At 51.2% G+C, this 57,671-nt stretch carries 49 protein-coding genes, 3 pseudogenes and 1 riboswitch (2 of these 53 only partly in view); of the genes and pseudogenes, 25 read left to right on the plus strand and 27 right to left on the minus strand.

Annotation, left to right across the window (positions count from 1 at the left end):
• On the minus strand, positions 1–1,421 hold the 5' portion of the coding sequence (locus AACH44_RS03910; RefSeq protein WP_261847240.1) for a beta-glucoside-specific PTS transporter subunit IIABC. The gene continues 511 nt to the left of window position 1, outside the view; only the first 1,421 of its 1,932 coding nucleotides appear in the window; its start codon is at positions 1,419–1,421; its stop codon lies off the left edge, out of view.
• Positions 1,422–1,856: 435 nt separating this feature from the next.
• Here AACH44_RS03910 and maeB point away from each other — a divergent pair, with 435 nt between their 5' ends.
• On the plus strand, positions 1,857–4,136 hold the full coding sequence (gene maeB, locus AACH44_RS03915) for an NADP-dependent oxaloacetate-decarboxylating malate dehydrogenase (RefSeq protein ID WP_261847241.1): 2,280 nt from the start codon (positions 1,857–1,859) through the stop codon (positions 4,134–4,136).
• A gap of 48 nt (positions 4,137–4,184) precedes the next feature.
• Here the strand turns inward: maeB and AACH44_RS03920 are convergent, their stop codons facing one another.
• Positions 4,185–4,373 carry a hypothetical protein gene (locus AACH44_RS03920; protein ID WP_261847242.1) on the minus strand — a complete coding sequence of 63 codons (189 nt, stop codon included), beginning with the start codon at positions 4,371–4,373 and terminating at the stop codon, positions 4,185–4,187.
• Positions 4,374–4,569: 196 nt separating this feature from the next.
• On the opposite strand from AACH44_RS03920, the gene mtr reads away from it, so the two are divergent.
• Entirely contained in the window at positions 4,570–5,844 is a 1,275-nt protein-coding gene (gene mtr / locus AACH44_RS03925) for a tryptophan permease (protein WP_261847243.1), read from the plus strand.
• A 71-nt stretch (positions 5,845–5,915) separates the two neighbouring features.
• Here mtr and AACH44_RS03930 read toward each other — a convergent pair whose 3' ends face one another.
• On the minus strand, positions 5,916–6,368 hold the full coding sequence (locus AACH44_RS03930; protein WP_261847244.1) for a YaiI/YqxD family protein: 453 nt from the start codon (positions 6,366–6,368) through the stop codon (positions 5,916–5,918).
• A gap of 3 nt (positions 6,369–6,371) precedes the next feature.
• Positions 6,372–7,304: an oxygen-dependent coproporphyrinogen oxidase gene (gene hemF, locus AACH44_RS03935; protein WP_261847245.1), complete on the minus strand. Its 933-nt coding sequence runs from the start codon at positions 7,302–7,304 to the stop codon at positions 6,372–6,374.
• Between the two features lie 181 nt (positions 7,305–7,485).
• Between hemF and AACH44_RS03940 the strand changes: the two genes are divergently transcribed.
• Entirely contained in the window at positions 7,486–7,911 is a 426-nt protein-coding gene (locus AACH44_RS03940) for a GNAT family acetyltransferase (RefSeq protein WP_107170338.1), read from the plus strand.
• Positions 7,912–7,963: 52 nt separating this feature from the next.
• Here AACH44_RS03940 and AACH44_RS03945 read toward each other — a convergent pair.
• Positions 7,964–8,122 (minus strand): annotated as a pseudogene (locus AACH44_RS03945) (hypothetical protein); the annotation flags it as partial.
• Positions 8,123–8,407: 285 nt separating this feature from the next.
• Here AACH44_RS03945 and AACH44_RS03950 point away from each other — a divergent pair.
• The 6 genes from AACH44_RS03950 to cysM all read left to right on the plus strand — a co-directional run bounded on the left by AACH44_RS03950 (position 8,408) and on the right by cysM (position 14,200).
• Complete coding sequence (locus AACH44_RS03950; protein ID WP_261847246.1) at positions 8,408–9,025, plus strand: RpoE-regulated lipoprotein; 618 nt, start codon at positions 8,408–8,410, stop codon at positions 9,023–9,025.
• Between the two features lie 171 nt (positions 9,026–9,196).
• The gene (locus AACH44_RS03955; protein ID WP_261847247.1) at positions 9,197–10,096 is read left to right on the plus strand and encodes a Dyp-type peroxidase; all 900 of its coding nucleotides are present in this window, start codon (positions 9,197–9,199) and stop codon (positions 10,094–10,096) included.
• Between the two features lie 292 nt (positions 10,097–10,388).
• Positions 10,389–11,417 (plus strand): sulfate ABC transporter substrate-binding protein, encoded by a 1,029-nt coding sequence (locus AACH44_RS03960; protein ID WP_261847248.1) that lies wholly within the window; start codon positions 10,389–10,391, stop codon positions 11,415–11,417.
• Complete coding sequence (cysT, locus tag AACH44_RS03965) at positions 11,417–12,250, plus strand: sulfate/thiosulfate ABC transporter permease CysT (protein WP_261847249.1); 834 nt, start codon at positions 11,417–11,419, stop codon at positions 12,248–12,250. Before AACH44_RS03960 ends, cysT begins: the two co-directional genes overlap by 1 nt.
• On the plus strand, positions 12,250–13,149 hold the full coding sequence (gene cysW / locus AACH44_RS03970; protein WP_261847250.1) for a sulfate/thiosulfate ABC transporter permease CysW: 900 nt from the start codon (positions 12,250–12,252) through the stop codon (positions 13,147–13,149). The genes cysT and cysW overlap by 1 nt, the downstream gene beginning before the upstream one ends.
• Before the next feature lie 169 nt (positions 13,150–13,318).
• Complete coding sequence (cysM, locus tag AACH44_RS03975) at positions 13,319–14,200, plus strand: cysteine synthase CysM (protein ID WP_261847251.1); 882 nt, start codon at positions 13,319–13,321, stop codon at positions 14,198–14,200.
• 3 nt (positions 14,201–14,203) lie between these two features.
• Here the strand turns inward: cysM and AACH44_RS03980 are convergent, their stop codons facing one another.
• Positions 14,204–16,153, minus strand: a complete 1,950-nt coding sequence (locus AACH44_RS03980; protein WP_261847252.1) for a MacB family efflux pump subunit — start codon at positions 16,151–16,153, stop codon at positions 14,204–14,206.
• Positions 16,154–16,156: 3 nt separating this feature from the next.
• Positions 16,157–17,353 carry an efflux RND transporter periplasmic adaptor subunit gene (locus AACH44_RS03985; RefSeq protein ID WP_261847253.1) on the minus strand — a complete coding sequence of 399 codons (1,197 nt, stop codon included), beginning with the start codon at positions 17,351–17,353 and terminating at the stop codon, positions 16,157–16,159.
• 206 nt (positions 17,354–17,559) lie between these two features.
• Here AACH44_RS03985 and AACH44_RS03990 point away from each other — a divergent pair.
• Positions 17,560–17,740 (plus strand): annotated as a pseudogene (locus AACH44_RS03990) (sensor histidine kinase); the annotation flags it as partial.
• 66 nt (positions 17,741–17,806) lie between these two features.
• Here AACH44_RS03990 and crr read toward each other — a convergent pair.
• From crr to cysZ, 5 genes are all read right to left on the minus strand, one after another.
• Positions 17,807–18,316 (minus strand): PTS glucose transporter subunit IIA, encoded by a 510-nt coding sequence (gene crr / locus AACH44_RS03995; protein WP_010284368.1) that lies wholly within the window; start codon positions 18,314–18,316, stop codon positions 17,807–17,809.
• A 150-nt stretch (positions 18,317–18,466) separates the two neighbouring features.
• Positions 18,467–20,194 (minus strand): phosphoenolpyruvate-protein phosphotransferase PtsI, encoded by a 1,728-nt coding sequence (gene ptsI, locus AACH44_RS04000; RefSeq protein ID WP_261847254.1) that lies wholly within the window; start codon positions 20,192–20,194, stop codon positions 18,467–18,469.
• A 45-nt stretch (positions 20,195–20,239) separates the two neighbouring features.
• Positions 20,240–20,497: a phosphocarrier protein Hpr gene (ptsH, locus tag AACH44_RS04005; protein WP_107171065.1), complete on the minus strand. Its 258-nt coding sequence runs from the start codon at positions 20,495–20,497 to the stop codon at positions 20,240–20,242.
• A 433-nt stretch (positions 20,498–20,930) separates the two neighbouring features.
• Entirely contained in the window at positions 20,931–21,899 is a 969-nt protein-coding gene (gene cysK, locus AACH44_RS04010) for a cysteine synthase A (protein ID WP_261847255.1), read from the minus strand.
• 162 nt (positions 21,900–22,061) lie between these two features.
• On the minus strand, positions 22,062–22,853 hold the full coding sequence (gene cysZ / locus AACH44_RS04015) for a sulfate transporter CysZ (protein ID WP_261847324.1): 792 nt from the start codon (positions 22,851–22,853) through the stop codon (positions 22,062–22,064).
• A 224-nt stretch (positions 22,854–23,077) separates the two neighbouring features.
• Here cysZ and zipA point away from each other — a divergent pair, with 224 nt between their 5' ends.
• Both zipA and yjeH read left to right on the plus strand, forming a co-directional pair.
• Complete coding sequence (gene zipA / locus AACH44_RS04020; RefSeq protein WP_261847256.1) at positions 23,078–24,091, plus strand: cell division protein ZipA; 1,014 nt, start codon at positions 23,078–23,080, stop codon at positions 24,089–24,091.
• A gap of 109 nt (positions 24,092–24,200) precedes the next feature.
• Positions 24,201–25,454 carry an L-methionine/branched-chain amino acid transporter gene (gene yjeH, locus AACH44_RS04025; protein WP_261847257.1) on the plus strand — a complete coding sequence of 418 codons (1,254 nt, stop codon included), beginning with the start codon at positions 24,201–24,203 and terminating at the stop codon, positions 25,452–25,454.
• 104 nt (positions 25,455–25,558) lie between these two features.
• Here yjeH and ubiK read toward each other — a convergent pair whose 3' ends face one another.
• Positions 25,559–25,840 (minus strand): ubiquinone biosynthesis accessory factor UbiK, encoded by a 282-nt coding sequence (ubiK, locus tag AACH44_RS04030; protein ID WP_261847258.1) that lies wholly within the window; start codon positions 25,838–25,840, stop codon positions 25,559–25,561.
• A gap of 180 nt (positions 25,841–26,020) precedes the next feature.
• A riboswitch (FMN riboswitch) is annotated at positions 26,021–26,197 on the plus strand.
• Positions 26,198–26,326: 129 nt separating this feature from the next.
• Here ubiK and ribB point away from each other — a divergent pair.
• Complete coding sequence (gene ribB, locus AACH44_RS04035) at positions 26,327–26,980, plus strand: 3,4-dihydroxy-2-butanone-4-phosphate synthase (protein WP_261847259.1); 654 nt, start codon at positions 26,327–26,329, stop codon at positions 26,978–26,980.
• 84 nt (positions 26,981–27,064) lie between these two features.
• Here the strand turns inward: ribB and tehB are convergent, their stop codons facing one another.
• The 3 genes from tehB to norV form a co-directional block, all read right to left on the minus strand.
• Positions 27,065–27,925, minus strand: coding sequence for an SAM-dependent methyltransferase TehB (gene tehB / locus AACH44_RS04040; protein WP_261847260.1), 861 nt, complete (start codon positions 27,923–27,925; stop codon positions 27,065–27,067).
• A gap of 93 nt (positions 27,926–28,018) precedes the next feature.
• Entirely contained in the window at positions 28,019–29,182 is a 1,164-nt protein-coding gene (norW, locus tag AACH44_RS04045) for an NADH:flavorubredoxin reductase NorW (protein ID WP_338659510.1), read from the minus strand.
• A 7-nt stretch (positions 29,183–29,189) separates the two neighbouring features.
• On the minus strand, positions 29,190–30,701 hold the full coding sequence (gene norV / locus AACH44_RS04050) for an anaerobic nitric oxide reductase flavorubredoxin (RefSeq protein WP_261847262.1): 1,512 nt from the start codon (positions 30,699–30,701) through the stop codon (positions 29,190–29,192).
• A gap of 166 nt (positions 30,702–30,867) precedes the next feature.
• On the opposite strand from norV, the gene norR reads away from it, so the two are divergent.
• Entirely contained in the window at positions 30,868–32,406 is a 1,539-nt protein-coding gene (gene norR / locus AACH44_RS04055; protein ID WP_261847263.1) for a nitric oxide reductase transcriptional regulator NorR, read from the plus strand.
• A 106-nt stretch (positions 32,407–32,512) separates the two neighbouring features.
• On the opposite strand, the gene fumA is transcribed toward norR, so the two are convergent.
• The 3 genes and pseudogenes from fumA to AACH44_RS04070 form a co-directional block, all read right to left on the minus strand.
• The gene (gene fumA / locus AACH44_RS04060; RefSeq protein ID WP_261847264.1) at positions 32,513–34,156 is read right to left on the minus strand and encodes a class I fumarate hydratase FumA; all 1,644 of its coding nucleotides are present in this window, start codon (positions 34,154–34,156) and stop codon (positions 32,513–32,515) included.
• Between the two features lie 480 nt (positions 34,157–34,636).
• A pseudogene (locus AACH44_RS04065) lies at positions 34,637–34,957 on the minus strand (LysR substrate-binding domain-containing protein); the annotation flags it as partial.
• Positions 34,958–34,987: 30 nt separating this feature from the next.
• Positions 34,988–35,650 (minus strand): DNA-3-methyladenine glycosylase family protein, encoded by a 663-nt coding sequence (locus AACH44_RS04070; protein ID WP_261847265.1) that lies wholly within the window; start codon positions 35,648–35,650, stop codon positions 34,988–34,990.
• 348 nt (positions 35,651–35,998) lie between these two features.
• On the opposite strand from AACH44_RS04070, the gene alkB reads away from it, so the two are divergent.
• The gene (gene alkB, locus AACH44_RS04075) at positions 35,999–36,655 is read left to right on the plus strand and encodes a DNA oxidative demethylase AlkB (protein WP_261847266.1); all 657 of its coding nucleotides are present in this window, start codon (positions 35,999–36,001) and stop codon (positions 36,653–36,655) included.
• Positions 36,656–36,868: 213 nt separating this feature from the next.
• Here alkB and AACH44_RS04080 read toward each other — a convergent pair whose 3' ends face one another.
• From AACH44_RS04080 to AACH44_RS04105, 6 genes are all read right to left on the minus strand, one after another.
• Positions 36,869–38,398, minus strand: a complete 1,530-nt coding sequence (locus tag AACH44_RS04080) for an FAD-dependent oxidoreductase (protein ID WP_261847267.1) — start codon at positions 38,396–38,398, stop codon at positions 36,869–36,871.
• Between the two features lie 41 nt (positions 38,399–38,439).
• Positions 38,440–38,787, minus strand: a complete 348-nt coding sequence (locus AACH44_RS04085) for an FMN-binding protein (protein ID WP_261847268.1) — start codon at positions 38,785–38,787, stop codon at positions 38,440–38,442.
• Positions 38,788–38,852: 65 nt separating this feature from the next.
• A complete protein-coding gene (locus AACH44_RS04090) occupies positions 38,853–40,229 on the minus strand; it encodes an MFS transporter (RefSeq protein WP_261847269.1) in 1,377 nt (458 codons plus the stop codon).
• Positions 40,230–41,192 carry a cytochrome c nitrite reductase subunit NrfD gene (nrfD, locus tag AACH44_RS04095; RefSeq protein WP_261847270.1) on the minus strand — a complete coding sequence of 321 codons (963 nt, stop codon included), beginning with the start codon at positions 41,190–41,192 and terminating at the stop codon, positions 40,230–40,232.
• The gene (locus tag AACH44_RS04100) at positions 41,185–41,883 is read right to left on the minus strand and encodes a 4Fe-4S dicluster domain-containing protein (protein ID WP_261847271.1); all 699 of its coding nucleotides are present in this window, start codon (positions 41,881–41,883) and stop codon (positions 41,185–41,187) included. The genes nrfD and AACH44_RS04100 overlap by 8 nt, the downstream gene beginning before the upstream one ends.
• 369 nt (positions 41,884–42,252) lie before the next feature.
• The gene (locus AACH44_RS04105; protein WP_261847272.1) at positions 42,253–43,218 is read right to left on the minus strand and encodes an alpha/beta hydrolase; all 966 of its coding nucleotides are present in this window, start codon (positions 43,216–43,218) and stop codon (positions 42,253–42,255) included.
• Positions 43,219–43,493: 275 nt separating this feature from the next.
• Here AACH44_RS04105 and AACH44_RS04110 point away from each other — a divergent pair, with 275 nt between their 5' ends.
• The 10 genes from AACH44_RS04110 (at position 43,494) to AACH44_RS04155 (ending at position 55,602) form a co-directional block, all read left to right on the plus strand.
• Positions 43,494–44,393 carry a LysR family transcriptional regulator gene (locus AACH44_RS04110; protein WP_261847273.1) on the plus strand — a complete coding sequence of 300 codons (900 nt, stop codon included), beginning with the start codon at positions 43,494–43,496 and terminating at the stop codon, positions 44,391–44,393.
• A 158-nt stretch (positions 44,394–44,551) separates the two neighbouring features.
• Positions 44,552–45,766: a D-mannonate dehydratase ManD gene (gene manD / locus AACH44_RS04115; RefSeq protein ID WP_261847274.1), complete on the plus strand. Its 1,215-nt coding sequence runs from the start codon at positions 44,552–44,554 to the stop codon at positions 45,764–45,766.
• Between the two features lie 14 nt (positions 45,767–45,780).
• Positions 45,781–46,803 (plus strand): Zn-dependent oxidoreductase, encoded by a 1,023-nt coding sequence (locus tag AACH44_RS04120; RefSeq protein WP_261847275.1) that lies wholly within the window; start codon positions 45,781–45,783, stop codon positions 46,801–46,803.
• 201 nt (positions 46,804–47,004) lie between these two features.
• A complete protein-coding gene (locus AACH44_RS04125; protein WP_261847276.1) occupies positions 47,005–48,378 on the plus strand; it encodes an MFS transporter in 1,374 nt (457 codons plus the stop codon).
• Positions 48,379–48,481: 103 nt separating this feature from the next.
• The gene (locus AACH44_RS04130; protein WP_261847277.1) at positions 48,482–49,948 is read left to right on the plus strand and encodes a mannitol dehydrogenase family protein; all 1,467 of its coding nucleotides are present in this window, start codon (positions 48,482–48,484) and stop codon (positions 49,946–49,948) included.
• Between the two features lie 392 nt (positions 49,949–50,340).
• Entirely contained in the window at positions 50,341–51,372 is a 1,032-nt protein-coding gene (yiaK, locus tag AACH44_RS04135; RefSeq protein WP_261847325.1) for a 3-dehydro-L-gulonate 2-dehydrogenase, read from the plus strand.
• A 409-nt stretch (positions 51,373–51,781) separates the two neighbouring features.
• Positions 51,782–52,810, plus strand: coding sequence for a C4-dicarboxylate TRAP transporter substrate-binding protein (locus AACH44_RS04140; RefSeq protein ID WP_261847278.1), 1,029 nt, complete (start codon positions 51,782–51,784; stop codon positions 52,808–52,810).
• Positions 52,811–52,874: 64 nt separating this feature from the next.
• Positions 52,875–53,354 carry a TRAP transporter small permease gene (locus tag AACH44_RS04145; RefSeq protein WP_261847279.1) on the plus strand — a complete coding sequence of 160 codons (480 nt, stop codon included), beginning with the start codon at positions 52,875–52,877 and terminating at the stop codon, positions 53,352–53,354.
• Positions 53,351–54,634, plus strand: coding sequence for a TRAP transporter large permease (locus tag AACH44_RS04150; RefSeq protein ID WP_261847280.1), 1,284 nt, complete (start codon positions 53,351–53,353; stop codon positions 54,632–54,634). The genes AACH44_RS04145 and AACH44_RS04150 overlap by 4 nt, the downstream gene beginning before the upstream one ends.
• 281 nt (positions 54,635–54,915) lie before the next feature.
• Entirely contained in the window at positions 54,916–55,602 is a 687-nt protein-coding gene (locus AACH44_RS04155; RefSeq protein WP_261847281.1) for a GntR family transcriptional regulator, read from the plus strand.
• 61 nt (positions 55,603–55,663) lie between these two features.
• On the opposite strand, the gene AACH44_RS04160 is transcribed toward AACH44_RS04155, so the two are convergent.
• Both AACH44_RS04160 and AACH44_RS04165 read right to left on the minus strand, forming a co-directional pair.
• A complete protein-coding gene (locus tag AACH44_RS04160; protein ID WP_261847282.1) occupies positions 55,664–57,025 on the minus strand; it encodes an esterase-like activity of phytase family protein in 1,362 nt (453 codons plus the stop codon).
• 33 nt (positions 57,026–57,058) lie between these two features.
• On the minus strand, positions 57,059–57,671 hold the final stretch of the coding sequence (locus AACH44_RS04165; protein ID WP_261847283.1) for a phospholipase D-like domain-containing protein. Its footprint extends 704 nt past the window's final position; the window shows 613 of its 1,317 coding nt (coding positions 705–1,317); its start codon lies off the right edge, out of view — the gene reads right to left on this strand; its stop codon occupies positions 57,059–57,061.

Raw genomic sequence — 57,671 nt, forward strand, 5'->3', positions numbered from 1 at the left:
TGGCGTTGATCTGCCTGAGCCGAATCGGTTTGGGCACTGTCAGTGTCATCCACCGGATCGTCGAATCCCATGATCCAGGTGAGGGAAAACGTGACGACAATCGCAATGGTGCAGGTGATCAGCGCATGGACGATATTCATCGGGTTTTCACCAATAAAGGCAGGCAACGCGGCCAGCCCCGGTGAGACGAAGGCGTAGCGAACCAGCCCGGTCAGTCCGGCATAGATGCCCGCACAACCTCCGCCAATCATGGCGGCAATCAGCGGTTTCTTCAGTTTCAGCGTCACCCCATACAGGGAAGGTTCGGTGATACCTAACAGCGCGGTGAAGCCCGCCGAAGAAGCCAGCTGTTTCAGATTCTTGTTCTTGGTTTTAAACGCGACGCACAGTGTGGCGGCGCCCTGAGCAATGTTGGAAGCCAGCATGCCGGGTCCGTTGATCATCTCGAAGCCGTTACGGGTAAGTTGCGAGGTGGCAATCGGCGTCATCGCCCAGGCCGTACCGGTGATCACCAGGAACGGTTGCAGGCCACCCATCAGCATCGGGATTAACCAGCTTGCCTTGCCGTCAATGATCGCCGCGCCGCTGGCGACCAGATCGTTGAGGAAAATACCGAAAGGCCCAATCACCACTAATGCCAATGGCGCGGTAAACAGCAGCACGATCATCGGTTTGGTGAAGAAGGTGATCATCGATGGCGAGACTTTTTCAGCGAATCTCTCGATGTAGGACATGATCCACACGGTGAGAATGATCGGTAACACCGATCCGGCATAGTCCGCCAGCCGTACCGGAATGCCAATAAAGCTGATGGGGCCGCCTGATGCTAACAGCTGAGCCAGATTTGGGTGCAGCAATGCGCCAGCGATCGTCATCGCCAGAATCGGGTTACAGGCGAACTTGATGGAGGCTCCGTAAGCCAGCAGCACAGGTAGGAAGAAAAAGGCTGCATCGGAGATGGTATCCAGCAAGCGATAGGTCGTGCTGTCGGCAGAAATTAAGCCAGTCAGCTTGAGGATTGCCAGCAGTGCTTTAATCATCCCTGCGCCAGTAATTGCCGGAATGACGGGGGTGAAGGTGGTGGAAATCACGCTGATGATTTGCGTAAAAATACCGCCTTTTTTCTGCTGCTTGTTGCCAGCACTGCGCTGGCTGTTCATCTCGCCAATCTCATTCAAAATTGCCCGGTAGGTGACTTGAACGTCGTTGCCGATCACCACCTGAAACTGGCCGCCGCGATCGACCACGCTGATGACGCCGGGAAGTTTAGCAATTGCCTCTGCCTGTACGGCACGGCTGTCGTTGAACTCGAAACGTAAGCGAGTGGCGCAGTGGGTCAGTTTGCTGACGTTCTGCTTGCCGCCGCTCAACCCGAGGATGTCGACTCCAAGTTTTTGATAATTCGTTTTTTGATAATCCATAGTTTTACCCTGTGTTGACGCCAATTAAACCAAAAAAAAAGACCAAAATAAAAATGCACCTCTTAAAAAGAGGAAATGCATTTTTATTTTGGTCTTGCCTGCCGAAGCAGTAGCACGCCGCGATAAAAATAGGCTGATGCAACGTGTGGTGTTGCGCCGTAATATCAGCATGCGGCGCTGGAGTGATGCAATGGACTCAGGTGAATTAATTGATCTGGATCACAAACAATAGCGCTGTTTGCGATCCTTTTGCGCACGATATCTCCCTATTGTTCACCTGAGTGCTGAACAAAAAACCGTCAAATAAAATAACTATATTAACCAGCATTCCCCCACAGTTTTTGCCATCCTCGGTAGTTTAGCCATTGGCAAACACTATACTGGGTACTCTCGCCCCTACAGACACAACACAACAAAACCGAAAAGGTACATAAAATGGATGAACAGCTAAAGCAAAGCGCCCTTGATTTCCATCAGTATCCGATCCCCGGCAAAATTCAGGTTTCCCCAACGAAGCCGCTAGCGACGCAGCGCGATCTGGCACTGGCGTATTCTCCCGGTGTCGCTGCACCCTGCCTGGAAATAGCCGCAGATCCGCTGGCTGCCTACAAATACACCGCACGTGGTAATCTGGTTGCGGTGATCTCTAACGGGACAGCCGTTCTGGGACTCGGCAATATCGGCGCGCTAGCCGGTAAACCGGTGATGGAAGGCAAAGGCGTTCTGTTCAAAAAATTCTCCGGTATTGATGTTTTCGATATCGAAGTCGACGAATTAGACCCAGACAAGCTGATCGATGTGATCGCTGCGCTGGAGCCGACATTCGGCGGCATCAATCTGGAAGACATCAAAGCGCCAGAGTGCTTCTACATTGAGAAGAAACTGCGTGAGCGCATGAAGATTCCGGTCTTCCACGATGATCAGCACGGCACGGCGATCATCTGTACTGCCGCCGTTCTGAACGGTCTGCGCGTCGTAGAAAAGAAAATTTCCGATGTGCGTCTGGTGGTGTCCGGTGCGGGCGCGGCCTCTATCGCCTGTCTGAACCTGCTGGTGGCGCTGGGCCTTCAGAAGCACAACATTGTGGTATGCGATTCGCGCGGCGTGATTTTCCAGGGCCGTGACGAAAATATGGAAGAAACTAAAGCGGCTTACGCGATTGAAGATAACGGTGCTCGCAAGCTGGCTGATGTGATCCCTGATGCCGATATCTTCCTTGGCTGTTCCGGCCCTGGCGTGCTGACGCCAGACATGGTGAAAACCATGGCGCCACACCCGCTGATCCTGGCGCTGGCAAACCCGGAACCGGAGATTCTGCCGCCGCTGGCGAAAGAAGTGCGCCCGGATGCGATAATCTGTACTGGCCGTTCAGATTATCCGAATCAGGTGAACAACGTACTGTGCTTCCCGTTCATCTTCCGCGGTGCATTGGATGTCGGCGCGACCACGATTAACGAAGAAATGAAGCTGGCCTGCGTGCATGCGATTGCCGATCTGGCGCTGGCGGAGCAGAGTGAAGTGGTCGCGTCTGCCTATGGCGATCAGGAGCTATCATTTGGCCCGGATTATCTGATTCCGAAACCGTTCGATCCGCGGCTGATCATCAAGATTGCACCGGCAGTGGCGAAAGCGGCAATGGATTCCGGCGTGGCAACGCGCCCGATCGCAGACTTCGATGCCTATATCGAAAAACTGACCCAGTTCGTCTACAAAACCAACCTGTTCATGAAGCCGATCTTTGCACAGGCGCGTCAGCAGCCGAAGCGCGTGGTATTTGCCGAAGGTGAAGATGCGCGCGTGCTGCACGCCACGCAGGAATTAGTCACGCTAGGGTTGGCGTTCCCGATTCTGATTGGTCGCCCAAGCGTCATTGAAATGCGCCTGCAAAAGCTGGGGCTGCAACTGACCATCGGTAAAGATTTCGAAGTGGTCAATAACGAATCCGATCCGCGCTTCAAAGAATATTGGAACGAGTATTTTGAACTGATGAAGCGTCGCGGCGTGTCGCAGGAAAAAGCGCAGCGTGCGGTGATCGGTAACCCGACGCTGATTGGTTCGATTATGGTTCACCGTGGCGAAGCGGATGCGCTGATTTGTGGCACGATTGGCACCTATGAAGAGCACTTCGATGTGGTTGAGAAAGTGTTCGGCTACCGCGAGGGTGTGCACGCCGCGGGCGCGATGAACGCGCTGATGCTGCCGAGCGGCAACACCTTCATCGCTGATACCTACGTCAATGCCGACCCGACGCCGGAACAACTGGCGGAAATTACTCTGATGGCGGCTGAAAGCGTGCGTCGTTTCGGTATCGAACCGAAAGTCGCGCTGCTGTCGCACTCTAGCTTCGGCACCTCGGATTCCCCGACGGCACAGAAGATGCGGGCAACGCTGGCGTTGGTGAACAAGCTGGCACCGGAATTGGAGATCGACGGCGAGATGCACGGCGATGCCGCGTTGGTGGAAACGATCCGCCGCGAACAGATGCCAGACAGTCCGCTGAAAGGCTCGGCTAACATTCTGATTATGCCGAACATGGAATCGGCACGTATCAGCTATAACCTGCTGCGTGTGTCGTCTTCTGAAGGTGTGACGGTTGGGCCAGTATTGATGGGGATCGCGAAACCGGTACACATCCTGACGCCGATTGCTTCGGTACGCCGGATTGTGAATATGGTGGCGCTGGCGGTGGTGGAAGCACAAACCAAGCCGCTGTAAAGAGTTCCATTAATACAGACAAACCCAGTCGATTGTTGGCTGGGTTTTTTATTTACGCAGTTTATCGACCAGATGATGGCCTAGCCAATATGAACCGATGAGGCCAAAAACCCCGGCGGGGAACAACAGACTATCGGGGAATATAGCGACGACAATAACAGTAGAAAAAATACAGAGAATAAATGTCAGTATCATGGAAAGAATATCGAGTAAAACTGATTTCGCTGCCTTCAGCATAACGTCATCATCCTAAAATTGCTTTTCCCTTAATCGCGTACAACATAACACACCATTTTCAGCCAAACAGGGATTTTCTATACCGTGGCATAAGTTAAATCAATGGAATAATTTTGGTTTTATGCCATGATTCCGCCTCGTCTATAGGGGGGCTTTTTCCTCAGATTCGATAAAAACTAACGAGCGAATATCGGTTATGGCAACACGCGCAGTGAAAGAAAATACTGTAGAAAAAAACGGTACAGAAAAGCGTCTTCCTTCGCTATTTGGCGGATCGATGATTATTGCAGGGACGATTATCGGTGCGGGGATGTTTTCCCTGCCAGTGGTGATGTCGGGTGCCTGGTTTTTTTGGTCATTTGCCGTGTTAGTGTTTACCTGGTTTTGTATGTATCACTCAGGGTTAATGATACTGGAAGCGAACCTGAATTATCAGAGCGGTGCCAGCTTTGATACATTGACCAAAGATCTGCTGGGTAAGCGCTGGAATATCGTTAACGGCATATCCATTGCCTTTGTCCTTTATATCCTGACCTACGCCTATATCTCGGCGAGTGGTTCCATTATCCATCACACGCTTGCGGAGATGTCGATCGACTTTTCCGCCCGCGTCGGCGGCTGCCTGTTTGCGCTGTTTGTCGCATTGACTGTGTGGTGGAGTACCTCGGCGGTGAGCCGCATGACCGCGTTTTTTCTGGCGGCAAAGGTACTGACCTTTTTCATGACGTTCGGCAGCCTGCTGTGGAACGTTAAGCCAGTGATTTTACTCAATGTTGCGGAAGAAGCCCCCAGCTATCTACCGTATGTGCTGATGACGTTACCCTTTTGTCTGGCCTCTTTCGGCTTTCATGGCAACGTTCCCAGTTTGGTGAAGCATTACGGCCACAAGCCACAGATAATCAAGCGTTGCCTGTTTATTGGCAGCGTGCTGGCGCTGGTGATGTATGCCATCTGGCTGATTGGCACGATGGGAAATATTGCTCGTCCTGATTTTATCGCGATTGCGGAGCAGGGCGGCAATATTGACGTTCTGGTGCAGACGCTGGGCGGCGTGTTGAACAGTCCTTATTTGGATGTATTGCTCACCGTCTTTTCCAATTTTGCGGTTGCCTGTTCGTTTCTTGGGGTGACGCTGGGGCTGTTTGATTATTTGGCGGATTTGCTGAAATTTGACGATAGCCGAATGGGAAGAGCCAAAACGGCATTGGTGACCTTTCTGCCACCGATTATCGGTGGCTTGCTGTACCCGAACGGTTTTATTTACGCGATTGGGTTTGCTGGGTTAGCTGCCACCGTATGGGCGGTGATTACGCCGGCGTTGCTGGCGCTTGCATCACGTCGCCGCTTCGGTAGCCCGCAGTTCCGCGTGCGGGGCGGTAATGCGATGATCGCGCTGGTGCTGCTATTTGGTATCGGCACCGCGCTGATACATATTCTTTCCAGCCTCGAACTGTTACCGGTTTATCGCTAAGTGATGTGTGCTTACCCGTTAAAGCAGAAGAGGCGGGATGGTTACCGCCTCAGATAACGACTCTCAGATGGCTATGACTTCCGCACCTGCTGCAACCACTTATCCAGTTCATTGGCAAACTGCTGACGGTCGCGCTGGTTTAAGGTGCTGGGGCCACCCGTCTGTATGCCGCTGGCGCGCATGGTGTCCATAAAATCCCGCATATTCAGGCGTTCCCGAATGGTATCTGGCGTATAACGCTCGCCGCGTGGGTTTAATGCAATGCCGCCTTTTTCGATCACTTCCGATGCCAGTGGGATATCGGCAGTGATCACCAGATCGCCCGTTTCAACGCGGCGTACAATTTCATTGTCGGCGACGTCAAAACCTGCCGAAACGCGCAGCGTATGAATAAAGCGCGATGGCGGCACTTTTATGGTCTGGTTGGCAACCAGCGTGACCGGTATTTGTGTGCGATCCGCCGCGCGAAAGAGCACTTCTTTGATGACGTTAGGGCAGGCGTCGGCATCGACCCAAATCTGCATGACTTATGTTTCCTTGTTGTGTGTATGACTTTCTGCCAGCCAGTCTCTGACGGGCAAAAAATCTTGATACAGCAGGGCTTCCGGGCTACCCGGCTCAGGCTGGTGCTGATATTCCCAGCGTGCTAACGGCGGCATCGACATCAAAATGGACTCGGTGCGCCCGCCGCTTTGCAGGCCAAACAGTGTACCGCGATCCCAAATCAGGTTGAATTCCACATAGCGGCCACGACGGTAGAGCTGAAATTCACGCTCACGTTCTCCCCATGCCAGATCTTTACGCCGTTCGACGATGGGCAGATAGCCATCGAGGAATCCGTTACCAACGGCACGGATGAAGGCAAAGCTGGTAGCAAAATCGGGTTCGTTCAGATCGTCAAAGAATAGCCCACCGATACCGCGCGCTTCGTTACGATGCTTGAGGAAGAAATAATCGTCGCACCACTTTTTGTAGCGTGGATACACATCATCACCGAACGGTTGGCACAGGTCGTGAGCGGTCTGGTGCCAGTGCACGGCATCTTCTTTAAAACCATAATAGGGCGTGAGATCGAACCCGCCGCCAAACCACCAAACCGGTTCTTCTCCCGCTTTCTCGGCGACGAACAGACGCACGTTGGCATGGCTAGTGGGAATGTAAGGGCTAAGCGGATGAATCACCAGCGACACGCCCATCGCCTGAAAGCTGCGGCCAGCCAGATCGGGGCGGTGGGTGCTGGCTGAAGGCGGCAACGATTTACCGATGATATGAGAAAAGTTTACGCCCGCGCGTTCAAAGAGACGTCCGCCGGACAGCACGCGACTGCACCCGCCGCCGCCTTCGGCACGCAGCCATTCATCTTTGGCGAAATCGGCTCCGCCATCAAGTGCTGCAAGCTGCTGGCAGATATCTTCTTGTAAGCTAAGCAAAAAATGTTTTACCGCATTGACGTCAGACATAGTGGGCATCTCGTTTCCATCGCGCTGGTGGCACAATAATAAAGGCGGCAGTATACCATCAATAAAATCGATCCCCGGTCACCTGTTGTGTGATTCCTGATGGCGCCGCGCAATTTGCGATTGCGTCTGATAAAAATCACGCGATAATCACGATTTACCTTATTGCAAAATGGCGACTGTGATGGAAATCCGCATATTCAGACAGGATGACTTTGAAGCCGTGATCACCCTCTGGGAACGTTGTGATTTGCTGCGTCCGTGGAACGATCCTGAAATGGACATCGAACGTAAGCTCAACCACGATCCCGATCTGTTTCTGGTCGCAGAGGTGAACGGCGAAATTGTAGCATCGGTGATGGGCGGGTACGACGGCCACCGAGGTTCAGCGTATTATCTGGGCGTGCACCCGGATTTTCGTGGGCGCGGGATTGCCAACGCGTTGATTAGCCGGCTGGAGAAAAAACTGATTGCCCGTGGTTGTCCGAAGATCCACCTGATGGTGCGTGAAGATAACGACGCGGTGATCGGCATGTATGAAAAGCTCGACTATGAGATCGTCGATAGCGTTACGCTGGGAAAACGCCTGATTGAAGATCGCGAATATTGATCTCGGTTTGCTTTCTGTCGCCGTTTAACGGCGCTACATTCCGTGAACATTGTTAGAGCATGGGGCAGAAAGATTGTCCGATATCTGTCGGGCAATCAGGACATACTGAATAGTTAATGCCAAACGTTCGTCCTCGACCTTGGTTCTCGCACAGTGACGCAGAACCGTAGGTTGGGCTATAGAGTAGCGGTGTTCGCTGGCGCCAAACGCTGGATAGCGTCGGAATGGAGCGTTGTGCGATCGTTTACGTGAGCAACTGAACTGGATCGGGTGTTTTCCGGCAGCGTGTTGCCTTTGCCCATGCGTTGATTACCAAAGATGTTATCTACAGACCTTTCGGTTATCGGAAGGTCTGTGGTTCTGGTTGGTTTCCCCCTATACTCTCCCGCAGGATTATCCCGTCTATTTACGGCACTTTTCGTTGCTCGCAGACTCCAACTCCCATCTTGCCAGGGGGCTGGTGACGGAAGCCGTTTAATTTTGAGGAGTACACACCATGAATTTTCGCTCGCTATCTTTGGGATTACCGCTCGTGTTGGGGTTGCCGCTACTGCTGACCGGATGCAGCACGCTTTCCCATTTTTCCTGGTCCAGCCTATCGCCGTTTAACTGGTTCGGCAGTTCGTTGCAGATCACGGATGCGGGCGTCGGCGGCATTAATGCGGGTACGCCGTTATCTGAAGGCGCGTTACAGAACGCGCTGGATGGCCGTTATCAACTGCGTAGTGGAATGGGCACGTCCAATGGTCAATTGGTGGCGTTTTATCAGGCGTTGGATGGCAAAGAGGTGAAGCTGATCATCAGCGGCCAGCCGAAGGGCAGCGTGCGCAAAGTCGAAGTCATGGACCCAGCGATTGGCAGTGCTGGTGGCGTGAAGATCGGTGATGTCTTTAGCAATATCTACAGCAAAGCCTTTGAGTCCTGCCAGTTAGGGCAAGGTGATGATGCGCAGGGCGTTGAATGCGCCGCGCCCCAGAGCACGCATATCAGCTACATCTATTCCGGCGAGTGGAGTGGTCCAGAAGGTTTGATGCCGTCCGATGATATCCTGAAAAACTGGAAAGTGAGCAAAATCGTGTGGCACGCGCAGGCGCGTAACACATCCGTTTTATAAAGGGGGGTCTTGACGTTAACGGACTAATTTGTCTTCACGCAAGGTAAAAGTCAGGCGGCTTCCGGTATGATACCCGCGCCGCCTGATTTCTTTTCCGGCAGCCGTATTTGCTGTAACCACAGTAGTAAACCATAACAACAAAAGAAAAAACTGACGCTTGAGGAAGCAGAAATGACACCAATTCAAAGCGGTATTTTATTGGAACACCGCCGTTTTGCCATTTTTATGGAAGCGATGATTCAGGGCGAGTTTGATGCTATCCGGCAGGGATGCAAAAAATTCTGTCAGACATTACAAGATTTACAGCAGCAGTATCCCGATGCCGGGTTAGGCGCGGTGCTGGCGTTTGGTAACGATGTTTGGCGCGATTTGGACTGCAACCACAGCGCGGCGGAGCTGAAATCGTTTACGCCGCTGGGTAAAGGGCTTGCCCCAGCAACGCAGCGCGATCTGTTGATCCACATCCAATCGCTCCGCCACGATGTTAACTTCACGCTGGCACAGGCTGCGCTGGCTGCGTTTGGTAGCGCGATTCGCATTGAAGAAGAGACGCACGGTTTCCGCTGGGTGGACGATCGCGATTTAAGTGGCTTTATCGACGGTACGGAAAACCCACAGGGTGAAGCACGGCACGCCGTGGCAATTATCCCTGAAGACCAGCCGGATGCAGGCGGCAGCTACGTGTTTACCCAACGCTGGGAACACAATCTGAAGCAGTTGCAGCGGTTCAGCGTAGAACAACAGGAACAGATGATCGGTCGTACCAAGCAGGATAACGAAGAGCTGTCTTCCGATGCGCGACCTGTGACGTCGCACCTTAGCCGCGTGGATTTAAAGGAAGACGGCAAGGGCTTGAAAATCCTGCGTCAGAGTCTGCCTTATGGCACCGCGAGCGGGAAGAACGGGCTTTACTTCATCGCCTATTGTGCGCGACTGCACAACATTGAGCAGCAGTTGCTGAGTATGTTCGGCGATCGTGACGGCAAACGTGACGACATGCTGCGCTTTACTAGAGCGGTCAGCGGCAGCTACTTCTTTGCGCCGTCTTTGACGCAGCTTTTGTCACTGTAAGGTTTGACGCGTTTTCCTGATGCCTGTATTCGTGCAGGCATCAATACACGGCATCGGCTATCTTGCTGCGTTTTCTTTTTCTTTCTCCTCTTTTTTGCCGTTACCTTTCGCCGTCGTGTTATGCCCTTTAGCGCTTAAAAACTCCGAAATATTATATATAAAGGTTATATGTTAACCGCCACTTCCCCCTACACTGATTTTCGCGAATATGCGCATTTCAATATCGGTTATTCACACGATAGCTCCCATAACAAAGCCTACCGAATAGGCGCTAACTCTGGCAGGACATAAGATGAATCAAGTACAGGTGAAAGGCTGGCTGGTGAAGGGTTCTCTGGCGCTGTCATTGCTGCTGGGCGGGCAGAGCGTGGTCTCTGCTACCGAGCTGCTGAACAGCTCTTATGATGTGTCTCGTGAGCTATTTGTGGCGCTCAATCCCGGCTTTGAAAAGCAGTGGTTGTCGCAACATCCTAACGATCCGCTGACGATCAAACAATCGCATGCGGGTTCGTCTAAACAGGCATTGGCTATCCTGCAAGGGCTGAAGGCTGATGTCGTGACCTACAATCAGGTGACGGATGTCCAGATCCTACACGATCGCGGGCAACTGATTCCTGCTGACTGGCAGGCGCGTCTACCCAATAATAGCTCTCCGTTCTATTCCACCATGGCCTTTCTGGTTCGCAAGGGCAACCCAAAAGGGATTCACGACTGGAACGATCTGGTTCGTGATGACGTGAAACTGATCTTCCCGAATCCGAAAACCTCTGGCAATGCCCGTTATACCTACCTTGCGGCCTGGGGCGCGACCAGTAAAGCTAATGGTGGCGATGAGGCTAAAACTCGCGCGTGGGTAACGCGTTTTCTGGCGAACGTTGAGGTATTTGATACTGGCGGGCGCGGCGCAACTACCACATTTGTGGAACGTAAGCTGGGCGATGTGTTGATCAGCTTTGAATCTGAGGTGAATAACATTCGTAACCAGTACGGTGCCGAGAACTACGAGGTGATCGTGCCGAAGGTCAACGTACTGGCAGAATTCCCGGTGGCGTGGGTTGATAAGAATGTGGAGAAGAATGGCACCGAACAGGCGGCAAAAGCCTATCTGAATTATCTCTATAGCCCAGACGCGCAGAAGGTGATCACCGATTTTTACTACCGTGTAAATAACCCTGAGCTGGCGCAAACGCTGAAATCTCGCTTCCCTGAAACCACGTTGTTCCGCGTGGAAGATCAGTTTGGCTCGTGGCCACAGGTGATGAAGACCCACTTCGACACCGGTGGTGAATTGGATAAACTGCTGGCGGCTGGTCGTCAGTAATGCCCTTTGGTTCGGGTAAGCGGGTGCTGCCGGGATTCGCGTTGAGTCTGGGTAGCAGCCTGCTGTTCGTCTGTCTGATTCTGCTGCTGCCCTTAAGTGCGCTGGTGATGCAACTCTCGGAAATGAGTGTGGCGCAGTACTGGGCGGTGGTTTCCAATCCGCAGGTGGTGGCCGCTTACAAGGTCACGCTCTTGGCGGCAGGGTTGGCGACGGTCTTTAATGCCGGATTCGGCCTGTTAATGGCGTGGATTCTGACGCGCTATCACTTTCCCGGTCGAGCCCTGCTGGATGGGTTGATGGATTTACCCTTTGCGCTCCCCACCGCCGTGGCGGGGCTGACGCTGGCTGCGCTGTTTTCAACGACCGGCTGGTACGGCGCCTGGCTGGCAGAATATGGCATTAAGGTGTCTTACACCTGGCTGGGGATTACGGTTGCGATGGCGTTCACCAGCATTCCTTTTGTGGTGCGTACCGTTCAACCCGTGTTGGAAGAGCTGGGGCCGGAATATGAAGAGGCAGCGCAGACGTTAGGAGCGAATCGCTGGCAGTGTTTTCGCTATGTCATTTTACCGGAGTTAACCCCGGCGCTCTTAACGGGAACGGCGCTGTCGTTTGCCCGTAGTCTGGGCGAATTTGGCGCGGTTATCTTTATTGCAGGGAATATCGCCTGGCAGACAGAAGTTGTTTCGCTGATGATTTTTGTCCGCTTGCAGGAGTTTGATTTTCCTGCTGCCAGCGCAATTGCTTCCGTCGTGTTAGCCGCGTCTCTCTTGATACTGTTTGCTGTCAACGTGCTGCAAAGCCGTTTTGGTCAACGAACCCGGAGCGTGTAATGGCAGAGATTCCTACCGTGACGCCGCGGCGTCAATCTCATCTTGTTCGGCAGGAACGTAACGGGGCGAGAGCCGCGCTGATTGCGTTGGGCGTGATATTATCGCTCATCATGCTGGTCATCCCCTTAGTGTCAATTTTTGCCGCTGCGCTGTCGCACGGGTTGGGGGGCGTCTGGCGTAACCTGAGCGATCCTGACATGCTGCATGCCATTGGCCTCACGCTGCTGGTGGTCGCGATTGTCGTGCCGGTGAATCTGGTGTTTGGCACGCTGCTGGCGTGGCTGCTCACGCGCTTTCAGTTTCCGGGGCGACAACTGTTGCTTACGTTGATCGACATTCCTTTTGCTGTTTCTCCGGTGGTGGCAGGTTTGCTCTATCTGCTCTTTTACAGCACCAACGGCCCGGTTGGCGGCTGGCTGGATGAACAAGGGTTACAGCTGATGTTTGCCTGGCCGGGGATTGTGCTGGTGACGATATTCGTGACCTGCCCGTTTATGGTCAGGGAGCTGGTTCCGGTGATGATGAGTCAGGGGAGCCAGGAAGAAGAAGCGGCGGTGTTGCTCGGTGCGTCAGGCTGGCAGGTGTTCTATCGGGTGACGCTACCGAATATTCGCTGGGCGCTGCTGTATGGCGTGGTGCTAACCAATGCCAGAGCGATTGGTGAGTTTGGCGCGGTGTCTGTGGTGTCGGGCTCGATTCGCGGTGAAACCTACACGCTGCCGCTACAGGTCGAATTGTTGCATCAGGATTATAACAGCGTGGGGGCGTTTACCGCTGCGGCGTTGTTAACCGTGATGGCGATACTGACGCTGTTCATCAAAAGCGCTTTGCAGTGGCGGGTAAAACGGCAAATGGCGCAAGGGCGGGAACAGAATCCGCCTGAAAAAGCAGTAAATTGAGATTGCTGGCAAAGTCAGATTTTAGGGGAAACACAGGGATGAGGTTCCCGTGGGGATACCTCGCCCTGTGGTAGCCCTGTGTATCTCGAATTAACCATCATGGGTTTGTCAGCAACGTTAATTTTATCGTTCACTCTGTAAGTGGGTGAGACTTTTTAGGACTCAACTTGTGACAACGCTTGAGCATTGTATTGGTAATACCCCTCTGGTGAAATTGCAGCGCCTGACGCAGGGGTTGAACAGTGAAATCTGGTTGAAGCTGGAAGGAAATAACCCAGCCGGATCGGTAAAAGATCGGGCTGCACTCTCGATGATCCAGCAGGCAGAGAATCGTGGAGATATCGCGCCCGGAGATCGGTTGATCGAGGCGACCAGCGGGAATACCGGTATTGCACTGGCGATGATCGCGGCGGTAAAAGGCTATCGGTTACGTCTGCTGATGCCAGACAATATGAGTTATGAACGCCAGACCGCGATGCGCGCGTATGGTGCAGAGCTGGTATTGGTGAATCGTAAGCTGGGGATGGAAGGGGCGCGGGATCGGGCGAAGCAGATGGTGTTGGCGGGAGAGGGTAAAACGCTCGATCAGTTCAATAACCCAGACAACTCGCTGGCACATTTTCTCACGACGGGCCCAGAAATCTGGCAACAGACGGCGGGTAAGCTGACCCATTTCATTTCCAGCATGGGGACAACCGGCACGATCTCTGGCGTCAGCCGCTATTTGAAGCAGCAGAATCCCGCCATCTGCACGGTAGGGTTACAGCCGGCTGAAGGCAGCCACATTCCCGGCATTCGCCGCTGGACGCCGGACTATATGCCGGGCATCTTCCGCGCCGATCTGGTCGATCGTATTCTGGATATGACGCAGATCGATGCCGAAAATACGCTGCGGCAGTTGGCGCGTCAGGAAGGCATTTTCTGCGGCGTCAGTTCCGGCGGGGCGGTGGCTGGCGCACTGCAGATTGCGGCAGAAAACCCCGGCAGTGTGATTGTGGCGATTGCCTGCGATCGCGGCGACCGCTATCTGTCCACCGGGGTATTTGACTGACAGTTATTCCCGCTCCAGCGCGTGAATCGGTTCCATCCGTGCTGCGCGCCGGGCGGGGAAGAAGCCGAAGATAATGCCTATCAGGCTGGAGCACAGGAACGCGGCAATAATCGAGGCGCTGGAATAGACCATCGCGAAATTGCTGCTGAACTGTGCGAACAGTACGCCGATCCCCAATGACAGCCCGACACCCACGATGCCGCCTAACAGGCAAACCAGCACGGCTTCGATCAGAAACTGCTGCATGATGTCGCTGGTGCGTGCGCCAACTGCCATACGAACGCCGATCTCTCGGGTTCGTTCTGTGACGGATACCAACATGATGTTCATCACGCCGATACCGCCAACCAGCAGCGAAATCAGGGCGATCATCGACACCAGCAGTGCGAGCGTGGTGGTGGTTTTCTCGATCATCTGGCGGATGTTGTCGGTGTTCATGATAAAGAAGTCTTTCGTACCGTGCCGCTGCGTCAGCAGCGTGGTGATGTTCTTCTCGGCGATGTTCATATCAATATTGTCTTTTACCCGCACCGTAATGCTTCTCAGGTAGGACAGCCCGACCATGCGCTTCATCACCGTGGTGTACGGCACCCAGACGTTCAGGTTTTCATCGCTGCCGAAGCCACCCTGATTCTTGCTGACGACGCCGATAATCCGCACGGGCAGCGAGCCCAGCAGAATCACTTGCCCAATCGGATCTTCGCCGTGGGGAAAGAGCTTGTTAAGCGTATTTTTGTCAATCACCGCATCCTGGGTCAGCTGATCGACGCTGCTACGCGGGAAAAGCACGCCACGTTGCAGGGTGTAGCCACGCACGGTGAAGAACTGCTCGCCTACGCCGGACACGCTGGCGGAAACGGCAATGTTGCCGTAGCGCATGGTGACGCTGGTGGAGATGGAGGGCGTGACGCTATGCACGTAGGGCTGTTGCGTCAGTGGCTGAATATCGCTGGCGCGCAACGTCTGGATAGCGCTGGCATCCATGTCACCGAAGTCTTTACCGGGGAAAATTTCCAGCGTGCTGGTGCCCATCGAATTGATATCGGCCAGCACCTGCTCCTGTGAACCTTTTCCCAACGCGACCACCGAAACGACTGATGCGATACCGATGATAATGCCGAGCATGGTCAGAAAGGTGCGCATCCGCTGGGCGTTCATCGCCAGCAGCGCCATTTTAAAGGCGTCAATAAAGCGATCTTTAAACTGATTTAGGGCAGAGGCGGTAGGAGACGCGATTTCAGGTAGTGGCGCTGTGGCGTCCTCGGGGCGCGTTTGTCGATCGGCTATCACTTCGCCATCGCGTAGTTCGATAATGCGCTGCGCGTGTTCGGCGATCGTCATATCGTGCGTGACGATCACGACCGTGTTGCCCTGTTTGTGCAGGTCGCGGAGTATGCTCAGGACTTCGTTGCCGCTATGGGTGTCCAGCGCGCCAGTTGGCTCATCCGCTAGAATAATGCCGCCGCTGTTCATCAGTGCCCGTGCGATACTCACACGCTGCTGCTGGCCGCCGGAAAGCTGGCTGGGTCGATAGTGGAGGCGATTTTCCAACCCGAGCTTGGTCAGCAGGTCTGCCGCCCGCTGACGGCGCGTCAGTCTGCTCTTCCCTGCATAAATCGCGGGGACTTCGACATTTCCGAGTGCCGTCAGGTCACCGAGTAGGTGATAGCGCTGGAAAATAAAGCCGAAGTGTTCGCGGCGCAGCTCGGCTAACTGGTCGTTATCCAGTTCGCCAACGGCGCGTCCTGCCACCTGATAATCACCGGCGGACGGTTTATCCAGGCAGCCGAGAATATTCATCAGCGTGGATTTTCCCGATCCTGACGCACCGACAATCGCCACCATTTCTCCCTGATTGATGGTCAGATTAATGTCTTTAAGAACGGTAACGTCCTGTTCGCCGTTGGAAAAGCGCCGGGTGATGCCAGTCAGTTTAAGCAACGATGTGGACATACGTTACATCCCCGTCGGTGGGCCGGGATGCGTGGGGCTTACATCGCCGGGTGAGGGGCTGACAACGACCTGCTCCCCGACGCTGAGCCCTGAACGGATCTGCGTGCGCACGTTATCATTGAGGCCAAGCGTCACTAGACGCGATTCAACCTTCTTGTTCGCATTAACAACCTGTACGTACCACATGCCGTTGCGCAAGGTTAACGCCGTCGCCGGGACGACGATGGCATTTTTCACCGAAGACAGCAAAATATTGACCTGTGCCGTCATGGAAATACGCAATACGCCATCAGTATTTTGCACATCGAACTGACCGTTATAATAAATTGCGGTGCTGGATGAGGAACTGGAACTGCTTGTACTAGATGACGTCATGGTCGAGTCTGTGTTGATGGAGTCTGGCGCGGGCTCAATCGAGCTCAGCGTAGCTTCATACCGTTTATTTGGTTCACCCAGAATACTGAACCAGACTGGCATGCCGGTTTTCACCTTAACGACGTCGGCTTCTGAGATTTTTACCTTGATGGTCATGGTGTCTAAATTGGCGACTTTGGCAATGGTCGGTGTCGTCTGGATCGCATTCACCGTTTGGCCTGCTTCTACGGGAATCGCCACCACTGTGCCATCCATCGGCGAGCGAATTTGGGTATATCCCAGATTCACTTTGGCAGTATTAACGGTGATCTGCGCCTGAACGATTTGGGCATCTAGCGCGTCGATATTGGCTCTGGTGGCATCGAGCGTTGCCTTCGCACTATCGTAATCGGCCTGTACGCCCACACTCCGCTTCATCAGCATCTGCTGACGTTGCCAGCTTAATTCGTTATTGCGTAATTCTGCCACTTTAGCAGCCCGCTGCGCCTGAACGTTTTTCAGTGCTGCTTCACCATTCTTTAATGTGTCCTGCTGGGTGAGGTCATCAATCTCGGCGATCAATTGCCCTTTTTTCACCTTATCGCCCAGTTCGACGTGCAGCGCTTTGATTTGCCCCGAGGCTTGAGCACCGACGCTGACCTGCTTCTGCGCCTCAATTTTTCCATCGGCGAGCACCGTTTGTTCGAGATCCGCGATCTCGGCGGCAGTGGTGATCGCGTTTGGTACGGGCGATGGCCTGCTGAAAAACAGATGAATAAGCACGGCAGCGGCGATAAGACCAAGCGCGATCGTCGTACGGCGTCGTGTAAAAAATCGTGATTGCATCAGGGGAAGTCATCCTTAATAAATGCATCTGAACGGGAGTCAATAACGCAGGTGAGTAATTTACCCCGAGTCCGTAAAGGTAGCGGTAATCTTTGCTGAAAGAAATGGTAAGGATTAAGTAAATCTGGCTGCGAATATTAACGTCAGGCCTGAGAATACCGTATCTATCCCCATCATACTTCAAGTTGCATGTACGTTTCCTGCTCGCGCAGCAGGTTTCCGTGTCGCTCATTGGCAATGAGCAGGAATGGATGATTCAGATTGCCGATCAGTGACCTGGCTATAGCGCGAAAGGTTGTGCTGGCGCACGGGGGGCATATTGAGGCGGATAATGGCGAGCCGTGCGGATTAGTGACTCGCCTGTGTGTGCCGCGTTGTAAAGCCTGAAACGAAAACGGCACCATCCGGGTGCCGTTTCGTGCAAACGTAGTAAACCCTCCGTAGAGGAAAAGCTTACTTTTTGATACGGATAACCGGTGTTTCACCGACAACAACCGTACCACTCAGTTTGGTCAATTCCTTGATTTCGTCCATGTTGGAAATAACCACTGGTGTCAGAGTAGACTTCGCTTTTTCTTCCAGCAGAGCCAGGTCAAACTCGATAACGAGATCGCCTTTCTTCACGCGCTGGCCTTCTTCGGCGATACGCTTGAAGCCTTCGCCTTTCAATTCAACGGTATCAATACCAAAGTGTACAAACAGCTCAATGCCGCTGTCAGACTCGATGGAAAACGCATGGTTGGTTTCAAAAATTTTGCCGATGGTGCCGTCTACCGGTGCGACAATCTTATTGCCAGTTGGCTTGATGGCAATACCGTCACCGACGATTTTCTCTGCAAATACGACATCAGGAACATCTTCAATATTGACGATTTCACCTGACAGCGGGGCAATGATTTCGATGCTGCCAGTGTCTTTTTTATCGTCAGAAACCAGAGATTTCAATTTATCGAACAAACCCATGATTCTCTCCTAAGCATTAATATTGGGCCAGCGTATACCCTAATCTTTCAAGTTGTTGTGGCATTGTCGTTTTTTCGCTACCCCGACTGCGACCGTATCGCCTGTCGGGGGTGCTGATTGCCACCTTGAAACCTATTAGGTAAAGCAGAATCAGCAGAGCGTTTTTTCTTTAATAAAGCGGCTCACCAGATTGCTTAACTCTTGTGCTGTCGGTTGGGCTAATGCTTGCTCCGCCAGCGCCTTCGCATCTTCGTAATTCGCATTACGGATGATTTTCTTGATGCTCGGGATAGAGATCGCACTCATGCTGAATTCGTCCAGACCCATTCCCAATAACAGTAGTGTAGCACGTTCGTCACCGGCGAGCTCACCACACATCCCTGTCCACTTGCCTTCGGCATGAGACGCGTCAATAACCTGTTTGATCAGGGTCAGGACGGCAGGGGACATCGGATTATAGAGATGAGAAATCAGCTCATTACCGCGATCAACAGCTAGAGTATACTGGGTTAAGTCATTTGTCCCAATACTAAAGAAGTCGACTTCTTTGGCTAAATGTGGCGCGATGGCAGCGGCGGCAGGGGTTTCAACCATCACACCGACTTCAATGCTTTCGTCGAAGGCTTTACCTTCTTCTCTCAACTGCGCTTTCAGCATCTCCAGTTCGGCTTTCAGCTCACGAACTTCTTCCACGGAGATGATCATCGGGAACATGATACGCAGCTTGCCAAATTTTGATGCGCGCAGAATGGCACGCAGTTGGGCATGCAGAATTTCTTTACGATCCAGACAGATACGGATAGCACGCCAGCCAAGGAACGGGTTCTCTTCCTTCGGCAGGTTCATGTAAGGCAGATCTTTGTCGCCACCGATATCCATGGTACGGACGATAACAGCCTGAGCACCCACGGCTTCCGCAACGGCTTTATACGCCTGGAACTGTTCTTCTTCGGTCGGTAGTGAATCACGATCCATGAACAGAAATTCAGTACGATACAGGCCGACACCTTCTGCGCCGTTACGTTCTGCACCCGCGACATCACGCACGGTGCCGATGTTGGCACAGACTTCAACCTGATGACCGTCCAGCGTGATGGCTGGCAGGTCTTTCAGCTTGGCCAGCTCATACTTTTCAGCGTGGTATTGCTGCTGAACGGCTTTTAATTCTTCAATTTTATCCGCAGTCGGATTCTGATAGATCTGGTTGTTTACCGCATCGATAATCAGATAGTCGCCGTTTTTGACCTGCTGGGTCACGTTGGTCGTACCGACGATCGCAGGCAGTTCCAAAGAACGCGCCATAATGGACGTGTGAGACGTACGGCCACCGAGATCGGTAATGAAGCCCAACACTTTATCCAGATTCAACTGTGCGGTTTCTGACGGTGTCAGATCCGTTGCAACCAGAATAACTTCATCCTGAATATCGCCCAGATCGACGATAGGCATATTGAGAATGTTGCGTAGCAAACGCTTCCCGATATCACGCATGTCCGCAGCGCGTTCTTTCAGATATTCATCATCAAGCTCTTCCAGCGCTTTGGCCTGGTTTTCGATAACGGAAAACGCAGCGGCATCGGCGGAAGCATGTTCCTCTTTAATCAGGGCTATGATTTCCTGCTCGAACTCTTCATCTTCCAGCAACATGATGTGGCCTTCGAAGATGGCTTCTTTCTCTGCGCCTAGCGTCTCGCCTGCTTTCTTCTTGATCGCTTCCAACTGTGCGGATGCTTTGGAACGACCAGTCAGAAAACGTTCAGTTTCCTGTTCCACCTGATCCGCAGAGATTTTTTTCCGGTTGATGAGAATTTCATCTTCTTTCAGTAGCAGTGCCTTACCAAAAGCAATACCCGGTGATACTAATATGCCTGAAATCATAACCCTACCTTACTCGATTCTGGTGTTCACTAAAAAGCTCGTCGATTACTCGAGCTCAGCCATCAGTTTGACCAGGTGTTCAACCGCTTTTTGTTCGTCTTCGCCTTCCGCAGCGATAGTAACCACAGTTCCTTGGGTTAAGCCGAGCGTTTGTAATTTAAATAAGCTCTTGGCGCTGGCGCTCTTGCCGTTGGACGTCACGGTGATGTCTGAAGCGAAGCCTTTGGCTTCTTTGACGAACTGGGCAGCGGGACGAGTGTGCAGGCCATTCGGTGCGGTGATAGTCACTTCTTGCTGGAACATGCTTTTTTCCCCAACTTATGGATTAGATTAATGTTGTGGAACTAAAGTTTAGTTGATTCACTGAACTTTAGCCTGTTTGGTTAGCGCCTGATTTATGTTACAGGGGCGAGCCACGATGCGACAAGAAAACCGTCAAACGTATTTCCTGAATAAAATACCATCAAACACCGCAGGTTCTGTCACCCATTATCTTAACCTCAGTCGCAAAACGGCGATGTGGGCTATCGTGCGCAGGATAAAACAATGTGATGAGGTGTGGTATTTGCCGGATATTAATTTCACGCATCAAAATAATTGTTCGGTTAAATACTAAACCTGATGCAGAAAAGCAATCCGTATGTGGTGGAAAGTTTGAAGTGTGCCACAAAAAAGCACCTAAATAGGTGCTTTTTTTTACATATTGGTCGCTTATTGTCCGAGGTCGACCAAGGGGCTATTGTTGCAGTTCTTGCTCGGTGAACAGGTCAGCAAAGAGTGCGGTACTGAGGTAGCGTTCGCCAGAAGAAGGCAGAATAACGACGATAGTTTTGCCTTCAAACTCTTTCTCTTTGAGCAAATTCAGTGCGGCAGCAACGGCTGCGCCAGAAGAAATACCAGCCAGAATGCCTTCTTCTTCCATCAAACGGCGTGCGGTGCTGATGGCTTCTTCATTCGTGACTTTCTCTACGCGATCAATCAGTTTCAGATCCAGGTTGCCGGGAATGAAGCCTGCACCGATGCCCTGAATCTTGTGCGGACCTGGTTTCAGCTCTTCGCCTGCCAGCGCCTGAGTGATTACTGGTGAGTCGGTAGGTTCAACCGCTACGCTGATGATGGCCTTGCCTTTGGTGTTCTTGATGTAGCGGCTGACACCCGTCAGCGTACCGCCAGTACCGACGCCAGAGATAAAGACATCAACCTGACCATCGGTATCTTCCCAAATTTCAGGGCCGGTGGTTTTCTCGTGAATTTCTGGGTTAGCGGGGTTGCTGAACTGCTGTAGTAGCAGATAACGCTGCGGATCGCTGGCGACAATCTCTTCTGCTTTGGCGATGGCGCCTTTCATGCCTTTTGCGCCTTCGGTCAACACCAGATTAGCACCCAGCGCTTTCAGTAGTTTACGGCGCTCAATGCTCATGGTTTCCGGCATGGTGAGCGTGAGTTTGTAACCGCGAGCGGCTGCGACGTAAGCTAGGGCAATCCCTGTGTTTCCGCTGGTAGGTTCAACCAGTTCAATACCCGGTTTGAGAACGCCACGCTTTTCAGCATCCCAAATCAGGTTGGAGCCGATACGGCACTTTACGCTAAAGCTAGGGTTGCGGGATTCCACTTTAGCCAGAATGCGTCCGTTGCCGATACGGTTCAGGCGAACCAGCGGCGTATGGCCGATTGTGAAAGAATTGTCTTCGTAGATCTTGCTCATAGCCTGTCCTTATAACTGTATGAAATTTTTGCGAACGTAGAGAGAATACCCGTTCACACTTTTCAGTGAAGTAAAGAATTGCTATATCGTTATGTTCTTAAGAAATATCTTTTCATTACAATAGAAAGCACTGGCCGTTTTGAGCCAGTGCGCCCAGTCTTTTTATGACGCATTTCTTGGCAGCGTTGCGGACAGATCGCGATACCGATCCACCCACAGCTGCGTTGCGCCGCATACCGCGACGGGCATGATGACCAGATTCAAAAAAGGCACCAGTGTAAACAGGCTGACCAAGGCGCCAAACTGCATATTGGCGACGTTGTGGCGGCGCAATGCCTGCCGCATCGTGGAAAACCCCACTTTGTGGTTATCAAAAGGGTAATCGCAGTACTGAATTGCCAGCATCCACGCGCTGAACAGGAACCACAGAAGCGGAGCGACCGTTTGTCCAATACCGGGGATGAAATAGAGAAGCAATAGCACAATCGCGCGTGGTAGATAATATGCCAGCTTTTGAACCTCACGCTTCATGACGCGCGGGACGTCTTTAGCGATGCCGAGTATGCCGCTGTCCGGCAGCGTTTGGCCGGTGAGTTTTGCTTCCAACTGCTCGGCCAACAAACCGTTAAACGGGGCGGCAATAAAATTGGCGACCGTGCTGAATAGGTAGCTGAACACCAGCAATATGGAGAGTACAGCGAGTGGCCAAATGAGGTAGCTGAGCCATTGCAGCCAGCTCGGTATGTAGCTCATGAACTGGGGAATCCAGTCATTAAGCCGAGTGAAAAGCCACCAAAAAGCGCTGCCCATAAGCACGATGTTCATGAGCAAAGGAAGAATAACGAAACGTCGAATACCAGACAGTGAGATCAGGCGCCATCCGGCAAAAAAATAGTATATACCACTGCGAGCGTGGTCTGCTGTATTGCCATAAGGCGGTTTTTCGGAAGACATCGTCACAATATACTCAGTCATTTGTTTGTTGAGGCATCATATCGGGATGATCTTATGCTGGCTAGCCTGTATTTGGATGAAAAAACAGCAAAAAAGTGCGTTGTATCTATCTTTATTGTCATAAAGTACCGTGCAGGCTTGCACTTGTGTACTCAGGCAAATAGAGTTAGTAGTATAAGTATTTGCCGTGGTGGCAATGTATTGTTAGAACAATTGGGATAGCAATGATGCAGGACTTGCGTCTGATATTAATCGTTGTTGGCGCGATCGCTATAATAGCGCTGTTACTTCACGGCTTGTGGACTAGCCGTAAAGAGCGTTCGTCCCTTTTTCGTGACCGCCCGGTTAAACGAGTAAAAAAAGCGCGCGATGAAGCGCCGCTTGACGACTTGGATGAAGGCGTTGGCGAAGTCCGCGTGAAGGGCGCTCGGCCTCAGCAAAATGAGCCTTCATTTGGCAGCGCGTCGTTTGATCACGATGCGCCTGATAACGCGTCATCTCATCACTACAGTGCACGCGAAGATGCTCATTCAGAGGCGAAATCGCCGTTTGAAAATCTGTCTCCCGTTTCGTCTTATGACCCTTTACTGGGCGAAACGCTGCCAGTGGATTCTCCACGTGCACAGGGGCGTGATGAGACGGACCCGCAGAGTGTTTCTCCCAGAGAGTCCTCTGTTTCTGAGCCCAACGTTGGCGCTCCACGTGAACCCTTTGCGTATGATGCAACACCACAGCAGCCTGCAACGCATTCACTGCATGAGAAAGTGCAGCCCGCGCAGCCTCCGCAACCCGCAGAGCCGGTTGAACCTGCCGCGGCAAAAGAAGCCGTTCTGGTACTGCATGTAGTGGCGCATCAGGGCGGTGTGATTGGCGGTGAACTGCTGTTACAAACCCTGCTTCAGGCCGGTTTCCAGTTTGGTGAAATGAACATTTTCCATCGCCACGTGAATCCCGCTGGCGCAGGGCCTGTGTTATTCAGTCTGGCAAATATGGTTAAACCTGGCTCGTTTAATGTGGATGCGATGTCCGAATTTTCGACGCCCGGCGTGTCCATTTTCATGATGGTGCCGTCTTATGGCGATGCCAGTCAAAACTTTAAGCTGATGCTACAGTCTGCGCAGCGTATCGCTGACGATGTGGGCGGCGTGGTGCAGGATGATGAACGTCGTATGATGACGCCGCAGAAAGTTGAATCCTATAAAGCCCGTATTCGCGATGTGCTGAAAGCTAACGCCTGATAGCATAAAGTCTGTGAATGCAGTGGGTGAGAGAAGCCTCCGTTTGTGGAGGCTTTTTTTATTCGTCAAACCGGTCGTGGTATGAACAGGCAAGAAAAGGTGAAACGTAGTGAGTGAAGCAAAAGGATTAAAACAAGAGCTTGGGCTGATTCAAGGCGTGGGGTTGCTGTCTACTTCTCTGCTGGGGACCGGGGTGTTTGCGGTTCCTGCACTGGTGGCACAAGTGGCGCAGCAAGACAGCCTGTGGGCATGGCCGATTTTGATCCTGTTTGTCTTTCCTATTGCCATTGGCTTTGCTGCGCTGGGACAACATTTTCCTAATGCGGGCGGTGCTGCACACTTTGTTAATTTGGCCTTCGGGCCGCGCATGGCGCGCGTGACTGGCTGGCTATTCTTGTCTGTCATTCCGCTGGGTCTGCCTGCGGCCTTGCAGATTGCCGCCGGATTCTGGCAAGCAGCATTTGGCTGGAGCGATCTAGGGCTGCTCTGCGTACAGTTGCTGACGTTGGGCGGAATCTGGCTGCTTGGCCTGCGTAGTGCAGGATCCAGCGCTAATATTCAGATCGTTATCGCGATGTTGGTCGTCGGGTTGGTGATTGCGATCTGGTGGCAGGGTGAGATCACACCCGCGCATATTCCCTGGTCGTCGGTAAGTGAACTGTCATGGCCTAACACCTTCGGCGCATTGGCTGTCATGTTTTGGTGCTTTGTTGGCCTTGAGGCTTTTGCTCATATGGCGACGGAATTTCGGGTGCCAGAGCGTGATTTCCCGCGGGCTTTACTCATCGGCATGCTGGTCGCGGGTGCCGTTTATTGGGGATGCACGGTAGCCGTGCTGCACTTTAAGGCTTACGGTGAAGGGATTGCTGCAACGGCGTCACTGCCGGGCATCGTCGTGCAGTTGTTTGGTCAGCATGCCCTGTGGATTGCCTGCTTTGTCGGTTATCTGGCCTGTTTTGCCAGCGTGAATATCTACACGCAGGGCTTTGCCCGTTTAGTTTGGTCACAGGCACCGAAAGGGAGTGCACTGGCGAAGCTGTCCGCTGGGCAGGCACCGGTGAATGCGTTGTCGATTGTTGTTGCTTGCTGCCTGGTATGCTGCCTGCTGATTTATTGGCTCAGGTTACCGCTGGATATACTGATTGTGTACGCCAACGGCATCTTTGTGCTGATTTATCTGCTGTGTATGCTGGCAGGGTGGCGTTTGCTGAAAGGGCGAGCCAAAGTGATGGCGGCAATCGGCAGCCTGCTTTGCTGTGCGCTGTTACTGATGATCGGCTGGAAATCACTGTACGCACTCATCATGCTGGCCGTGCTATGGCTGTTCTTGCCGCGTAGGCACGTTGAGTTAGTTTCCCACTGAGTGTTATGTTGAACTCTGCGGCGTGACCGCGCTTCTGAGAACGATTTTTGTGATGTAGGGAATTGAGCAGCACCCAGAACAGGGCGCTGCGTTGGGGATGACGATCAATCGTTTCCCGGCACTGCGGCGGGTTTTTCTTCCGTAGACAATTTCGCTTCCAGCTCGGTCATACGTTGTTCCAGGCGGGCAATCTTCTCGCGCGTGCGGAGCAGAACCTGCGTCTGAATATCGAACTCTTCACGGTTCACCAAATCCAGTCGGGTCAGTTGTGCTTGCAAGACCTGACGAATCTTCTTCTCCACATCATCACCCAATTCCCGGATACTTTTTGGCATGGATTCATGCACTTGACGGGCGATTTGCTCAATCTTCTTTGGGTCAATCATATCGCTTTCCTGATTAGGTTATGTAAGTTATTACTATAGCAAGTGTAATGCCTATAAACGAAGTCTGACATCGGCTTTGCACATATTCAGCATAATTTTACTGTAATCCAGCATACGTTTTGCCCTATTTCCTGTGGCGGATCAATTGCCCTATCGAGGTATTAGCGTTATAGTAAACCCGCTTATTCTCAGGGCGGGGTGTAATTCCCCACCGGCGGTAAACCAGTATCTATACTGGAAGCCCGCGAGCGCTCACGCTGTATTTTTGACATTGATTGTCGATTTCGCAATGTGGGGTCAGCAGATCCGGTGTAATTCCGGAGCCGACGGTTAGAGTCCGGATGGGAGAGAGTAACGGTATCTGTCGGGTTATGAATGCCCGCTCGCGTTATTTTTGTTAGCCATTACTATGCAACCAGTGGTAGTGGTTACTCCTCAAGCTCGCCCTGATTCTGGTAATTCATAATAACATTGAGGTTTTTTACCATGAATCAGACATTACTTTCTGAATTTGGCAATCCTACCGAACGTGTAGAACGCGCACTTGATGCATTGCGTCATGGCCGCGGTGTGCTGGTACTGGACGATGAAGATCGTGAAAATGAAGGTGACATGATCTTCTCGGCTGAGAACATGACCGTTGAACAAATGGCGCTGACCATTCGTCACGGCAGTGGCATTGTGTGCCTGTGCCTGACGGAAGAGCGTCGCCAGCAGTTGGAATTGCCGATGATGGTGGAGAAGAATTCCAGCCATTACCAAACGGCGTTCACGGTGACAATTGAAGCCGCCGAAGGCGTCACGACAGGGGTTTCCGCTGCCGATCGCCTGACCACCATTCGTGCCGCGATTGAGGATAACGCCAAACCGAGCGATCTGAACCGCCCTGGTCACGTATTTCCGCTGCGCGCCCAGCCGGGTGGTGTGTTAACGCGTGGTGGTCACACTGAAGCGACGGTGGATCTGATGACGCTGGCAGGTCTGAAGCCGTTTGGTGTTCTGTGTGAACTGACGAACGATGATGGTTCAATGGCGCACGCGCCGGAAGTGATCGCGTTTGCCAAACAGCACGATATGCCGGTGCTGACGATCGAAGATCTGGCCGCTTACCGCATTGCGGCAGAGCGCAAAGCCAGCTGATTTTTGCAGATATCATGCATATAAAAAGGGCCAGTTAATCGGCCCTTTCGTTTTATGGTAGATGCAGTAACCACTCACTCGTGCTTACGGCTTTCTTGCCAGCAGCGTGGCGAAGCGCAGTTTGATGCGGTTACCCTGCGCATCAGTCTTGTGTAATTCACCCATATCCTCGTTATATTTGAGGATCCCCCAATCGGCGTAGTAGTCCTTCAGTTCGTCTTCTTTAAAGGTAAATGAGAACGGCATCGGGCACGGACAATCTTCCGTCGACATCGCGGCGATAATTAGGTTATAACCACCGTTAACGGTGCTGCTCTGCATATTGCTGATGATGTGCGGAATACGATCGCGTTCCAGAAACATCAGCACGACGGTCGACAAGATAAAGTCGTACCGCTCTTTAATTTCTGCCAGATTGATGTTGTAAACGCCCGCGCGGATGTTTTCCAGCGCTTCGCTTTTGATGATGTTATTCAGCGAATCGATGCTTTGCTCATGCTTATCACAGGCGGTCACGTCAAAACCACGCAGATTAAGATACAGCGCGTTACGCCCGCCGCCGCAGCCTAAATCCAGCGCTTTGCCCGGTTTAATGTACTGTACCGCGTTGATCACTTCAGAATGGGTGCGCGTCAGACCGTATTTTTTATGGTAGAAATCTTCCGCTGAACAGAAAAAGCTGAGCTGACATTCCAGATCGTCAGAGAAAGAGACGATGCGGTGCCAGGCTTGTGGCTCCACAAACGGCGGCTGGTTCTGCTCGGAGAAGTGGAACGTCTCCCGCGTTTCGCCGTCTTCAGTCAGCATCGAAAAGGTCATTTCCCCTTTCAACACGGTCAATTTTGCCCAGGTGCCTTCCTGCGTGTTGTGCTTTTCCTGAAACGCGGCAGGCAGCGTCTGGCTGTTCCACTGCGGCATTTTCTTATAACAAATGAGATCTTGCATCGTTACCTCGGTGTGTAAATTTCAAATACCTATGACCGTATTCTATTAATCCGCACGCGGGCTGACCAGAAATATGTATTTTAAATGCATTATTTATTTTGCTGTGTCAGCCGTGGTTGAACTCACGGTGGAAAGCTGCCGCAGCAGCGGAAATGCCTCTTTCATTCGCTCACCGCCGACCACAAAGGCGCGCAGCACTTGCTGGCTATCCAGCGCTTTGGCCACCATTCCCTGTTCGTTCCATTCCTGTTGCCAGTGCAGGTTATCGCCGGTGGTATCGCCTGCCATCTGTAAGGGAAATAGCGGTGTCTTGATTTTAACCAGCATCGGCGGCAGGGTTAGCGCCTCACTGGCACCCAGCAGGTTTTTCGCCAGCGTGATGGCGCTGAGTTGAATCGGTTGCAGGAAGGGCAGAAGCTTACCGCCAATTTCTGCGCAGTCGCCCAGCGCATAAATCTGTGGATCGGTGGTCTGTAACTGTTGATTGCTCTGGATGCCTTTTCGCACCACCAAACCTGCCGCTTTCGCCAACTGTGTGTTGGCCTGCAAACCGATAGCGGAGATAATTTCGTCCACTTCGATAGAGCGGCCATCGGTAAATGTAGCCTGTACGCCAGTTTCAGTTTTCTCTAACTGTTGCAGGGTCGTATTCAGCAGCAGCGAAACGCCCTGTTGCGTGAGCGTGAAGTGCAGGCGCGCGCTGACTTCGGGCGGCATCAACGCGGGCAGAATGCGGCTGGCACAGTCCACCAGCGTGACCCGTTTTTCGGCGCGACTCAAATCCATTGCCAGCTCAGTTCCGATGAGTCCGGCACCGAGCACCAGTACGCGTTCGGCCTGCCAGAGCCGAGTTTCGTGGGTGCGGTATTCCTGCTGGCTATTGAGCGTCAGCATATGTTCGCGCCCTGGAATCGGTGGCACCATCGCGCTGGCTCCGGTCGCGAACACCAGTTTGTGGTAATCGTAACGAGCCGTGCCGCAGACAACCTGCTGTGCGTTGCGGTCAATGACGGTGACACGCGTATTGGCCAGCAGCGTGATACGGTTTTCTTCGGCAAACGCGGCTGCCGGCATTTTGGTCAGATCGTCGGCGTGCTGTTGCAGGCTCATCACATGGCTTAAATCTGGCTTGTTGTACTCATCGCCGCTGTCGGCGGTAATCAGGCGGATAGGGCAATGAGCATCCAGCTTGCGTAGCTGCCGGATGAGCTGGCGGGCGGCAAAGCCCGCGCCAATAATCACGATATCTTTCATCATCCTCTCCCTAGCGAATCGGATTGAAAACGTCTTTACCCAGCCCACATTCTGGGCAGAGGAAGCTGTCGGGTACGTCCGACCACAGGGTGCCAGGGGTGACATCCTGCATTGGTTCGCCGAGTGCCGGATCATAGATCCACTGGCAGACGCTGCACTGCATACAGCCATTTTCTGACTGTACCGCGGACTGTGCTGCTGACTGTGGCGCAGCGACTTCATTGCATCCGCAGGCGTTTTCAGCAGGGGTGCTCGCAGCCTGCGGGGTGACTGTGCTCGGCTTAACTGGCGAAAGGACGCGACGAGCTGGCGTGTCATCCAGCGGATGCAATGCCCACTGACGGGCGATTTCGCGGCCGTGATTGCGGCAAATTTCCAGCGCTGAACCGTCAGGACGCCATTTGGTTTTCAGCGCCAGCGTGGTTTCAAAACCGGCATCCATCAGACGGGTTTGAACGCGGTCTACCGCACCGCCGTTCCAGCCGTAGCTGCCGAACGCTGAGGCTTTCTTGTTTTGGAAACGCAGGCCAGTGGTCTCTTCCAACATGGCAGCGACCTTCGGCATCATCACGTTATTCATGGTGGATGAACCGACTAACACGCCTTTCGAGCGGAAGACCTGTGTCAGAATTTCGTTCTTGTCGTGACGGGCGACGTTATAGATTTTCACCGCGACGCCGGGATCGACATCATTGATGCCTTGCGCAATGGCGTCGGCCATCATGCGGGTGTTATTGGACATGGTGTCGTAGAAAAGCGTGATGCGATCTTCCTGATAGCTGTCTGCCCACTTCAGATACAGATGGATGATCTGAGCAGGATCGTCACGCCATACCACGCCGTGTGAGGTCGCAACCATTGACAGCGGCAGGTTAAAGCCCAGCACTTCGTGGATCTTGGCGGTGACTAAGCGGCTGAACGGCGTCAGGATATTGGCGAAATAGCGTTGGCACTGTTCGAACAGTTCGGTTTGATCTACTTCGTCATTGAACAGGTGCTCATCGCAGTAGTGCTGACCGAATGCATCGTTACTGAACAGTACGGCATCCTCGGTCATGTAGGTCATCATACTGTCCGGCCAGTGCAGCATCGGTGTTTCAATAAAGATCAGCTGTTTGCCGTTACCGATATCCAGCGTGTCGCCAGTTTTAACCGTGTGGAAATTCCACTCGGGGTGATGGTGGTGACCGGTGATGGAATCGATCGCATTGTAGGTACAGTAAATCGGCGTGTTGGGAATACGCGCCATCAGCTCGCTCAGCGCCCCGGCGTGATCCTCTTCGGCGTGGTTGATCACGATGTAGTCGATCGTGTTCAGATCCACTTCCGCCATCAGGTTTTGCACAAACTCACGGCTGAATTTGTGATCGACGGTATCGATCAGTACGGTTTTCTCTTCGCGGATCAGATAGCTGTTGTAGCTGCTGCCTTGCAATGTTTTGTATTCTGTGCCGTGAAAATCACGGACTTCCCAGTCGCGTTGTCCAACCCAGTGGATGTTGTTCTTAACGTGAATTGTCATGTTCTGAAACCTCAATAATCATATGCGGTAAAATATGCTGTAGAGATTGCAGGAAGTATGCCAGTTTTTAATTTATTGATTTATATGTATTAATGAATAGGTGTTGTCAAAGTGACATACTTTACTTATTGTCTTAATGACACAGACTCTGTCATTAGGACACACCATGCCGCTCTCCATTAACGCCCTGGCCCGTATTGCTATCGAGCTACAAATGGGGCTATCAAATCAGGATCGTTTTCAGCGCTTGATCAACAGCCTGCGCCAGCTGCTGCGCTGTGATGCCTCGGCGCTGCTGCGTTACGAGAATCAGCTGTTCCGTCCATTGGCGATCGACGGTCTGGCACCGGACGTGCTGGGGCGACGTTTTCGTCTGTCCGATCACCCTCGGCTAGAGGCGATTGCCCGCGCGGGCGACGTGGTGCGTTTTCCGGCGGACAGCCAGCTTCCCGATCCGTATGACGGTCTGATCCCCAGTCAGGAGGATCTTAAAGTGCACGCCTGCGTTGGTCTGCCGCTATTTGCTAATCAGAATCTGATTGGCGCGCTGACCGTGGACGGTATGGATCCGTGTCAGTTCGACCATTTTAGCGATGAAGAACTGCGGCTGGTGGGGGTGATGGCGGCGGCGGCGCTGAGTAACGCGCTGCTGATGGAACGCCTTGAGCGGCAGTTACCCGCGCCAGTGCGGGCCGAAAGCCCGGCGGTGGAAAGCGTGGAGGAAATGGTCGGGCTATCGGAACCGATGCAGCGGTTGAAGAAAGAGGTCGATATCGTTGCGGGTTCCGACCTGAATGTGCTGATCATGGGGGAAACCGGCGTCGGTAAAGAGCTGGTAGTGCGGGCGATTCATCATGGTTCCAGCCGGGCAAGTCATCCTCTGGTGTACCTGAACTGTGCCGCACTGCCCGAATCGGTGGCGGAGAGTGAACTGTTTGGTCATGTGAAGGGCGCGTTTACCGGAGCGATTCACCATCGAACCGGTAAGTTTGAAATGGCGGATAACGGTACGCTGTTTCTGGATGAGATTGGCGAACTGTCTCTGACGCTACAGGCGAAGCTGCTGCGCGTATTGCAGTATGGCGATCTCCAGCGCGTGGGCGATGACAGTAGCCTGAAAGTGAACGTGCGCGTGCTGGCGGCGACCAACCGCGATCTGCGGCAGGCGGTGCTGGATGGCGCTTTCCGTGCCGATTTGTTCCACCGTTTGAGCGTGTTCCCGCTGTCTGTACCGCCGCTGCGCGAGCGCAGTCAGGATGTGGCGCTGTTGGCGGGGTTCTTCTGTGAACGCAGTCGCGTGCAACTGGGATTGGTACGTTTGGCGCTGACAGCCGATGCGGGTACGTTGTTGGAGCGGTACGACTGGCCGGGAAATGTACGTGAACTGGAACATGCTATTTACCGTGCCACCGTGTTGGCGAGAGCGGGGCAGGAATCGGGCGAAGTGCTGTTAGGTTGTGAACATTTCAATCTCGAACTGCCTTCTCAACCTGTTTATTCCGCCACAGGATCGTCGAATGCTATTGAAATAGCCCCCGCGTCTTTCATCAGCGGTAGCCTGCGAGAAGCAACGGACGAGTATCAACGTCGGATCATCCAACAAACGCTGGCGCGCCATGAAGGCAACTGGTCATCCTGCGCCAGAGAATTGGAAATGGACAGCGGTAACCTGCATCGTCTGGCAAAGCGGCTGGGCATCAAATAAAAAACGCCCAGATGAACGGTCAGGGCGTTGTAGGTCGTAGACAAACCTATTTACCGAACGAAAACGGAAGCGTTGGCGGTTAATCTCTAACCGCCGTAGGACTTAGTTAGCCGCATTTCACGCACTTGGCGCTCTGAATCACCTGGAAGAAATCGTTGCCTTTATCATCGACCAGAATAAAGGCGGGGAAATCTTCGACTTCGATTTTCCAGATAGCTTCCATACCCAGTTCTGGGTACTCGACGCAGGTCAGGCTCTTGATGCTGTTTTGCGCCAGAATCGCTGCCGGGCCACCGATGCTGCCAAGGTAGAAGCCGCCGTGTTTATGGCAGGCGTCGGTCACCTGCTGGCTGCGGTTACCTTTCGCCAGCATGATCATACTGCCGCCGTTGGCTTGCAATAAATCGACGTAAGAATCCATGCGGCCAGCGGTAGTCGGGCCTAATGAACCCGATGGGTAACCTTCCGGCGTTTTTGCTGGTCCTGCGTAGTAGATCGGGTGATCTTTGATGTACTGCGGCAGATCTTCGCCGTTATCCAGACGTTCCTTCAGCTTGGCGTGAGCAATATCACGACCCACGATGATGGTGCCAGTCAGGGAAAGACGGGTGGATACCGGATACTGCGACAGCGTTTTCAGGATCTCGGCCATCGGGCGGTTCAGGTTGATTTTAACCGCATCACCTTCGCCCGTTTCACGCAGGTGTTCAGGGATGTATTTACCCGGATTCTGCTCCAACTGTTCTAGCCAGACGCCTTTGCGGTTGATCTTGCCTTTGATATTGCGGTCAGCGGAACAGGATACGCCCATGCCGACGGGGCAAGATGCGCCGTGGCGTGGCAGGCGGATAATCCGCACGTCGTGTGCAAAGTATTTACCGCCAAACTGCGCGCCCAGACCCAGATCGCGCGCCGCTTCCAAAATTTCCTGCTCCAGAGCGACATCGCGGAACGCCTGACCGTGCTCGTTGCCCTCGGTCGGGAGTTCATCGTAGTACTTGGTTGAGGCTAGCTTGACTGTTTTCAGGGTGGTTTCTGCTGAGGTGCCGCCAATCACAAATGCGATGTGGTACGGTGGGCAGGCTGCGGTGCCTAGTGAACGCATTTTCTCGATCAGGAAGCTCTTCAGTTTACCCGGTGTCAGCAGCGCTTTGGTTTCCTGATACAGATAGGTTTTGTTGGCTGAACCGCCGCCTTTGGTGACGAACAGGAATTTATAGTCTTCGCCCTCGGTGCTGTAGAGATCAATCTGTGCGGGCAGGTTGGTGCCAGTATTGACCTCTTTATACATATCCAGTGCGGCGTTCTGTGAGTAACGCAGGTTGTCTTCAATGAATGTGTTGTACACGCCTTTGGATAGCGCTTCGGCATCGTTACCGCCAGTCCACACGTTCTGGCCTTTTTTACCCACGATGATCGCCGTACCGGTATCCTGGCAGGTCGGCAGAATACCCTTAGCGGAAATTTCGGAGTTGCGTAGGAATTGCAGGGCAACGTATTTATCGTTTTCGCTTGCTTCCGGGTCGTGGAGAATATCGGCAACTTGCTGCTGGTGAGCGGGGCGGAGCATGAAAGAGGCATCGTGAAAAGCTTGCTGAGCCAGAAGTGTCAGCGCCGCTGGCTCGACTTTCAAGATGTCCTGACCTTCAAATTGCGCGACAGAAACAAAGTCGCTGCTCAGCAGACGATATTCGGTGTCATCTTTACGGAGTGGAAAAGGATCTTGGTAATAGAAGGGTTTATTCGACATTTTTTTCTCACTTGCAATTGCATTAATTAATAAATTCCGACCTTTATAGGATTCTGCGTCTTATTATTAAGGCGTATTACCGCTGCACTACAGGGATGTCTCGAATACAAAAGTAGTAATCACTATAATAGTATGGTTTTTTGTCGGTAAGTACCACTTTGGTACATCACAATAATAGTGATGCGCGTGCATTATTTTTCCCTGTAACAGATAGGTAAAACCGCCACGCAGCACGGCTTTCGCGCCCCTGGAAGCGATAGAAAAATACGCACGATAGGGTGTAAAAATAATTCTCTTTTAATTGACTTAATTAAGTAAAGTAAATGGCGAAATTAGAAATAATAACCATTTAATCTATAATGTTATTCGTTGGTGATATAAAAAAACCGTTATCGGCTTTTTATCTCTTCGCGTAAAAGCCGTAATCATAAAAGCGACGGCGTTGTGGCTCGTATGATCACTGCTGTGATGTTGCCCGCGTTATGGCGGCGTACTCTCTTGTTGAGCAAGGAGATTGTCGATCATCCACAGCCCAGCCGGACTGGGGGGATGGGGTTTGGGCCAGACGACATCGACGTCAATCCACTGTGGTCAGCCTGCAACGGGCAGTTCTACCAGCTTCTGTCGGTCGTATTGCGCCACCAGCCAGCGCGGCAGAATGCTCCCGCCGTGCCCCTACTGCGCCATTTCCAACAGCATAAGGTAGGACGGCGCAGACCAGACGATCCCTTCCGGCTGCGATCGGTCACTGCATTTATAGGTATTGAGATAGAGCAGGCGGGTTGTCGCCAGCTCTCGTCTGCGCTAATTCGTCTGTGTTAATTCTACGCTTCACCGGTGTGTCAGTTTAAAACTCTGGTACGCTGGTAGCTCAAGCGCTCGCCATAAATACCAGGATGCCACCGTGCGATAAGGTTGACATTGTAGGCTCAGTGACTGCAACTCGCGCGGTTTTGGCATGTCCGGTAAATCATAAACGTAACGTAGCCCCTGACGAATTCCCAAATCGTCGAGCGGCATGATGTCGGTGCGTTCCAGCGAATAAATCAAAAACATTTCCACCGTCCAGCGCCCGATCCCTTTTAGCGACGTCAGTTGCTCAATGAACGTGTCGTCATCCCTCTCCGTAGCCTGTTTCAGGCTGGGTACAAGCCCGTTCAGCGCACCTTGTGCGATGCCATGTAGCGTATCCGCTTTGCGAGCGGAAAAACCGCACTGCCGCAGCGTGTCGGTGGAGCAGGCCAGCATTTGTTCTGGGGTAGGAAAGACGTCGCCATGTACCCGCAGGAGCTTAGCGACCATCGCATCCCCGGCTCGCGTCGTTAGCTGCTGATAGGCGACGGCACGCATCAGCGCTTCATAAGGTTCCCGGTGTGGTGCCGTTTGATGGCGACAATCACCAATCTGTTCGATCAGGCTGGCCCAGCGCGTATTGATGGCGCTGAGGTGGGTTTTGGCGCGCTGCGTGAAATCTACTGGCGGATGGGATGGCATAAACGGCTTCCGTAATGAGAACGCAAAGGACAGAAAACGAGCATAGGAGATTGCCGCATGGCGCGCCATGTGGGAAGGGCTATTCGTCTGAAACAGAAAATCCAAATGAAAAAGCAAGCGTTAAACGTGTGCGTAAGATGGCGCCAGTTTAGCGTTAGCGCATGGCGTGGCTTTCAGTAATAGTAAGATGGGCAGCCATACCGAAACTGGAATGAGGTGCACTCATGCTTAACGATATGCTGTTTCAGGATGTTGACTCGCGCTGTCAGGCTATCGCTGGGGTATTGAGCGTAAACATGCTCTGCTGGAGAAAGAACAAATTGTGCATCAGTCAGGGGAATCGTCACCGTGAATTTTGATTTATTTGCCGATGAAGCGCCGCGTCGCTGGACGGAAACGCTGGCACCGGGCGCGGTCATCCTGCGCGGTCGCGCCTATAATGATGCGCCAGCGTTGCTTGCGGCGTTGAACGCCGTCACTGCGCGTGCGCCGTTGCGGAATGGGGTCACGCCGGGTGGCTTTGTGATGTCGGTGGCGATGAGCAACTGTGGTCGGCTCGGTTGGGTAACAGATGAACGCGGCTATCGTTACACCGCACAGGATCCATTAAGCGGAGAGCCGTGGCCTGCGATGCCGGAAGTTTTTTCCCAGTTGGCGAAGCAGGCGGCGAGCGACGCCGGTTTTGCGGATTTTGAGCCGGATGCTTGCCTGATCAACCGTTATGACGTCGGTACGCGCATGTCTCTGCATCAGGATAAAAATGAACGGGATTTTTGCCAGCCGATTGTGTCTGTGTCGCTGGGGCTTAGCGCAACGTTTCTGTTTGGTGGCATGGCGCGTAGCGATAAAGCGCAGCGTGTTCCGTTGACACACGGCGACGTGGTGGTCTGGGGCGGGGAATCGCGGCTCTATTTCCACGGCATTCTGCCATTGAAATCTGGCACCGTACCGCAAGGGATGTCCGATGAATGCCGTTTTAATCTGACGTTTCGTAAAGCCGGATGAGCAGAATGCTATTCCGCTCGCAGTGGATTCCTCTTAAATAAACTCCCCTAAAATAAAAAACCAGCCTGCATCGGCATACCGGCTGGTTTAAGTATCATGTTGGTCACTTAAGCTCATTGTTAGGGAAACACAGGTTCCCGCAGGGATGCCTCACCCCTGTGGTCGCCCCGTGTATCTCGATATTCAAACGATCTTAGGCTCAAGCGCTGCCGCTTATTTCTTACTGAACTTCATATAATCAAGCGCGCTTTCTGCCGCGATGCGACCGGAGTTGAGCGCAAAGCCAAACGTGCCACCGCCTAACAGCAGGTCATAGGTGTCGCCGTACATGCCAGCAGCATCATTACCCGTGACATATAGACCCGGAATGACTTCGCCGGATTTATCTATCGCCTGCATTTTCTCGTCAATCTTCACGCCGCCGAGTGTGCCCAGCGCGGCGGGCTGCATTCTCACCGCATAGAATGGGCCAGTTTTTACCGGACGCAGGTAATCCATGTTTTTGTTAAACACGTCATCCCGCTTTTGCGCCGCAAACTTATTGTTTTCTTCCAGCGTATTCTTCAGCACGCTGGCATCAACGCCCATCTCTTTCGCCAGCCCGTCAACGGTAGCGGATTTGAAGACGAAGCCGCGATTTTTCTGACTTTCCTTGGTAAATTCGCTATCGAATTTAGTCAACTGGGTATTGGCGATCACCCATTCGCCAATCGGCACGTCAATGCCGTCTTCGACGTAATGCTTACGGGATGCCTCGTCGAAAATGGAGTACATGATGCCGCCTACTTTTGACAGCGCGTTGCCAGAGTGTGGCCAGATGATGACGTTAGATTCATCGGTAAAGCGGCGGCCATGTTGGTCAACCCACAGATAGGGCTGACGTGCGGCGGCGAGCAGGTGAGAGTTCGGGGCATAGTCTGGCAGACCAGGGCGATAGGCTTGCAGTAGCCCCAGACCGTCTGGTTTGGCACCGGCTTTCCAGGCCATATTAATCCCATCGCCGTCTTTACCGACGTTGCCGACCATAATGGTGTCGGGGAACGCGGCATATTTTTGCAGCATTTCTTTATTGTTGGCGTAGCCGCCCGTTGCGATGATGACCGCCTTGGCGTCTATCTGGAAGGTATTGCCTTCGCTATCTTGTGCGATGACGCCCGTCACTTTGCCGTCTTTCACGACCAGATCTTTACCTGCTGTTTTCACCAGTGTGGTGACATCCATTGTTTTAAACTGCTCATGGAATGTCTTGATCAGGTGGCGTCCGTGGCCGGGGCCGTCAATCACATGCCAGGTCAGCATACCGCCGGGGCCACCGGGGCCGATGTATTCAAATTTGATGCCTTTCGATTTCACCCACTCAATCGTGTCTGCGGAACGGTTGACGAAGGCACGTACCACAAAGGGATTTGCCATCCAATGGCTGTACTCCATGATGGTCTTAAAGGCCATATCCGGTGTTACCACAATCCCCTGACGTTTCTGCATGCTGCTGTTGGCGGCGAAAATGCCTTCGGCAAAGTTACCTGTACCACCGACAATCGGCTGTTTTTCCAGTAAGACGATTTTTGCCCCTTTTTCCGCGGAGGCCATGGTTGCCGAGGTGCCCGCCGCACCCCCACCGATGATAACGATATCGGCGCTTTTCGGGATTTCCGGCTTTGCTGCGTCCGCTGCCTGTGCGGTAGACAAGCTCATCATCGAGAGACAGAGCGTCGTGAGTACACTTTTTCTGAAGCGTTTCATGATGTTTTCCTTGATGTTATTAATATTCTTACAACACGGTATTAATTCGCCTTAGCCTGTGAGTACGCATCTTCCGCGGCTTCTTGCACCGCACTGCTGGTCATTGTGGCGCCCGACACGCCATCAACCTGGATGCTCTGCTTTTCGGTCATGGTTTTCGCGAGTTCTATTGCCGCCTCTCCGCCGACCTCCGGTGTTTCTTCCGGGGCATCAATTGTGGATTTGAGGACTTTCCCTTGCGCATCGATATCGAGCGTGACGGTGACGTCTCCACCGATCCCCTGTCTGGCGGCGGAGTAAGTACCTGCTTTAAAATTCCCTTCTTGTGCAACGGCGGTTCCCATTACGAATAACCAACAAAGCGGAAGGATTCCTGTGCATATTTTCATATCAATAGTTCCATGAGTTTTTGAATGAACACGGTGAATAGCCACGTTATCTCCCATAAATAAAGCTATCGCCCATGTATAAAGTGATAACCGTCGTTGTTATTGAGATGCCTGAATATCAGGCAGCACATCGGTAAGCCAATGCCGAGTAATAAAAACAACAGGCTGAAAGGGTTAAGATTGAAGAGGGCTTCAAACTGAGAAAGAAAACGTAAAATTGGGAACGTTAGCGTCATACTGAGCATGATGGAAAGTAATTGACTAATGGTCAGTAGATTATTACCGCTGTGGTACGTGCTGTTATTCAGGTTGCTAAAAGCCAGCGTGCTTTCTGCTGAATATAAGGTCGAAATCAGTACACCCAATATCATGACGATAATGCCGATGAAAGGCATTGCTCTCTCTTGTACGGCGACACTCAGGGCGAGAACACACAGCGATGTTACGCTGGTTGTCAGCATCAACAGCCGCCGGTAGCCAATACGCTTGACCAGCGGTTCGAACAGCAATTTTGACAACAGTGCGCCACTGGAAAAGAGCAGTAAAACCAGGCTGGTTTCGGCGGGTTGACAGGCCAGTGTCGTTTGCAGCGTTAATGAAAGGACGACAGGCGTTGATGCCAGTAGCGTGCGCGTTGCGATGCCGCCAATCATACCGACAGAAAAAGTTCTGATGCCAAACAGGGCGCGCGGGAATAAAGCTGTTTCCGCAATAAGGTGTTGTCGGTAGTAGAGAAAAACCAACCCCAGCGTGCTACAAGACAGAAATAACATGACGAACGTTGGCAATATATTTTTCGTGGCGCTGGTTAGCATAAAAGCGATGAGAAATAACATCAAAATGGGAAAGGCCACTTCATAGGCACCCGTGCGTGACGTCTCGTTTATCGTTGCAACAGGAATATATTTAGTTGCCAGAAAAAAGCAGACGAAAGCCAGTGGAATATTCACGAGGAAAATAGCCTGCCACGAGAGAAAGCTAACCAGAATATTTCCGAACACAGGGCCGATTAGTGTGCCAAGTAATCCTAATAAGGTCACTCGATTAAGAAAGCGTAATTTCAGGCTCTGCGGCGTGGTACGCAATATTACGGTTCTGATGATGGGCAGCATAAGCGCACCGCCAATGCCTTGAATAAAGCGGTAAACGCTTAAGCTGCCGAGTGTGGTTGCTGTCATGCACAGTAGCGAACCGAGTGTGAAAATGCCGATGGCGATCTGGTAGGTTTTCCTTTCTCCGAGTCGTTCTGCTAGCCAGCTATTGGCCGGCGTAAACGCGACGACCGTGACAATATAAGAAATCACGATCGTTTCCATCTGCAACACCGGTTGATGCAGCGACTGCGCGATAGCCGGAATAGCGGTATACACCATGGTGGTATCCAGGGATTGCATGAAAAAAGTGGTTGAGGCAATCCAGAATAAAACCCATGACGTATTCATTTAGGCCACCGTCATTTGTCCGGCATAAAGCACGAACAGTCGTAGCAGGAATACACCGAACAGGCTCATGCCGGCTAATGTCATCACTTGCCCTTTGCCGGAATGAGCAGAAGGCTTGCGCACCCGATTGACAAGAGAAGGGATCACAATGCCGATGCCAATAACGCCAATCCAAAATACGCTTCCCCAGAAGCCTGACAGTGCGGTCTGGGCGGCGACAACTTTCTGACCACCGCCAAGCAGCAGCCCGACAAAAAATGCGCACAGCAGGAACAGTTCGGCGTACACCACGGGGGTTTCCACACGATGGATGAAATGCAAGGAGCGTGAATTCCCTGAGGTATGACGCCCCCATGCGCTGGCTAGCAGCATAACGGCAATACCGGAGGTGGTGCCGGATACCAGAAATAGAACGGGCAGAACGGGGTTGTTCAGTAATGGGAACGATTTCAGCGCGGACAGCAGGAAGCCGGTATAGCAGCCGAGCAGGATTGCCAGCACCAGCAGCAGGTTTTCAATCACCGCGGTATTTTTAACGATAATCGTCGTCAACTTACGCGCTCGCACAGCCAGTGCCGGACGGTGCCAGACGGCTTCAAGCTGCGTCAGCCATACGCCGTGATAAAGCGTGATAAGCCATAACAGCATCGCGACGAAATACACCTGAAAGAGCATCACGCCAAGCGACATGATGGAGGTGGGGTTGTAAAAGACCATCAAATACCAAAAGGTCAGCGGTTTAGTCAGATGAAAAATCAGAATCACTAGCCCAAGGATCACGGCAAGCGGTGCCACGATGGCGGTGGCTTTGATCACGCGATTACTGCCGTGGTATTCAGTGGGAACGTAGTGCCTGAGCAGCAGAGACAGCGACACCATTCCCGCCGAAATACCGACCAGAAGAAGATAAACGGCGATGGGCCAGTCCCACACCAGCGTGTCGAACATGAAGGCATTATGCATTGTCGATGGCTCCTCGTTTCCCTGGAATACGATAGAGTTGAGGTTCGGTGCCCAGATAAACCTTGGAGCGGTAGGTCGCATTGCTCTCGATCATCTTGGCAATGTTGCTTTCAGGGTCGTTGAGATCGCCAAATACCAACGCTTTGGTAGGACAAATCTCGACGCAGGCGGGTTGCTTCCCAGCGGCCAGATTGGTTTCCCGGCAAAAATTGCATTTGTCTGCCGTTTTCGTGACGGGATTGATGAAGCGCACATGGTAAGGGCAGGCGGCAATACAGTAGCGGCAGCCCACGCAGCGCTTATCGTTGACGTCGACAATACCGGTGAGCGCATCCTTGAAGGACGCCCCCGTTGGGCAGACGGCAACGCAGGGCGGATTTTCACAGTGTTGGCAGGACTTACGGAAAAATTGCTTGATGGCACGTGTTTTCTCGACTGCGGGAATATCGACGGTTTGCAGTATGTCCAGCCGGGTTACGCCATCAGGCACGTTATTGGTTTCTTTGCAGGCCTTGATACAGGCTTTGCATCCGATACAACGCATTTCGTTATGTAATAAGCCATATTTAACGGCTACTTTACCCTGCGTTTTTTCTGGTTCATTTTGCGCTTGAGCAAGACCGACATTTCCGCTAACGGCAATCGCACTTCCCATATAGGCAATAAAACGACGGCGAGATAATGCTTCCATATTATAAATCTTCACATTGAGGTGAAAGTTGCGTTAACCTCGAAATTATTAACGTAGATATAATGTTAATATTTCACAGTCTGACGCGAATAGAAAATAGTGACCAGTGATGATGATGGGAATAATGAATAGGCCACATTCTTGTTGTGGTTTTATTGGAACATGGCAATAAAAGGCTAAATGTGCGTTTGGTCACATTTGTTTTTTTGTAGATCCCTATATAACAAACATCGATTTGTTATAAGTTTAATTTCACCAGGCTTTTTTTAGCAACAAATAAAAAACGTTAGCACTAATTTAGCGCTAACGTTTATGCAACAAAATAGATAAATATAATGAAGAAATAGAAGGGTTAATTATCAGTGGACGTCAAGGTTTTAGATGTTTATCAAGAAAACGGATGGTAATTTGCATGATTTCCGGCTGTAGCCAGTGTAGCCCGCCGTGCTCTGCCCCTTTAACGCTGTAGTAAGTCGATTCAATATTTTTGGCTGCCAGAGCCTGATGCAGCCGCTCGGTTTGGCGTGGAGAAACCAGCGTATCGTTCGTGCCGTGCATGATGAGAAATGGAGGGGTGGCATTGCTGATAAAGTTAATCGGGTTAGCCGCCGCTGCTTTGTCTGGGTAACGGGTGATTGCGCCTCCTTCATTAAACACCGCTGTGCCGTTGACCCAGATAGCTTCAGTCGCAGAAGGTGATGCGTGTTTTTGCACAACATCGTCAGGGAAGCCCTCACCAACGAGCGTCAGGTCGGATAGCCCATAAAAATCAATCACGGCCTGAACATCACTACTTTGATCGAGGTTATCGCCCTTATCATAGGCTTTGGAGCCGTTTGTTGTCCCAGCAAATGCAGCCAGATAGCCTCCCGCAGATGCGCCGAAAACCGCGGTATGTTGGCCGTCAATACCGAATTTTTTCGCATTAGCCCGCAGATAGCGAATGGCGGATTTGACATCTTCCAGCGGAGAGGGGAAGAGCACGGTAGGTGCCACACGATATTCCATGCTGGCAACCACATAACCGGCTTCGGCAAGGTTAAGGCGCTGTTGCAGATAATTATCTTTATTGGCGTTAACGAACCCACCACCAGTAATGAATAATACGACGGGCAGCGCTTTTTTCGCTTCGGGTTGAAGAATATCCATTTTTAATGCGACGTTAGGATAGCCCCGTACCGATACCTGAGAATAAACCACATCAGAGATCAACCTTACCGATGTCGTTTCCTGTTTTACAGTGATTTCATGTTGGTTCTGTGCTGCACTGATTGCTGTCGCGCTCATCATCGTGAGTGATGCTAATACTATTTTTGCTGTTTTCGGATAGTGCATACTTTCAGTCCTTTGTTAGAAGCATGTAAATGAGAGAGGTTTGTGAAGAACGATATCATGTTGTGAAAATAATATTAAAAAATCTTTAATGTTATGGGCGAGTTGTCTTTAGCGAATAAATTGTTCCCTCATTGATGATAAGTTGACTATATCTGTTATTAACGTTATTCCTCATTAATTAAATGTGGTTTTAATCACATTTGATTATTTACAGATCTCTATAATTATTATTGTGGGTAGTTATAAATGAGGCAGTTGATGCGTAATATAAAACAATGTTTAGCATAAAGCGTGTGATTTATTATCAGGAACTCATCCGGGTCGGGAGTTTCACTAAAGCGGCGAAGGCGCTGAATATTTCTCAGGCTTTTTTGTCACAGGAGATCGCACGCCTGGAACTTGAAACGGAAAGAAAACTGATCAACCGAACCACTCGACAGTTTTCTCTGACGCCGTTCGGGAAGATCTTTGCTGACAAAATTCAGGGGATGATTAAAGAGCATTATGAGCTGGAACAGTTCGTCAGCAGCTATGAGGAAAGCACGGACGGTGCGTTACTGGTTGGCGTGATCCCGATTTTTAATCGCCTGGCGCATTACAATGTGTTTAACCTGTTTCAGAAAGCTTATCCCAATATCGATGTCTCTTTCATTGACGGCGTGAGCACCGATTTACTGGAAAGGGTGCGCAACAGCGAGATTCACCTGTCTTTTTCGACGCCTTTTGATGAATATCTGAACGATCCTTTATTTCATCACACCCTTTGTCAGATTGATGACATTGTTGCCGTGATGGCAAGGCAGCACCCGCTTGCCGACAGTAAGACACTCAGCTTGCCACAGTTGGTAAAAGAAAAGCTGATCGTGCCGCAGAAAGGAACGGGTGAGCATGCTGCCGTTTCAGAATCCTTCACCCGGCAGGGCATCAACCCCAGCTATTTCCGTGAATGCAGCAACATGGACATCATTATGGATCTGGTGATGAACCTATCCGGCGTCGTCTTCCTTTGTTCGTCCGTCGCCAAAAGTCTGACTGCCTATGATGTCGCCGTGATCCCGCTGGAAGAACAATTGAAAAGGACTTTTGCGATTAGCTACCTGAAGCGCAGCGTAAATATTCCCATGGTGCGCCTATTTCTGGATTTCCTGCAAGATTACCGCGAGCCTGATCGGTAGCGCGTTTAACCCCTTTCGGTTCTTCCCTGTTCTTCTTCTCGCTGTTAGGTAAATATTGCAAATGTGAATAATGTGAGGCGATTCAAATTATCAGCGTTAATATACTTGTATGGTAGTCAGCATGAACAAATGATTACCTGCACAGAAGGATAAGTAACGTGAAAATTGTCAGCGCTGAAGTGTTTGTCACTTGCCCAGGGCGGAACTTTGTCACCTTGAAAATTACGACAGATAGCGGATTAACCGGTCTTGGTGACGCAACGCTCAATGGGCGTGAACTGCCTGTCGCCTCTTACCTCAAGGATCATGTGTGTCCGCAGCTTATTGGGCGTGATGCGCACCGGATCGAAGACATTTGGCAGTATTTCTACAAAGGTGCTTACTGGCGTCGCGGGCCAGTGACCATGTCCGCGATTTCGGCCGTGGATATGGCGCTGTGGGACATCAAGGCCAAAGCCGCCAACATGCCGCTTTATCAACTGCTGGGCGGCGCATCGCGCACGGGCGTCATGGTGTATTGCCACACGACGGGTCACTCGATTGATGAAGTACTGGATGATTACGCCAAACACCGCGATCAGGGCTTCAAGGCGATTCGCGTGCAGTGCGGCGTGCCGGGCATGAAAACCACCTACGGGATGGCGAAAGGTAAAGGGCTGGCGTATGAGCCTGCGACGAAAGGCAATTGGCCGGAAGAACAACTGTGGTCCACAGAGAAATACCTCGATTTCACGCCCAAGCTGTTTGAAGCGGTGCGCGATAAGTTTGGCTTCAACGAGCACTTGTTACACGACATGCATCATCGCCTGACGCCGATCGAAGCGGCGCGCTTTGGTAAAAGCGTTGAGGACTATCGTCTGTTCTGGATGGAAGACCCGACACCTGCGGAAAATCAGGCATGCTTCCGTTTAATCCGTCAGCACACCGTTACGCCGATTGCAGTCGGTGAGGTCTTTAATAGCATTTGGGATTGTAAGCAACTGATTGAAGAACAGCTCATCGATTACATCCGCACCACGATTACCCACGCAGGCGGGATTACCGGTATGCGCCGCATCGCCGACTTTGCGTCGCTCTATCAGGTGCGAACCGGTTCGCATGGGCCGTCAGATCTGTCACCTATCTGCATGGCGGCGGCGCTGCATTTTGACCTTTGGGTGCCAAACTTCGGCGTGCAGGAATACATGGGCTATTCGGAACAAATGCTGGAAGTGTTCCCACATAACTGGACATTTGATAACGGTTATATGCACCCAGGTGAAAAGCCGGGATTAGGCATTGAGTTCGATGAAAAGCTGGCGGCCAAATATCCCTATGACCCCGCTTATTTGCCCGTTGCCCGTCTGGAAGACGGTACGTTGTGGAATTGGTAATCAGAGGCCAAAACATGAAAAGTATTGTGATACAGCAGCCAAATTCGCTGGTAATTGAAGAACGCCCTATTCCTCAGCCGGCGGCAGGTGAAGTTCGAGTAAAAGTGAAGCTGGCGGGTATCTGTGGTTCAGATAGCCACATCTACCGCGGGCATAATCCTTTTGCTAAGTACCCACGCGTCATCGGGCATGAATTCTTCGGCGTGATTGATGCTGTTGGCGAGGGTATCGATGCGTCACGACTCGGTGAGCGTGTCTCAGTTGATCCTGTCGTGAGCTGTGGGCACTGCTACCCTTGCTCCATCGGCAAACCGAATGTTTGTACCTCGCTGGTGGTGCTGGGTGTGCATCGTGACGGTGGGTTCAGCGAGTACGCTGCCGTACCAGCGAAGAATGCACACGTTATTCCCGATGAGATTCCCGATGAATTTGCCGTGATGGTGGAACCCTTTACGATTTCCGCCAACGTGACCGCACAGGTGAAGCCGACGAAGCAGGATGTCGCTCTGATTTATGGTGCGGGACCGATGGGGTTGACCTCGGTTCAGGTACTGAAAGGTGTGTTCAACGTGAAGGAGGTCATCGTTGTTGATCGCATTCCTGAACGTCTGGATATGGCATTGCGTAGTGGAGCGGATAGGGTCATCAACAACGCGTCGCTGTCATTAAAAGATGAATTGGATACGCTAAATATCAAGCCTACGCTGATTGTTGACGCTGCCTGCCATCCGTCTATTTTGCAGGAAGCGATTACGATTGCCTCCCCAGCGGCGCGTATCGCCATCATGGGTTTCTCCAGCGAACCTTGTCAGGTTAGCCAGCAGGGGATCACCAGCAAAGAGCTCTCTATTTTCTCATCGCGATTGAATGCTAATAAATTCCCTATCGTGATTGAGTGGCTGAAAGAAAAACGCATCGATCCGGCAAAACTGATCACACACCGGTTTGATTATCAGCAGGTCATTCAGGCGATTGAGGTCTTTGAAAAAGATCAAAAACGCTGCTGTAAAGTCCTACTGACGTTTAATGATGAATAACACGTTATTGACAATAGGGGATATATAAAAGGAAAAACTATATCGGCTAAATGATAATATAATGATTCCTTTGACGTAATTATTTCTCTCTTAATTACTCCAGACTGTTAATAACAGCCTGGAGTGGATTGCGACACCATGATGAACAGTAATTTTATTTACTGTGCTCTACCATAATTACAAATCGTCGAGAGTATATATATGAATAAGCATAAGATAGCATCTGGACAGAATAAGCCTGCAAGAAGTACCTCTGACTTAGTTAAAGCGGCGGTGTCCGGTTGGCTGGGCACTGCATTAGAGTTCATGGATTTCCAGCTGTATTCGTTGGGGGCGGCACTGGTCTTCCATGAAATATTTTTCCCTGAACAATCGGCAGCGATGGCGCTGATTCTGGCAATGGGCACTTATGGTGCCGGTTATATTGCGCGTATTGTCGGCGCCTTTATTTTTGGCCGTATGGGTGATTCCATCGGTAGAAAGAAAGTGCTCTTTATTACCATCACCATGATGGGGATCTGTACCACCTTAATCGGTGTGCTGCCGACCTATGCACAGATTGGTATTTTCGCGCCGATCTTGCTGGTGACCTTGCGTATTGTGCAAGGGGTGGGCGCAGGCGCGGAGATTTCCGGTGCAGGCACCATGCTGGCTGAATACGCGCCGAAAGGGAAACGCGGGATTATTTCCTCATTGGTTGCGATGGGTACTAACTGCGGCACGCTCAGCGCCACGGCTATCTGGGCCGTTATGTTTTTCACCCTTGAAAGAGAAGAGTTACTGGCATGGGGCTGGCGTGTACCGTTCCTGGCCAGTGTCGTCGTGATGATATTCGCGATCTGGTTGCGTATGAACCTGAAAGAAAGTCCGGTCTTTGAGAAAGTCAGCAATGATGTTTCCGGCACTGAAGAACCGTCTTCTACTCTGGTGGTTGAGCAAAGCGAGCAAAAATCCATATTGTCGATGTTCAAAGGCAAAGCATTTTGGCTGGCAGTCGGGTTGCGTTTTGGTCAGGCGGGAAACTCAGGACTCATTCAAACCTTCCTGGCAGGGTATTTAGTTCAAACGCTGTTGTTCGAGAAATATATTCCGACAGATGCCTTAATGATTAGCTCTATTATCGGCTTTATTACCATTCCATTATTAGGATGGCTGTCGGATAAAATCGGTCGTCGCGTACCTTATATTATTCTGAATATCTCGGCGATATTGTTAGCCTACCCGATGCTCTCTCTTATCGTTGATAAAGAGAATAGCGTTAATGTCATTATCGTCAGTATTATCATTATTCATAACTTCGCGGTGCTGGGATTATTTGCACTAGAAAATATCACTCTGGCGGAAATGTTTGGTGGACGCAGCCGCTTTACGCAAATGGCGATTGCTAAAGAAACCGGTGGTTTGGTTGCTGTTGGCTTTGGTCCGGTATTAGCAGGTATTTTCTGCAATATGACCGGTTCCTGGTGGCCGATTGTCGTGATGCTTATTGTCTACTCGCTGATTGGTTTATTCGCGGCTATCAGCATGCCAGAAGTCAAAGATCGTGATTTAGATGAATTAGACGACGCAGCATAACGTTCAGTTTGCCATTAGTTTGAGTGGTAGATAAATTGATCTTTCTACCACTCGAATTACGTAGGGTGTTGCCATATTTTTGAATCAACTATCAGGGATAACGATGAGTATTAATGAATTTTCTACCCTTAAACCGCAGGTTGTTGTGCCACGTTACGACCGACGCCTATTAAAAACACGTATTGCGCATATTGGTTTTGGCGCGTTTCACCGGGCTCATCAGGCGGTCTGTGCCGATAAACTGGCGGCGGAGCAGGGCAGCGACTGGGGCTATTGCGAGATTAACCTGATCGGCGGTGAGCAGCAGATCGAAGCCATTCGTCAGCAGGATTTGCTGTGGTCGGTGTCCGAAATGGCGGACAGCGGCTGGCATAGTCGGATCGTCGGTGTCGCGACTGGTGCGCTGCACGCGGAAGTCGAGGGCATTGAGGCGGTGCTGGAAGCGTTAAGCGCGCCGGATATTGCCATCGTGTCGATTACTGTAACGGAGAAAGGCTATTGCCACCATCCGGCGACGGGGCAGTTGAATAGTGAACATCCGCTGATTTGCCACGATCTGGCGTTACCTGCAGAACCACGCTCCCTGCCCGGTGTGATTCTGGCTGCCATCAAACGCAGACGGGAACGCCAGCTACCGGCATTCAGCGTGATGTCCTGCGACAATATGCCAGAAAACGGTCACGTTACGCGCAACGTTATCGTGCAGTTGGCTGAACAGCAGGATGTCGAACTGGCGCGCTGGATTGAACAGCACGTCACCTTTCCGTCCACGATGGTGGACCGGATTGTTCCGGCTATCACCGAAGAAACGCTGGAGACGATCCAAGGGCTGTTGGGCGTCGCCGATCCGGCGGGGATCGCCTGTGAGCCGTTCTTCCAGTGGGTGATTGAAGATCACTTTGTTAACGGCCGTCCCGCATGGGAAAAAGCGGGTGCGGAGCTGGTACAGGACGTGCTGCCGTTTGAGGAAATGAAGCTGCGTATGCTCAACGGCAGCCACTCGTTTCTCGCGTATCTGGGTTATCTTGCTGGTTATCAGCATATCAGCGAGTGCATGCAGGACGGCGCGCTGGCCGCGGCGGCACACCATTTGATGTTGCGCGAGCAGGCACCAACGTTGCGTACCCAGGGCGTCGATCTCGCCGCCTATGCGGATGCGCTGCTGGATCGCTATCGTAACCGGGCACTAAAACACCGTACCTGGCAGATTGCGATGGACGGTTCGCAAAAGCTGCCGCAGCGGATGCTGGATTCGATCCGCTGGCATCTGGCGAATGGCAGCCGCTTTGATGCGCTGGCACTCGGTGTGGCGGGGTGGATGCGCTATGTCGGCGGCATGGATGAGCAAGGGCAGCCGATTGAAATCAGCGACCCGCTGAAAGATCAGATTGCCAATACCGTGCAGCGCAGTGAAGAAGGCGAAAGCCGAATCGCGGCATTACTGACGCTGACGGCGATTTTTGGCGACGATCTTCCGAAAAATGCGGTCTTTGTCGAGACGGTAACGCAACATTATCTAACGCTGTTAGAAAAAGGCGTGAAGGGAACGTTGCAGGCGATACACTGGTAACTGTAAAACGGCGGTAGCCGCTGAGCACATTGGCTATCGCTACCATGTAGGGCAAGGGGAATGTTTACTTCCTTGCTCTGCTTATCCCTATTCCCTCCCTCCGAATACCACCCTTTTGATGTATTCCTATCCCGCCTTGTTTTTAGATAAATGTTGCAAATGTTAATAATTGTGAGGCGACTCAAGTTATCAATGTTGCTGTACTTGTATGGTAGTAATCATTGATGAGGTTATCAGTTAGGAAGGATAAGTCACAGGAAACGCTTTCTCAGGAAGGAAAAGCGATGAGTAAATTCGCACAAAGCCCGAGAGCGCGTTGCTACATGGTTTTAGCTATCCAGTCATGGTGATGTTCATCGTGACATATTGATCTGTAGAGTGAGATGAAAAACATGCAAAGAATTAGTTTTGATGTCATGAAAGAGACCGTAAAGAATGCCTTCTTGAATGCGGGATTAAGTGAGCAAAAAGCGGATGTTTGCGCGCAAATTCACACTGAGTCCAGCTGTGATGGCGTTTACTCGCATGGCTTAAATCGCGTATCCCGGTTTATTGATTATGTCAAAAAAGGTTGGATCGATATTCAAGCTGAGCCCACACAGGTTAAGTCATTGGGCGTGATGCAGATCTACGATGGTAACCAGGGTATTGGCATCACCAACGCCTTGTTTGCGGTTGAAAAAGCGACGGAGATAGCACGTGAATATGGCATAGGAATTGTTGCTTTACGTAATACCACGCACTGGATGCGCGGCGGAGCGTACGGCTGGAAAGCCGCGGAAAAAGGTCTTGCCGCAATCTGTTGGACGAATACGGAATCGTGTATGCCTGCGTGGGGAGCAAAAAATACCCGCTTAGGCAATAACCCTTTTGTCATGGCTGTACCGCGAGAAAAAGGACCGATCGTATTGGATATGGCCATGTCGCAATACTCATACGGCAAATTGCAGGTTACCCGGCTTAAAAATGAACGTCTGCCATTTCCTGGAGGTTTCGATCAACAAGGAAATTTAACCGATGAACCAGGACCTATTGAACAATCTATGCGCATCCTCCCTACTGGATACTGGAAAGGTTCTGGGATGGCAGTTCTGTTAGATGCAATGGCGGCGTTATTGTCCGCGGGTCATCCGACAAATGAGATTGATAACATTGGTAAAGGTAGTTGTACCGGAGCTAGCCAGATTTTTATGGTCTTCGATCCCGCCCAACTTGGCGGCAGTGAATTTAGCGATCGCATGGCTGACAGCGTGGCAGATTACGTTAAATCATCAATGCCAGCAGAAGGTAAAAACGAGGTTTATTACCCCGGAGAAAATTCAGCTAAAAATCGAAAAGAAAATCTTGTCAAAGGCATTCCCGTTGATGATGGAGTATGGGCTGAAGTCGTTAAGCTGGCGCAAGAGATGAATGATCGTGGGTAATAATTCTGCAACTTAATAGAAGCCATGCTGAATTACCTGAGGCAATTTATAAGGTTTTAGCTTGATGACGCCGCCTGAACTTATAAATTCAATATCGATTTTAATATAAATTAAGTCTTTGTGATAAATGTCGCAAAATAAATAACTGGAGATAAAATAACGTAATTTGCTTGTATGGTAGGTAGGTCTTGTTATTGCCAGGGCGTTGTGTGGTTATGAGATATTATCAATTCTATTGCTAAATAAGGGTTAACCAACGGGTGTTTAAGGATAAATATGCCTTAAGTAATAGTATGTTAAATTATTTTTCTGCTACCTTGACAGGAAGGTAATTTATGCATTGATATGTTAAAAATAGCAGGACTGGTATTTTTACATTCGTAATTTTTCCTTTGGAGAATAGAAAGATATGTCTAAATATACCTTAGGTTTCGAAAGAAAATATTCTTATGTGCTAACATCTGGGATCGGTAGAACAATAGCGATTGCCTCATTACTTTCTCTTTTTTCCTTATCTTCTGCTGCTGCTAAAACCTATGATTTCAACTTGAGCACTGCGTTAGCGCCAGACGATCCTATTTATGCTGGATTTAAAGAATTCAAGAAAAATGTTGAAAAACGCACGGATAAAAAAGTACGAGTGCGGTTATTCCCAAGTGGCCAATTGGGGGCGGATGGGGAATTGATTCAGCAGGCTCAGGTAGGAAGTAATGTTGGTGTGCTTACCGATGGCGGCAGGCTGGCGCAATTTGTGCCAGAGTTGGCAATACTCAATGCTCCCTTCCTATTGTCAAATTATGAACAAGCCTCAAAATTTGTCGCAACCCCCTTATTTAAAGGATGGGAATCACAGTTACAGGATAAATCGGGTTTGGTCAGCCTCTCGTTCAACTGGTATCAAGGTTCTCGTATGATGATTACGAAAAAACCTTTCACACAGCCGGCTGATTTAAAAGGTATCAGAGTAAGAGTACCTGATGCTCCTATTGTTATCGAAACAATCAACTGTATGGGAGCCTCACCAACACCTATGGCCTGGTCCGAAGTCTACTCCGCCATTCAGACTGGCGTAGTGGATGCTGCCGAGGCGCACCCAACTGCGCTATACGGTTCTAAGCTCAATGAGGTGGCTAAATACATTACTAAAACTAACCACTACCACTTAATGACGTCAATTGTTGTTGGCAGTAAATGGTTTGAACAACTTCCTGCTGAATATCAGAAAATTCTTCATGAAGAATCTTATAATTCAGGGGCATTCGCATCCCAAAAAATTATAGAGCAAAGTAATACGGTTTTAGAAAAAATGATAAAGAGTGGTGCCAAAGTGGAAGAGATCGATCTCAGTCCTTTTATAACCGCCTGTGCTAATGTACCCGCTAAACTTGGTTTAGAATCCGCGCGTGACAGTCTGAAAGCCGCACTGGATACCAAATAGATTAGCTTAATTACCTCTGTGCCGATCCCGTCTTTATGGCGGGACGTTGTGTGAGATATTACAGATGAATACATTGATTAAAATAGAAATAGCTATTGCAAAGATTATGTTTGTAATCATGGTAATACTTATTTTAGTTGCGGCTATTGGACGAGCTGTGGGGTATCCACTGATTTGGTCTATAGAAATATCCATGGTTTTATTTGCTTGGGTAAGCATGTTCGCCATCCATTATTCCCAAGCCAATCAACGCAATATGGGAATTGATTTTCTATTGAAGCGATTGCCTGAGAGTTTGCAAAATGTAATAGATTACATTAATAGGGTGTTTATTATCGTATTTCTTGGTTTTGGGGCTTACTCTGGATACCTTTTTTCCTGGGATACGCGGGCACATGTATTACCTATTTCCGAGATAAATCATATTTTTTTAAGTGCAGCAGTCCCGACAGGATGTTTGTTAATAATGTTTACCTGTGTTGAGCAACTGATTGATAAAATTAAATCCAGCCGAGCATTATCTATTGGAGGTGATTTACCATGATATGGCTGACCGGTGTATTATTTATTGTTTTTATGTTGATGGGAATGCCAGTAGGATTTGTTATTGCCCTATCAAGTTTAGCCTATTTCTTTACGTCCGACTTTCTACCGCTTGGTATCGCTTTTCAAAAATTTGCCGCGCCGACACAGTCATTTCCAATGATTGCTGTTCCTCTGTTTATTCTTGTGGGGAATTTACTTACACGGACAGGGATTACCGAGCGTTTGTTGGATTTTTCCCGTCTATTGACCGGCTGGATGATCGGCGGGTTGGCGCAAATTAACGTATTACTCGCGATGCTTATGGGCGGCGTTGCTGGTTCGGCAGTTGCTGATGCGTCTATGCAGTCGCGTATGCTCGGGTTCTCTATGATCGATCGGGGTTATCCCCGAGCTTATACGGCGGTTGTTATCGCTTTTGCGTCATTGATCACCGCTACGTTACCCCCAAGTATCTTGTTAATTTTATTTGGGTTTGTCGGTAACGTTTCTATTGGTAAATTGTTCCTTGCAGGTATTATTCCGGGCTTTTTGCTGACGATAACCCTGATGATAACGAATTATATCATGGCTCGTCGTATGAATATCCAACCAGAAACGGTGTCAAAGCCGACGTTCAAAGAGGTTATGGTAAGCTTTCGCCGCGGCTTTTGGGCGCTGATGTTCCCCGTTATTCTCATTGTAGTGATTCGTTTAGGCCTATTTACGACGTCAGAAGCAGGGGCATTTATTGTTCTCTATGCCATTATTATTGGTGGTCTGGTTTATAAGGAACTTACTTGGCAAGGGCTGCTTGATACGCTGACTGAAACGCTAAGCGATCTCGGTATTGTTATGCTCTTGGTTATGGCTGCCTTTATTCTGGGGCATATCAGCGTGTTGGACCAATTGCCCCAGGCAATGACTGAGTTTATTACTGAGTTTACAGAAAGCCCGACAGGTATCATGCTACTGATTTTTGCTTTGGTACTCGTCGTTGGTATGGTTTTGGATGCCAGTCCTCTGGTTCTACTGCTAACGCCAATATTATTGCCTATTGTGACCGAAATAGGTTACGACCCTATTCATTTCGGAATTATGTTCATTACCTTAACGCTATTGGGAGCGAATACGCCGCCAGTTGGTATTTGTATGTATACGGTCTGTGGGATTTTAAAATGTGATACCGTACATTTTATGAAGGCTTCAGTGCCCTACTTATTCGCGTTTATTATTTTCGTCGCGGTATTATTTGTCTTCCCGCAAACAGTAATGTTCTTGCCTAATTTGCTCATGCCGTAATTGAATCATGTCAGCGTGTGATTAGCGTGTAATGATGTATCTTTAAACAGAGGGGATACGCTTAAGTCAGTCGAATATAGATAGCCGTTGAACGAGACATGCTTAAGGAACGACCAGAGATACCCTGTTTCTCATTATCCTCCCACTGACTGGTGTGGGTGGGGGGATAAGAGAAGTTAGCGAATATGCAGTTTGGCGTATAGCAGGTGGTAAGTATGGCGAGTATAGTCCCAAATTAACATGTATCATAAACGGTAAACTTCTTGGGTAAACATAGTGGCATGGATACGTCTTTTCAAATCAACAACAACGAACCAGTAAACCAGCAAATTTATCGCGTACTGCGCAAAGATATTGTGGAATGCACTATTCCGCCGGGTAAATTGCTGTCTGAAAAAGAAATTTCTGTGCGTTTTGATGTTTCCCGTCAGCCGGTCAGAGAGGCCTTCATCAAGCTAGCCGAAGCCGGACTGGTGCAGATTATGCCGCAGCGCGGTACATTTGTGATGAAGATCTCCGAACAGCGCGTGGCGGATGCACGTTTTATCCGTCAGGCACTGGAATGTGCCATTGTGCGTCGGGCAGCCGAAATGGTGACGGATAGGCAGCTGCTAACGCTGGAGCACAACTTACGCCGTCAGGAACTGGCCGCGCAGAATAACCAGGTGCGTGAGTTCCTTAGCCTTGATGACAGCTTCCATCAGCTTCTGACACAGATTGCCAACTGTCCGTTAGCGTGGGAAACCATCGAATCGATCAAAGCAACGATGGACCGCGTGCGTTTTCTCAGCCTGAGCCAGATTTCTCCCCCGCCAAATTTGATCCAACAGCACTATCTGATTTTTAGCGCCCTGAAAGCGCGCGACCCCGATGCCGCGGAGAAAGCGATCCGTGAGCATTTGCAGGAAATGATCTATTCGATCACGCCGATTGCACAACAGAATAGCGACTGGTTCGAGCACGCCTGAACACGTTGAATTGTGGCTTCCACCGTTTCCGGTGGAAGCTATGCTGAAAGCGATTTCAATATTATTGTAGTGGCTGTGGCAGGGTAATCACCCACAGTTCATTATCAGCTTCTGGCTTCTCCAACGGTTTGATGGCTAACGTGGTCTCGACCGCTTTTCCGTCTCGCGTGAGCTTGCCATCGGCAGCAACCTGATAGTCGTCCGCTTTGTCTTTCGCCTTCACGGGGGATTGCAGCACGGATTGCAGGCCAAAGTCGTTGTCGTTAATGACGGCCAGCGTCTGTTTATCCACCAGCGCCAGACCTTCCACTTTCTCCTGTTGCCAGCCAAGCTTACGCAGATCCACCAGCTCCTGTTTGTGCGCCAGCGTAATGCCGCGTTTTTCCAACTGGGCGAGATCGTCAAATTCCGGCGATTTGCCGTCGGTATCGAACGGCGTCAGGTCGCTCGCTTTGCTGAGATCGACCAGATAGATGCGGTTCTGCATCTGTTTGTCTTTATCCGCACCTTGCTCGACCAGCAGAATGCGCTGATTATCCAGTGCCACGATATCGCCGATTTTGGCATCTTTCGCTTTCTTATAGCTGTCGATGTTGATGGGGTAGCCCACCATGCGGCTGGTTTTGGTTTCTGGGTTAAATATCACCAGACGTGTAAACTGCGCTTTGTTTTTGGTTTTGCCGTCGATATCCAGCGTACTTTGCACGGCCATGACGATCGTGCCGTCCGGCAGGCGAGTCAGTCCTTCAAAGCCCCGATTCGGCTGACGCCATTTGATGATATTCGGTAAGCCACTGGCAACCGAGTGCTCATTGCCCACAGGAGTTGGCCCAAATTTTTGCAGGATCTTTCCACTGGCATCAACATGGATCAGGAACGGGCCGTATTCGTCACACAGCCAGAAGCCGCCTTTGCCATCTGGCGTAACGCCTTCGGTGTCCAACCCGCGCTGGCTGGTGTTGAGTGATTGTAGCGCGTCGTTTAGCGCGACTTCATTGGTGGTGCCGATAAAATCCGCAGGCAGTGGCAGCCCGGTGATATTGCCCTCGGCATCGTGCAGCGGGCGGGGGGTAATGGCCTCGGCGGCCTTCGCGCTGACCCGAATGTCCATCATCAGCGGCGCGTAGTCAGGGCTGGCGAAGATCTTGGCCTCTTTCTCTCCGACCAGCGGCGCATCGGCATTTGGGCCGCGATCGGTGACGGTGGTGAACATCAGGTCATCACCCTGTTTGCCTGTGAAATAAAGACCAGAGCCAATACCAACAGGTAGACCGTTGGGAAAATTTTTAGTGAATTTACCCTGATACGCAACATGATCGCTGGCCGGGAAGGTGACGACGTAGCGTGTCACTTTTTCTCCTTCGGCCTGCGCGCTGAACGGCAGAAATCCGGCAACCAGCAGTGCTAACAACGTTTGTTTCATGCTATTCCCCATCAAATGTCATTTTGGTCATGGCTACGGTGCAGTGACCGTGCCGTCTGTCGTGGATGAAGTGATACCACCCGGATTGGGCCGAGGGTAATCATAATCAATGCGCAAAGGATGCGCGTACTCGCTGTTCCAAAGCTGTGTGTAAAGTCTATCTACCCGCTGCGCCATCGGTTGGCTCTGGATCACCATTTCCAGATTGCGCGAGTTATCCAGGTAGCCGCCGCTCCAGTTGCTGGTGCCGATCCAGGCTTTTTTGCCGTCGATGGTCATGATCTTACTGTGGATCACGCGCGCAAACGGGATAAAGCCGCTGCTGGGCTGGGGGATCGATACCGTTTTGATCTGGATGTTGGGTAGTATTGCCAGACTCTTCAGGTAGGCGATGTTCGGCATTTTGGTGCTCCATTCGGACACCATCAGCTCGATCTGTACGCCGCGTGCGGCGGCAGCGCGAATCGCGTTATCGATAACCGCGTAGTAAGGGCGCGTTTTATCCGGGCCGTAGGAGAGCGGGACGTAATCCATCACCTGAATACGAACCTGTTGCTGAGCTTCGGCCAGCAAACGAGGGAGTTCTTCTTCGGAATCGATTACTCCTGCGGGGTTGAATGCTTTGGGGCTGGCAACCAGATAGTTG

The organism is Pectobacterium araliae (genome assembly GCF_037076465.1).
Taxonomy (GTDB): domain Bacteria; phylum Pseudomonadota; class Gammaproteobacteria; order Enterobacterales; family Enterobacteriaceae; genus Pectobacterium; species Pectobacterium araliae.

Coding starts and splice junctions, on each gene's coding strand:
- cysW (WP_261847250.1), top strand. CDS start 12,250: ATGGCAGAGATTCCTACCGTGACGCCGCGGCGTCAATCTCATCTTGTT.
- mtr (WP_261847243.1), top strand. CDS start 4,570: ATGGCAACACGCGCAGTGAAAGAAAATACTGTAGAAAAAAACGGTACA.
- yiaK (WP_261847325.1), top strand. CDS start 50,341: ATGCAAAGAATTAGTTTTGATGTCATGAAAGAGACCGTAAAGAATGCC.
- AACH44_RS04120 (WP_261847275.1), top strand. CDS start 45,781: ATGAAAAGTATTGTGATACAGCAGCCAAATTCGCTGGTAATTGAAGAA.
- ptsH (WP_107171065.1), bottom strand. CDS start 20,497: ATGTTCCAGCAAGAAGTGACTATCACCGCACCGAATGGCCTGCACACT.
- hemF (WP_261847245.1), bottom strand. CDS start 7,304: ATGTCTGACGTCAATGCGGTAAAACATTTTTTGCTTAGCTTACAAGAA.
- AACH44_RS03950 (WP_261847246.1), top strand. CDS start 8,408: ATGAATTTTCGCTCGCTATCTTTGGGATTACCGCTCGTGTTGGGGTTG.
- AACH44_RS04140 (WP_261847278.1), top strand. CDS start 51,782: ATGTCTAAATATACCTTAGGTTTCGAAAGAAAATATTCTTATGTGCTA.
- crr (WP_010284368.1), bottom strand. CDS start 18,316: ATGGGTTTGTTCGATAAATTGAAATCTCTGGTTTCTGACGATAAAAAA.
- zipA (WP_261847256.1), top strand. CDS start 23,078: ATGATGCAGGACTTGCGTCTGATATTAATCGTTGTTGGCGCGATCGCT.
- cysT (WP_261847249.1), top strand. CDS start 11,417: ATGCCCTTTGGTTCGGGTAAGCGGGTGCTGCCGGGATTCGCGTTGAGT.
- AACH44_RS03960 (WP_261847248.1), top strand. CDS start 10,389: ATGAATCAAGTACAGGTGAAAGGCTGGCTGGTGAAGGGTTCTCTGGCG.
- norW (WP_338659510.1), bottom strand. CDS start 29,182: ATGATGAAAGATATCGTGATTATTGGCGCGGGCTTTGCCGCCCGCCAG.
- AACH44_RS04130 (WP_261847277.1), top strand. CDS start 48,482: ATGAGTATTAATGAATTTTCTACCCTTAAACCGCAGGTTGTTGTGCCA.
- AACH44_RS04105 (WP_261847272.1), bottom strand. CDS start 43,218: ATGCACTATCCGAAAACAGCAAAAATAGTATTAGCATCACTCACGATG.
- AACH44_RS04160 (WP_261847282.1), bottom strand. CDS start 57,025: ATGAAACAAACGTTGTTAGCACTGCTGGTTGCCGGATTTCTGCCGTTC.
- norV (WP_261847262.1), bottom strand. CDS start 30,701: ATGACAATTCACGTTAAGAACAACATCCACTGGGTTGGACAACGCGAC.
- ptsI (WP_261847254.1), bottom strand. CDS start 20,194: ATGATTTCAGGCATATTAGTATCACCGGGTATTGCTTTTGGTAAGGCA.
- AACH44_RS04150 (WP_261847280.1), top strand. CDS start 53,351: ATGATATGGCTGACCGGTGTATTATTTATTGTTTTTATGTTGATGGGA.
- tehB (WP_261847260.1), bottom strand. CDS start 27,925: ATGCAAGATCTCATTTGTTATAAGAAAATGCCGCAGTGGAACAGCCAG.
- cysK (WP_261847255.1), bottom strand. CDS start 21,899: ATGAGCAAGATCTACGAAGACAATTCTTTCACAATCGGCCATACGCCG.
- AACH44_RS03920 (WP_261847242.1), bottom strand. CDS start 4,373: ATGCTGAAGGCAGCGAAATCAGTTTTACTCGATATTCTTTCCATGATA.
- AACH44_RS04090 (WP_261847269.1), bottom strand. CDS start 40,229: ATGAATACGTCATGGGTTTTATTCTGGATTGCCTCAACCACTTTTTTC.
- AACH44_RS04100 (WP_261847271.1), bottom strand. CDS start 41,883: ATGGAAGCATTATCTCGCCGTCGTTTTATTGCCTATATGGGAAGTGCG.
- AACH44_RS04085 (WP_261847268.1), bottom strand. CDS start 38,787: ATGAAAATATGCACAGGAATCCTTCCGCTTTGTTGGTTATTCGTAATG.
- norR (WP_261847263.1), top strand. CDS start 30,868: ATGCCGCTCTCCATTAACGCCCTGGCCCGTATTGCTATCGAGCTACAA.
- AACH44_RS03930 (WP_261847244.1), bottom strand. CDS start 6,368: ATGCAGATTTGGGTCGATGCCGACGCCTGCCCTAACGTCATCAAAGAA.
- ubiK (WP_261847258.1), bottom strand. CDS start 25,840: ATGATTGACCCAAAGAAGATTGAGCAAATCGCCCGTCAAGTGCATGAA.
- AACH44_RS04110 (WP_261847273.1), top strand. CDS start 43,494: ATGTTTAGCATAAAGCGTGTGATTTATTATCAGGAACTCATCCGGGTC.
- AACH44_RS04155 (WP_261847281.1), top strand. CDS start 54,916: ATGGATACGTCTTTTCAAATCAACAACAACGAACCAGTAAACCAGCAA.
- AACH44_RS03955 (WP_261847247.1), top strand. CDS start 9,197: ATGACACCAATTCAAAGCGGTATTTTATTGGAACACCGCCGTTTTGCC.
- ribB (WP_261847259.1), top strand. CDS start 26,327: ATGAATCAGACATTACTTTCTGAATTTGGCAATCCTACCGAACGTGTA.
- AACH44_RS03940 (WP_107170338.1), top strand. CDS start 7,486: ATGGAAATCCGCATATTCAGACAGGATGACTTTGAAGCCGTGATCACC.
- AACH44_RS04080 (WP_261847267.1), bottom strand. CDS start 38,398: ATGAAACGCTTCAGAAAAAGTGTACTCACGACGCTCTGTCTCTCGATG.
- AACH44_RS04070 (WP_261847265.1), bottom strand. CDS start 35,650: ATGCCATCCCATCCGCCAGTAGATTTCACGCAGCGCGCCAAAACCCAC.
- AACH44_RS03980 (WP_261847252.1), bottom strand. CDS start 16,153: ATGTCCACATCGTTGCTTAAACTGACTGGCATCACCCGGCGCTTTTCC.
- AACH44_RS03985 (WP_261847253.1), bottom strand. CDS start 17,353: ATGCAATCACGATTTTTTACACGACGCCGTACGACGATCGCGCTTGGT.
- maeB (WP_261847241.1), top strand. CDS start 1,857: ATGGATGAACAGCTAAAGCAAAGCGCCCTTGATTTCCATCAGTATCCG.
- AACH44_RS04145 (WP_261847279.1), top strand. CDS start 52,875: ATGAATACATTGATTAAAATAGAAATAGCTATTGCAAAGATTATGTTT.
- fumA (WP_261847264.1), bottom strand. CDS start 34,156: ATGTCGAATAAACCCTTCTATTACCAAGATCCTTTTCCACTCCGTAAA.
- AACH44_RS04125 (WP_261847276.1), top strand. CDS start 47,005: ATGAATAAGCATAAGATAGCATCTGGACAGAATAAGCCTGCAAGAAGT.
- nrfD (WP_261847270.1), bottom strand. CDS start 41,192: ATGCATAATGCCTTCATGTTCGACACGCTGGTGTGGGACTGGCCCATC.
- cysZ (WP_261847324.1), bottom strand. CDS start 22,853: ATGTCTTCCGAAAAACCGCCTTATGGCAATACAGCAGACCACGCTCGC.